This is a genomic window from Erwinia artemisiae, from assembly GCF_051400835.1.
Lineage (GTDB): Bacteria > Pseudomonadota > Gammaproteobacteria > Enterobacterales > Enterobacteriaceae > Erwinia > Erwinia aeris.
This window is the reverse complement of the sequence record NZ_JBLFFM010000010.1, coordinates 1-57413: the sequence shown is the minus strand read 5'-3', so window position 1 is coordinate 57413 and position 57413 is coordinate 1. Positions and strand designations below refer to the sequence as shown.

General features: G+C 56.6%; 50 protein-coding genes and 2 tRNA genes. 12 read left to right on the top strand and 40 right to left on the bottom strand.

From position 1 onward, the window contains the following. Positions 1–201: 201 nt before the first annotated feature. The 3 genes from ACMGEE_RS18460 to pmbA all read right to left on the bottom strand — a co-directional run bounded on the left by ACMGEE_RS18460 (position 202) and on the right by pmbA (position 2912). Positions 202–633 (bottom strand): hypothetical protein, encoded by a 432-nt coding sequence (locus ACMGEE_RS18460; RefSeq protein ID WP_436830452.1) that lies wholly within the window; start codon positions 631–633, stop codon positions 202–204. Then, positions 630–998 carry a tlde1 domain-containing protein gene (locus tag ACMGEE_RS18455; protein WP_125290340.1) on the bottom strand — a complete coding sequence of 123 codons (369 nt, stop codon included), beginning with the start codon at positions 996–998 and terminating at the stop codon, positions 630–632. Before ACMGEE_RS18455 ends, ACMGEE_RS18460 begins: the two co-directional genes overlap by 4 nt. A 573-nt stretch (positions 999–1571) precedes the next feature. Continuing rightward, positions 1572–2912: a metalloprotease PmbA gene (gene pmbA, locus ACMGEE_RS18450; protein WP_125290339.1), complete on the bottom strand. Its 1341-nt coding sequence runs from the start codon at positions 2910–2912 to the stop codon at positions 1572–1574. 162 nt (positions 2913–3074) lie between these two features. Between pmbA and yjgA the strand changes: the two genes are divergently transcribed. After that, complete coding sequence (gene yjgA, locus ACMGEE_RS18445; protein WP_253455830.1) at positions 3075–3617, top strand: ribosome biogenesis factor YjgA; 543 nt, start codon at positions 3075–3077, stop codon at positions 3615–3617. Positions 3618–3662: 45 nt separating this feature from the next. Here yjgA and mpl read toward each other — a convergent pair whose 3' ends face one another. After that, entirely contained in the window at positions 3663–5015 is a 1353-nt protein-coding gene (gene mpl, locus ACMGEE_RS18440; protein WP_125290337.1) for a UDP-N-acetylmuramate:L-alanyl-gamma-D-glutamyl-meso-diaminopimelate ligase, read from the bottom strand. A gap of 169 nt (positions 5016–5184) precedes the next feature. Between mpl and fbp the strand changes: the two genes are divergently transcribed. Further along, entirely contained in the window at positions 5185–6183 is a 999-nt protein-coding gene (gene fbp / locus ACMGEE_RS18435) for a class 1 fructose-bisphosphatase (RefSeq protein WP_253455834.1), read from the top strand. A gap of 186 nt (positions 6184–6369) precedes the next feature. Then, positions 6370–6897 carry an inorganic diphosphatase gene (gene ppa / locus ACMGEE_RS18430; protein ID WP_125290335.1) on the top strand — a complete coding sequence of 176 codons (528 nt, stop codon included), beginning with the start codon at positions 6370–6372 and terminating at the stop codon, positions 6895–6897. Positions 6898–6965: 68 nt separating this feature from the next. On the opposite strand, the gene ACMGEE_RS18425 is transcribed toward ppa, so the two are convergent. Genes ACMGEE_RS18425 through tamA form a run of 3 tightly spaced genes read right to left on the bottom strand, consistent with a single transcriptional unit; the run spans position 6966 to position 12807 of the window. Next, on the bottom strand, positions 6966–7319 hold the full coding sequence (locus ACMGEE_RS18425; RefSeq protein ID WP_125290334.1) for a gamma-glutamylcyclotransferase family protein: 354 nt from the start codon (positions 7317–7319) through the stop codon (positions 6966–6968). Positions 7320–7321: 2 nt separating this feature from the next. Next, the gene (gene tamB, locus ACMGEE_RS18420) at positions 7322–11095 is read right to left on the bottom strand and encodes an autotransporter assembly complex protein TamB (RefSeq protein ID WP_301252910.1); all 3774 of its coding nucleotides are present in this window, start codon (positions 11093–11095) and stop codon (positions 7322–7324) included. Further along, on the bottom strand, positions 11092–12807 hold the full coding sequence (gene tamA / locus ACMGEE_RS18415) for an autotransporter assembly complex protein TamA (protein WP_370734835.1): 1716 nt from the start codon (positions 12805–12807) through the stop codon (positions 11092–11094). The genes tamB and tamA overlap by 4 nt, the downstream gene beginning before the upstream one ends. A 524-nt stretch (positions 12808–13331) precedes the next feature. On the opposite strand from tamA, the gene paeA reads away from it, so the two are divergent. After that, on the top strand, positions 13332–14657 hold the full coding sequence (gene paeA / locus ACMGEE_RS18410) for a polyamine export protein PaeA (protein ID WP_253455841.1): 1326 nt from the start codon (positions 13332–13334) through the stop codon (positions 14655–14657). A 56-nt stretch (positions 14658–14713) separates the two neighbouring features. Here the strand turns inward: paeA and ACMGEE_RS18405 are convergent, their stop codons facing one another. Beyond that, positions 14714–14920, bottom strand: coding sequence for a DUF1107 domain-containing protein (locus ACMGEE_RS18405; protein WP_246760837.1), 207 nt, complete (start codon positions 14918–14920; stop codon positions 14714–14716). Positions 14921–15210: 290 nt separating this feature from the next. Here ACMGEE_RS18405 and ACMGEE_RS18400 point away from each other — a divergent pair, with 290 nt between their 5' ends. Continuing rightward, positions 15211–15765, top strand: coding sequence for a YtfJ family protein (locus ACMGEE_RS18400; RefSeq protein ID WP_436830504.1), 555 nt, complete (start codon positions 15211–15213; stop codon positions 15763–15765). A 39-nt stretch (positions 15766–15804) separates the two neighbouring features. Here ACMGEE_RS18400 and cysQ read toward each other — a convergent pair whose 3' ends face one another. Beyond that, positions 15805–16545, bottom strand: coding sequence for a 3'(2'),5'-bisphosphate nucleotidase CysQ (gene cysQ, locus ACMGEE_RS18395; protein WP_253455845.1), 741 nt, complete (start codon positions 16543–16545; stop codon positions 15805–15807). Between the two features lie 318 nt (positions 16546–16863). Between cysQ and ACMGEE_RS18390 the strand changes: the two genes are divergently transcribed. Continuing rightward, entirely contained in the window at positions 16864–18801 is a 1938-nt protein-coding gene (locus ACMGEE_RS18390; RefSeq protein ID WP_436830451.1) for a bifunctional 2',3'-cyclic-nucleotide 2'-phosphodiesterase/3'-nucleotidase, read from the top strand. A gap of 68 nt (positions 18802–18869) precedes the next feature. Here the strand turns inward: ACMGEE_RS18390 and ACMGEE_RS18385 are convergent, their stop codons facing one another. Both ACMGEE_RS18385 and bamJ read right to left on the bottom strand, forming a co-directional pair. Beyond that, positions 18870–19160 (bottom strand): hypothetical protein, encoded by a 291-nt coding sequence (locus tag ACMGEE_RS18385; protein ID WP_253455849.1) that lies wholly within the window; start codon positions 19158–19160, stop codon positions 18870–18872. 286 nt (positions 19161–19446) lie between these two features. Beyond that, on the bottom strand, positions 19447–20067 hold the full coding sequence (bamJ, locus tag ACMGEE_RS18380; protein WP_125290327.1) for a BamJ family beta-barrel-assembly machinery protein: 621 nt from the start codon (positions 20065–20067) through the stop codon (positions 19447–19449). Between the two features lie 277 nt (positions 20068–20344). Here bamJ and ACMGEE_RS18375 point away from each other — a divergent pair, with 277 nt between their 5' ends. Continuing rightward, on the top strand, positions 20345–20884 hold the full coding sequence (locus ACMGEE_RS18375; RefSeq protein WP_436830450.1) for an OapA family protein: 540 nt from the start codon (positions 20345–20347) through the stop codon (positions 20882–20884). 117 nt (positions 20885–21001) lie between these two features. Here the strand turns inward: ACMGEE_RS18375 and rplI are convergent, their stop codons facing one another. The 4 genes from rplI to rpsF are packed head-to-tail and all read right to left on the bottom strand — an operon-like array spanning position 21002 to position 22444. Beyond that, positions 21002–21454 (bottom strand): 50S ribosomal protein L9, encoded by a 453-nt coding sequence (gene rplI / locus ACMGEE_RS18370; RefSeq protein ID WP_125290325.1) that lies wholly within the window; start codon positions 21452–21454, stop codon positions 21002–21004. A 38-nt stretch (positions 21455–21492) separates the two neighbouring features. Further along, positions 21493–21720: a 30S ribosomal protein S18 gene (gene rpsR, locus ACMGEE_RS18365; RefSeq protein ID WP_000135199.1), complete on the bottom strand. Its 228-nt coding sequence runs from the start codon at positions 21718–21720 to the stop codon at positions 21493–21495. Between the two features lie 4 nt (positions 21721–21724). Next, positions 21725–22042: a primosomal replication protein N gene (priB, locus tag ACMGEE_RS18360; protein WP_125290423.1), complete on the bottom strand. Its 318-nt coding sequence runs from the start codon at positions 22040–22042 to the stop codon at positions 21725–21727. 6 nt (positions 22043–22048) lie between these two features. After that, positions 22049–22444, bottom strand: a complete 396-nt coding sequence (rpsF, locus tag ACMGEE_RS18355) for a 30S ribosomal protein S6 (protein WP_125290324.1) — start codon at positions 22442–22444, stop codon at positions 22049–22051. 386 nt (positions 22445–22830) lie between these two features. Here rpsF and ACMGEE_RS18350 point away from each other — a divergent pair, with 386 nt between their 5' ends. Beyond that, a complete protein-coding gene (locus tag ACMGEE_RS18350) occupies positions 22831–23034 on the top strand; it encodes a hypothetical protein (RefSeq protein ID WP_253455853.1) in 204 nt (67 codons plus the stop codon). A gap of 6 nt (positions 23035–23040) precedes the next feature. Here the strand turns inward: ACMGEE_RS18350 and yjfP are convergent, their stop codons facing one another. After that, positions 23041–23790, bottom strand: a complete 750-nt coding sequence (yjfP, locus tag ACMGEE_RS18345) for an esterase (protein ID WP_253455855.1) — start codon at positions 23788–23790, stop codon at positions 23041–23043. A 175-nt stretch (positions 23791–23965) separates the two neighbouring features. On the opposite strand from yjfP, the gene ACMGEE_RS18340 reads away from it, so the two are divergent. Then, positions 23966–25900: a methyl-accepting chemotaxis protein gene (locus tag ACMGEE_RS18340; protein WP_436830449.1), complete on the top strand. Its 1935-nt coding sequence runs from the start codon at positions 23966–23968 to the stop codon at positions 25898–25900. A 48-nt stretch (positions 25901–25948) separates the two neighbouring features. Continuing rightward, positions 25949–26272 carry a biofilm peroxide resistance protein BsmA gene (bsmA, locus tag ACMGEE_RS18335; RefSeq protein ID WP_301252902.1) on the top strand — a complete coding sequence of 108 codons (324 nt, stop codon included), beginning with the start codon at positions 25949–25951 and terminating at the stop codon, positions 26270–26272. On the opposite strand, the gene ACMGEE_RS18330 is transcribed toward bsmA, so the two are convergent. The 21 genes from ACMGEE_RS18330 to nnr all read right to left on the bottom strand — a co-directional run bounded on the left by ACMGEE_RS18330 (position 26246) and on the right by nnr (position 53508). Further along, positions 26246–27853 carry an isovaleryl-CoA dehydrogenase gene (locus ACMGEE_RS18330; protein WP_436830448.1) on the bottom strand — a complete coding sequence of 536 codons (1608 nt, stop codon included), beginning with the start codon at positions 27851–27853 and terminating at the stop codon, positions 26246–26248. The genes bsmA and ACMGEE_RS18330 overlap by 27 nt on opposite strands. Positions 27854–27953: 100 nt before the next feature. Beyond that, complete coding sequence (gene rlmB / locus ACMGEE_RS18325) at positions 27954–28688, bottom strand: 23S rRNA (guanosine(2251)-2'-O)-methyltransferase RlmB (protein ID WP_253455864.1); 735 nt, start codon at positions 28686–28688, stop codon at positions 27954–27956. A 68-nt stretch (positions 28689–28756) separates the two neighbouring features. Further along, positions 28757–31210 carry a ribonuclease R gene (gene rnr / locus ACMGEE_RS18320; RefSeq protein WP_253455866.1) on the bottom strand — a complete coding sequence of 818 codons (2454 nt, stop codon included), beginning with the start codon at positions 31208–31210 and terminating at the stop codon, positions 28757–28759. A gap of 19 nt (positions 31211–31229) precedes the next feature. Continuing rightward, positions 31230–31673 (bottom strand): nitric oxide-sensing transcriptional repressor NsrR, encoded by a 444-nt coding sequence (nsrR, locus tag ACMGEE_RS18315; protein WP_253455868.1) that lies wholly within the window; start codon positions 31671–31673, stop codon positions 31230–31232. A gap of 186 nt (positions 31674–31859) precedes the next feature. Next, positions 31860–33158, bottom strand: coding sequence for an adenylosuccinate synthase (locus ACMGEE_RS18310; protein WP_253455869.1), 1299 nt, complete (start codon positions 33156–33158; stop codon positions 31860–31862). Between the two features lie 131 nt (positions 33159–33289). Then, positions 33290–33490, bottom strand: coding sequence for a DUF2065 domain-containing protein (locus tag ACMGEE_RS18305; protein ID WP_125290314.1), 201 nt, complete (start codon positions 33488–33490; stop codon positions 33290–33292). Positions 33491–33576: 86 nt separating this feature from the next. Further along, entirely contained in the window at positions 33577–34818 is a 1242-nt protein-coding gene (locus tag ACMGEE_RS18300; protein WP_436830447.1) for an alginate export family protein, read from the bottom strand. 20 nt (positions 34819–34838) lie between these two features. Next, positions 34839–37115, bottom strand: coding sequence for a phosphotransferase family protein (locus tag ACMGEE_RS18295; protein ID WP_436830446.1), 2277 nt, complete (start codon positions 37113–37115; stop codon positions 34839–34841). Then, positions 37102–38919 (bottom strand): ABC transporter ATP-binding protein, encoded by a 1818-nt coding sequence (locus ACMGEE_RS18290; RefSeq protein WP_369895124.1) that lies wholly within the window; start codon positions 38917–38919, stop codon positions 37102–37104. The genes ACMGEE_RS18295 and ACMGEE_RS18290 overlap by 14 nt, the downstream gene beginning before the upstream one ends. Then, positions 38919–40094 (bottom strand): glycosyltransferase family 4 protein, encoded by a 1176-nt coding sequence (locus ACMGEE_RS18285; protein WP_436830445.1) that lies wholly within the window; start codon positions 40092–40094, stop codon positions 38919–38921. The genes ACMGEE_RS18290 and ACMGEE_RS18285 overlap by 1 nt, the downstream gene beginning before the upstream one ends. A gap of 30 nt (positions 40095–40124) precedes the next feature. Beyond that, complete coding sequence (locus ACMGEE_RS18280; protein ID WP_436830444.1) at positions 40125–41330, bottom strand: glycosyltransferase family 4 protein; 1206 nt, start codon at positions 41328–41330, stop codon at positions 40125–40127. After that, positions 41330–42352 (bottom strand): glycosyltransferase family protein, encoded by a 1023-nt coding sequence (locus ACMGEE_RS18275; protein WP_369895122.1) that lies wholly within the window; start codon positions 42350–42352, stop codon positions 41330–41332. The genes ACMGEE_RS18280 and ACMGEE_RS18275 overlap by 1 nt, the downstream gene beginning before the upstream one ends. A 467-nt stretch (positions 42353–42819) precedes the next feature. After that, positions 42820–43824 carry a protease modulator HflC gene (hflC, locus tag ACMGEE_RS18270; protein ID WP_253455887.1) on the bottom strand — a complete coding sequence of 335 codons (1005 nt, stop codon included), beginning with the start codon at positions 43822–43824 and terminating at the stop codon, positions 42820–42822. A gap of 2 nt (positions 43825–43826) precedes the next feature. Continuing rightward, entirely contained in the window at positions 43827–45059 is a 1233-nt protein-coding gene (gene hflK / locus ACMGEE_RS18265) for an FtsH protease activity modulator HflK (protein ID WP_125290307.1), read from the bottom strand. Positions 45060–45121: 62 nt separating this feature from the next. Continuing rightward, positions 45122–46402, bottom strand: a complete 1281-nt coding sequence (gene hflX / locus ACMGEE_RS18260; RefSeq protein WP_125290306.1) for a ribosome rescue GTPase HflX — start codon at positions 46400–46402, stop codon at positions 45122–45124. 178 nt (positions 46403–46580) lie between these two features. Next, positions 46581–46892 carry an RNA chaperone Hfq gene (hfq, locus tag ACMGEE_RS18255; RefSeq protein ID WP_246760812.1) on the bottom strand — a complete coding sequence of 104 codons (312 nt, stop codon included), beginning with the start codon at positions 46890–46892 and terminating at the stop codon, positions 46581–46583. Between the two features lie 100 nt (positions 46893–46992). Then, entirely contained in the window at positions 46993–47943 is a 951-nt protein-coding gene (gene miaA, locus ACMGEE_RS18250; RefSeq protein WP_301730308.1) for a tRNA (adenosine(37)-N6)-dimethylallyltransferase MiaA, read from the bottom strand. After that, positions 47936–49879 carry a DNA mismatch repair endonuclease MutL gene (gene mutL, locus ACMGEE_RS18245; RefSeq protein ID WP_253455893.1) on the bottom strand — a complete coding sequence of 648 codons (1944 nt, stop codon included), beginning with the start codon at positions 49877–49879 and terminating at the stop codon, positions 47936–47938. The genes miaA and mutL overlap by 8 nt, the downstream gene beginning before the upstream one ends. Positions 49880–49892: 13 nt before the next feature. Beyond that, positions 49893–51524 (bottom strand): N-acetylmuramoyl-L-alanine amidase AmiB, encoded by a 1632-nt coding sequence (amiB, locus tag ACMGEE_RS18240; RefSeq protein WP_370734794.1) that lies wholly within the window; start codon positions 51522–51524, stop codon positions 49893–49895. Next, positions 51521–51988, bottom strand: a complete 468-nt coding sequence (gene tsaE / locus ACMGEE_RS18235) for a tRNA (adenosine(37)-N6)-threonylcarbamoyltransferase complex ATPase subunit type 1 TsaE (RefSeq protein WP_253455898.1) — start codon at positions 51986–51988, stop codon at positions 51521–51523. Before tsaE ends, amiB begins: the two co-directional genes overlap by 4 nt. Next, positions 51985–53508, bottom strand: a complete 1524-nt coding sequence (nnr, locus tag ACMGEE_RS18230; RefSeq protein ID WP_436830443.1) for a bifunctional ADP-dependent NAD(P)H-hydrate dehydratase/NAD(P)H-hydrate epimerase — start codon at positions 53506–53508, stop codon at positions 51985–51987. The genes tsaE and nnr overlap by 4 nt, the downstream gene beginning before the upstream one ends. Between nnr and queG the strand changes: the two genes are divergently transcribed. Next, complete coding sequence (queG, locus tag ACMGEE_RS18225; protein ID WP_436830442.1) at positions 53507–54646, top strand: tRNA epoxyqueuosine(34) reductase QueG; 1140 nt, start codon at positions 53507–53509, stop codon at positions 54644–54646. The two genes, nnr and queG, sit on opposite strands and share 2 nt — an antisense overlap. A gap of 313 nt (positions 54647–54959) precedes the next feature. Here the strand turns inward: queG and ACMGEE_RS18220 are convergent. Continuing rightward, positions 54960–55035, bottom strand: a tRNA-Gly gene (locus ACMGEE_RS18220). A 533-nt stretch (positions 55036–55568) separates the two neighbouring features. After that, positions 55569–55754 (bottom strand): hypothetical protein, encoded by a 186-nt coding sequence (locus tag ACMGEE_RS18215; RefSeq protein WP_301252882.1) that lies wholly within the window; start codon positions 55752–55754, stop codon positions 55569–55571. An 842-nt stretch (positions 55755–56596) separates the two neighbouring features. Here ACMGEE_RS18215 and ACMGEE_RS18210 point away from each other — a divergent pair. Then, the gene (locus ACMGEE_RS18210; RefSeq protein ID WP_253455906.1) at positions 56597–57061 is read left to right on the top strand and encodes a winged helix-turn-helix domain-containing protein; all 465 of its coding nucleotides are present in this window, start codon (positions 56597–56599) and stop codon (positions 57059–57061) included. A 275-nt stretch (positions 57062–57336) separates the two neighbouring features. On the opposite strand, the gene ACMGEE_RS18205 is transcribed toward ACMGEE_RS18210, so the two are convergent. Continuing rightward, positions 57337–57412: transfer RNA gene (locus ACMGEE_RS18205), tRNA-Gly, on the bottom strand. Position 57413: the final 1 nt, after the last annotated feature.

Sequence of the window (57413 nt, the reverse complement as noted above, 5' to 3'; positions counted from 1 at the left end):
AAAAATGTCTGCCTGATCGGCCGATAACGGCGATCGCAGCGGCTATCCTGATGGAAACCATAGGAATTGCTTATGGTAGTGGAGAACGAAATCATTATTTAAATAAAAAAAAGAAAGATTAGCTCTATTTAAGAAATAAAACAGACATAAAGTAAATTCCCAGATAGTGAGAAGCCCCTGCGCGCTGACACAGGGGCAAAATCAGAATTCACGCTTGACAATCAAATAACCGTTAAATTCTAAATTACACTCATAATCATTCGCAATGGTAGAGACAAGGAAAATATCCTCTTTTCCCTCCTTATCTTTAACAGTAAACTTAATTATGAGGTTAACAGGATTATCCTGTGAATATATTTCTTTGTTATCGCTTATCGATAAAAGGGTATCGGTTTTATAGGTTTTTTCGGCATAGTATTGTGATAACAAATCAGAGACAGGTTCGTTGAATAGCAATTCCGTGGTTACCCCATCGGGCGGTATGCTCTTAATGTCAATATGCATTTCCTCATGCATTTTATCCATCATTCTTATGGCAGTACCTGATATGGGCGACTTACAATTATTATCAAGCACCGGCGCGGCAAGCGTACAGGTGCTGCAAATAATTAAGGGGAGAAGAAAATATCTCATTCAACAATAATCTCCTTATCCTTTGAATCCCAAATTGCTTTACGGAACCTTGGATCCAGTATGATGCAGCCATTTGAGGCTTCGCCTGGATGCGTTTGACTTTCTCCATGAATTAGAAAACCACTCCGATTACACATATTGTTGCCTTTATCTGGCTCAAGGCGAAGCGTGAATCGACCCGCTTTTTTATGTGTGAATGGAACGCCTGTGATCCGGTATTTACCTCTGGGCAACGGGCCTCTATCGCGCAGACATTCATACTCAGGATTATCTTTATAGCCCGGAGCACCAGCATAAAGCGCGCTGAACTTGTATTCCCCGTTACGCTTAAAGGTCTTCATCATTACATTATACGTCCATGCCATTGTTACTCTCCTTGTTTACCTCACATGTTATAAAGCCTCTTAGCAAGATTACTTAACAGATATCGCTTAAGCGTTTCTATAGCGGCAGCAAAAAATTTAGGCCTCTTATAACCTCAATCAAAAAAGAATTGATTTTGCATAAACCTGGCGTATTATCGATTCAAGGTGGGATTTCTACGCATGCCACTTACGCATCATGAACCCTGGCAACCGACGGGGTTGTGAAGGCTATATGAGGAAGGTTATCTAATTTTTTCTATTTTACCGGCGATTTCATCGCCTCTATATTTATATAGCGGCGCTAGTGTAGGTTTTTATGGTTGGTATTCTTTGCCTGGCGGGATTTCTAAATTGATAGTTACGATAGCTATCACTTTTTGTGCATTTATTTACGGTTTCAGCATCAAAATTCATTAAAGCCCTCCAAAGCAAATATTAATCCATGCAGAAATCTCACTGTGGCGGAGATCTTTTCATTTTAAGGTTTTACAGGGCAGAACTCATCACCATCAGTAGCAGGCTGGGAAGTAAAGGGAGGCGCAGTCTGCGCCTCCCTTACATAAGCCACCAGAATTATTGTCCGGCGATTTTCATTTCCGGGATCAGCACGGAGCCGCACTGAATATTGCTGCGAGTTTCGATATCGCTGCCCACCGTGACCATATTGCGCCACATGTCCTTCAGGTTGCCTGCGATAGTGATTTCGCTTACCGGATACTGAATTTCGCCGTTTTCGACCCAGAAACCGGCCGCGCCGCGCGAGTAGTCGCCGGTGATGCCGCTAACGCCCTGGCCCATCAGTTCCGTCACTACCAGGCCGGTGCCCATTTTTTTCAGCAGCTGGTCGAAGCTGTCGCCCTGACCGTTGATGCGCCAGTTATGGATGCCGCCCGCATGGCCGGTGCTTTTCAGGCCCAGCTTGCGCGCCGAGTAGCTGGTCAGCAGCCAGGTTTGCAGCACGCCGTCTTTGATGATGTCGCGCTGTTCGGTACGCACGCCTTCGCTGTCGAACGGCGTAGAGGCCAGGCCCTTACGCAGGTGTGGCTGCTCCTGGATGGTCAGCCATTCCGGCAGGATCTGTTTGCCCATCGCATCCAGCAGGAAAGTGGATTTGCGGTAGACGCTGCCGCCGCTGATCGCGCCGACCAGATGGCCAAACAGGCCTGTCGCCACTTCCGCCGCAAAAATAACCGGCGCTTTCATGGTGGCGAGCTTGCGCGGCGAGAGGCGTGACAGCGTGCGGCGGGCGCACTCTTCGCCGACCCACTCCGGCGACTTCAGGTCTTCGATAGCGCGGCCGATGGTGTAGGCGTAATCGCGCTCCATATCGCCGTTAGCTTCGGCAATAACACTGGCTGAAATCGAATGGCGGCTGGATGAGTAGCCCTGGATCATGCCGTGGCTGTTGCCGAAGACCTTCATGCCGATATGGCTGTTGAAGCTGCCGCCTTCGGTATTGGTAATACGCTTGTCGGCTTTGAGCGCAGCCTGCTCGGCCCGCGCCGCCATCTCGATCGCTCTGTCAGGATCCAGATCGGTGGGATGGAAAAGATCCAGATCCGGCGCATCGAAAGCCAGCAGATCGCGATCCGCCACGCCCGCATAAGGATCGGCGGAGGTATAGCGGGCGATATCGACAGCCGCCTGCACGGTACGCGCAATGGCGTCCGGGCTGAGATCGGTCGAAGACGCGCTGCCTTTGCGATTCTGATGATAAACGGTAATGCCTAAAGCGCCGTCGCTGTTAAATTCAACGTTTTCTACTTCGCCGTAGCGGGTGCTGACGCCGATCCCCGTGGTTCTGGTGACGGCGACTTCCGCCCCATCGGTGCTGGCTTTGGCCAGCTCGAGTGCTGTTGCGACCGCCTCTTCGAGGGTTTTACGCTGTTCTGCAACTTGGGAGAGTAATTTCATCGACCTACCATATAATTAACAGAGGGCTTTTCTGGGTATACGCCACCAGATTTCCGGACTCTTCAGGGTTTCAGGTTTACCTGAGTCTAACAGACTCAGCGAACAATTTCGCAGTAGCCTGAGTTTCCTGATAGCATTAGCCTCTTTTTTAGGGAGCCTCCCATGACCAAACAGCCTGACGACTGGCTCGATGATGTACCAGATAACGAAGAAGAAGATGATGAAATTATCTGGGTCAGTAAAAGTGAAATTAAACGTGATGCCGAAGAGCTGAAGCGCCTGGGCGCCGAGCTGGTAGAACTGAGCGGTAACTCGCTGGATAAAATCCCGCTGGATGAAGATCTGCGCGCCGCCATCGAGCTGGCGCAGAAGATCAAGAAAGAGGGACGCCGCCGTCAGCTGCAGCTGATTGGCAAAATGCTGCGCTCGCGCGACGAAGATCCTATCCGGCAGGCGCTGGACAAGCTGAAAAACCGTCACAACCAGCAGGTTGCGCTGTTCCATAAGCTGGAGATGCTGCGCGATCGTCTGGTTGCCGAAGGCGATGACGCGATGGCGGACGTTTTACAGCTTTATCCGAACGCCGATCGTCAGCAGCTGCGCTCGATGATCCGCAACGCCCAGAAAGAAAAAGCGGCCAATAAGCCGCCGAAAGCTTCCCGCCAGATCTTCCAGTATCTGCGCGAGCTGGCCGAAGCCTCCTGAAAACGCTGCGGGTTTGCTTGCCCGCAGCGCCGACTGGCTGGCCCGTTACGCCAGCCGATCCAGCAGCTTCTGATGAATGCCGCCAAATCCCCCGTTGCTCATCACCAGGATGTAGTCGCCCGGCTGCGCCGTTTTAGCAATCATCTCTACCAGCGTATCCACGTCCGCGCTCCAGTGAGCGGGCTGTACGCACGCCTCTGCCACTTCGGCGACCTGCCACGGAATATGGTGCGGCTGCAGCAAAAACACTTCATCGGCCCGGCCCAGCGCAGGCGCTAAATCGTCTTTGCTGATGCCCATTTTCATGGTGTTGGAGCGTGGCTCCAGCACCGCCAGGATACGCGCTCTGCCGCCTACCTTGCTGCGCAGCGCGGTCATGGTCGCCAGAATGGCGGTAGGATGATGCGCAAAATCATCGTAAACCTTAATGCCATTGGCTTCGCCGCGCAGTTCCAGGCGACGGCGGGCGTTGATAAAGTCGTCCAGCGCCTTACCGGCATCTTCCGGCTTCACGCCTACGTGGCGTGCAGCGGCAATGGCCATCAGGCCGTTATGCATGTTGTGCTCGCCCACCAGCGACCAGTTCACTTCCGCCACGCGCTCGCCGTCCAGCCAGACTTCCCAATGCGAGGCGTCCGGCGTCAGCTTTTTCGCCTGCCAGCGGCCGTTTTCGCCGGTGCTTTCCTGCTCGCTCCAGCAGCCCATCGCTATCACCTGCTTCAGGTTGCTGTCCTGCTCCGGCACGATAATCCGTCCCTGACCCGGCACGATGCGCACCAGATGATGGAACTGCCGCTGGATCGCTTTTAAATCATCGAAAATATCCGCATGGTCAAACTCAAGGTTATTCAGGATCAGCGTGCGCGGGCAGTAATGCACGAACTTTGAGCGCTTATCGAAGAACGCGCAGTCATATTCATCCGCCTCAATCACGAAGAATGGGCTTTTTCCTAAAGTTGCGGAAACGTCGAAGTTACCCGGCACGCCGCCGATGACAAAGCCCGGCTCCAGCCCGCACGCCTGCAGGATCCACGCGGTCATGCCCGCCGTAGTGGTTTTTCCGTGCGTTCCGGCAACCGCAATCACCCAGCGGTCGCGCAGGACGAAATCGTGCAGCCATTGCGGGCCGGAGAGGTAAGGAATATTCCGTTCCAGCACCGCTTCCACACAGGCGTTGCCGCGCGTCATGGCGTTGCCGATGATCACTAAGTCGGGCGCGGGATCGAGCTGGGAAGCATCATATCCCTGAATTAAATCAATGCCTTGCTTTTCTAAAAGCGTGCTCATCGGCGGATAAACGTTGGCATCGGAACCGGTCACTTCATGACCCAGCGATCGGGCCAGCATTGCCAGACCGCCCATGAATGTGCCGCAGATACCGAGGATGTGAATACGCATAAAAGGTCCGTTTACTGAAAGGGTCGGTGCACAGTGTAGCGTCCTCATCGTGCGGAAGAAACGGAATTTGCCCTATGTTCTTTAGCCCTCATTCGGCTAAACTGCCTCGACATACGTTGGCAGTTTGTATCGCAGGCTGCTGTTCAACCGCAGATTCAGGGATTGTGTTATGAAAACGTTAGGCGAATTTATCGTCGAGAAGCAACACGACTTTCCTCACGCCACAGGTGAACTGACGGCGCTGATTTCAGCTATCAAGCTGGGCGCAAAAATCATTCACCGTGACATCAACAAAGCGGGGCTGGTCGATATTCTGGGCGCCAGCGGCGTGGAAAACGTGCAGGGCGAACAGCAGATGAAGCTCGATCTGTTTGCCAACGAAAAACTGAAGGCTGCGCTGAAAGCGCGCGGCATCGTAGCCGGTATCGCTTCTGAAGAAGAAGATGAAATCGTTATTTTTGAAGGCGTTGAAAACGGTAAATACGTGGTGTTGATGGATCCGCTGGACGGCTCTTCCAACATCGACGTCAACGTTTCCGTCGGCACAATTTTCTCTATCTACCGCCGCATCACGCCGCCAGGCACGCCGGTAACGGAAGAAGATTTCCTGCAGCCGGGCAGTCAGCAGGTTGCCGCGGGCTATGTCGTCTACGGTTCCTCTACCATGCTGGTTTACACCACCGGCTGTGGCGTGCACGCTTTCACCTACGATCCTTCGCTGGGCGTTTTCTGCCTCAGCGCGGAAAAAATGGCTTTCCCGGAAAAGGGCTACACCTATTCCATTAACGAAGGCAACTACATCCGTTTCCCGCAGGGCGTGAAGAAATACCTGAAGTTCTGCCAGGAAGAAGATCAGCTGACCCATCGCCCTTATACCTCGCGCTATATCGGCTCGCTGGTGGCGGATTTCCACCGCAACCTGCTGAAAGGCGGCATCTATCTCTATCCAAGCACCGCCAGCCACCCACAGGGCAAGCTGCGCCTGCTGTATGAGTGCAACCCGATGGCGTTTCTGGCCGAACAGGCCGGCGGCAAGGCCAGCGACGGCAAAAACCGCATTCTGGATCTGGTGCCGGAAACCCTGCATCAGCGCTCGCCGTTCTTTGTCGGCAACACCGATATGGTTGACGACACCGAGCGTTTCCTGCGCGAATATCCGGACGCTTAAGGCCGACGGCTATGCAGACAGGGCGATCTTCGGATCGCCCTGTTTTTTTTGCGTGCGCTTTGCCAGCACGTTAAATAATCGGCCAGCGTACTGGAGCATTCTGAAAGCCCAAAAAGGGGGCATACTTTCATATCCAGTTGGCTATAATGAGCGTCACTTGATTTAAGACGATTAAAGGAATTCACCATGAGTTTAAACCAGGTTCCAGCGGGTAAAGATCTGCCAGAAGATATCTACGTTGTTATTGAAATCCCGGCCAATGCCGATCCGATCAAATATGAAGTAGATAAAGACTCCGGCACGCTGTTTGTTGACCGTTTCATGTCTACCGCGATGTTCTATCCGTGCAACTACGGTTACATCAACCACACGCTGTCTCTGGACGGTGACCCGGTAGACGTGCTGGTGCCGACGCCATACCCACTGCAGCCAGGCTCAGTGATCCGCTGCCGTCCGGTTGGCGTGCTGAAAATGACCGACGAGTCTGGCGAAGACGCCAAGCTGGTTGCGGTTCCGCACACCAAGCTGACCAAAGAGTACGATCACATCAAAGATGTGAACGACCTGCCGGAACTGCTGCGTGCGCAGATCACCCACTTCTTCGAGCAGTATAAAGCGCTGGAGAAAGGCAAATGGGTGAAAGTGGAAGGCTGGGACAACGCTGAAGCGGCGAAAGCTGAAATCATCTCCTCTTTCGAGCGCGCGAAGAAGTAAACCGCCGCCCGGACAGTAGATAAAAAAACACCGCTCAGTGAGCGGTGTTTTTATTTATGTCACGCGTGTCAGGCAGGATCCTGGTTATCCCGCAGCAGCCAGTCTCCGCTGGCTATCCGCTGCTTGCCCTCTACCGAACGCTGATAAACGTACAGCCATGCGCTGCCGTAAGGCGTCGGCATCAGCTCGCGCTTATACTCTCCGCCTTTGGTTCTGAGCGCGTCCAGCTCGCCCAGCGTGGAGGCGTCCACCCGGTAGACCTCGCAGTAAACCTGCCCGCTACCCGCGACGACGCCGGGGTAGAGACCCAGATTATATAGCTCGTAGCCGTCGATCTGATGATCGCCCAGCCACTGCCCGTTGGTCATCCAGTGACTGTTGCCTTGCTTGCGTCTCAGGCTGCCGTAGACAATTATTCGCATTGCTAGAACTCAAACTGATAGAGCACATCAAGCGCCTGGTCTACACCAGACACCGCTTCCAAATAAAGTTTGGGCATCAGGCGATAACGTAAGGTTAAGGTCGCCAGTGAATCAAATATGCCAACACCATATTTTACCTGTAGACCCGGCAGCACGTAACCGCTGACCTGAACCTGCTGGCTGTCGCCGACGCCCGCCGTGTCCAGCGCGAGATTACTTACGCCGAAAGTCTCCCCGATTTTACCCACAACCTGCCCACTTTGTGCAAGCCCTAATCCCACCAGCGCCGAGGTTAATGCGCTGCTGTCGCTGCCGGTCGCGTCCAGACCCTGTCCACGCAGCAGATAAGAGAGCGCTTCCTGCTGCGACATAGCCGGATCGGAGAAGACTTCCGCCTTCGGCTCGTCGGCCAGACCGGTAACGCGCACGCCTGCTGTGACGTCATTTTCCGTGGCTTCCGGGTTGCGGATAGCCTCGATGTTGAGGTAAGGCTGGTTGGCCGGGCCAGAGAATTGCAGCTCGCCTTTACGCACGATCAGATCCTGACCGTAGGCATGGAAACGCCCGGAAGGAATGTTGATCTGGCCGTTCAGCCCCAGCCCGCGTTTATCCTGCGCCAGCTTCAGATCGCCGTTCAGCTTCGCTTTCAGCCCAAAGGCGCTCAGACGCACGTCGTTACCGACGTGAATAACCAGGTTGCTGTTGATCGGAATCGAGGTGCTTTTCGGCGCAATCGGCTTGAGGTTTTCATCCAGCAGCACTTCATCCGACGAGACGCCAACGGCGCTTTCCGGCACTTCCTGGACGGTCACGCGCGCCCAGGGAATATCGACGCGGCCGTTCAGGTTAAACGCCTGCGGCGTGGCTTCAAACTCCAGATCCGGCGAAACGTCCATGCGGATCATCGGCGGCACCGTCACGCGGATTTTGCTGCCCTTCGCCGCAATACGCGCCCGCCAGGCGTCCAGCTGCGCCCAGTCCGCGTCGCCGCTGAGCGCCAGCTGCCCCTGAGACGTCTCGATCAGACCCTGTAGGGTAGAACTCATGCCGTTAAAGACCATGTTCAGATTGGCTGAGGTCAGATCGACCGGCATAAAGCTGCCCTGAACATCGACGTTTTTCAGCCCCAGTTGACCAAAGACCTGCGGTTTTTGCAGGCTGCCGCCCAGGCGCAGCGCGCTGTTAAGCACGCCGGCCACTTTTTCGCCCTGCATCAGCGCCGGATTGAGCAGCGTCAGATCGATGTTTTTAATATTAACGTTGCCGGAAAGCCCGCGTTTGTTCTGCGGATCGGCGATCTGCACGTTGCCATCCAGCTGGCCGTTTTTAGCGATGCGGATCAGCCAGTCGAGCTGGGCGCGACCGTTACGCAGCGCCGCGTTCAGGTTCAGCGTATCAAAGGCTACGGGCAGCGTATTGCCGTCCACATCCTGCGCGACCTTCACGCCGTTGCCTTTCAGCGAGACGCGGCCCTGCGGCAAACCGCCGTCTGCTGTCCAGCTGACGTCGGCATCGCCGCTGAAGACACCGCTGAGTTTGGTTTCATCCGTCAGGAAAGGTTTCACCATCGCCAGATCGAAACGGTTGAGCGTCACCTTCGCATGGCCGGACGGGCCGGCTTCGATGGTTTGCGGCACGCACAGTTCAGCGTTGGGGTTTTGCCAGCAGTGCGGGCCAACCGAGACCGTCTGGCTACTGTTGAGATAGTCCAGCGCAATGGCGCGCGTTAAGCGCCATTCCCCTACCGGGGTGTCGAAGCGGGTATTGTTCAGCGTGCCGCGCCAGCGCTGCTGGCTGCGATCGAAGCTGCCGTTCAGCTGGAGCTGGCCGGAAACCGGATCGCCATTGACCGTCAGCTTCAGCTGGTGCGCTTTTTCATCGCCGCTGGCGTCCAGATCCAGCCGGTTAACCGTCAGCGTGTCCTGCTTCAGCCGATCCACGCGCAGCGCCAGCTTGCCCTGGATCTGCTCGCCTGATTTCACGTCGCCCTGTAGCGCGACGCGGGCGATGCTCATCGCCTGCCAGCGGAGGCCGGTAGCGGTTAAATCAGCCAGCAGCTGCGGCGTTTTCAAATCGCCGCGCGCTTTGATGGTGCCCTTCGCCACGCCGCCCAGGCCAGGCAGCGCGTTATCCAGATGCTCAGCGTCAATATTGGCGTCCAGCGACAGCTTGTCGCCGAGCGAGCCTTTAACATCGACATTATTACGGCCCAACACCAGTTTGATGCCGGGAATATCCCACTGGTTGTAGCTGTTGCCGTAAAGCGAGCCGTCAGCGCTAACCGCATTCTGTTTCACGTTGCCGCGCAGCTTCAGTTCAGGTACGCGCATTTGCCAGCTGCCGCCGTACAGGCTGCCGCGCGTGGTGATTTTACCTTCCAGCTTCGCTGGCCAGTCGGGATACTGCCGGGCGGTGTTGATGCCGTTAAGCTGAAGCTCGCTGCGCCAGCTGATCGCCTTGCTCCAGTCCACCAGCGCCGTCAGGTCGGTGGTGCCCTCCAGCGCGGCCAGCCGCAGCTTATCCAGCGAGAACTGCTCCGCGTTACCCTTGCCGTCCAGCGTAAGCGTGGCGGGCGGAATGGCCTGGCCGCGCAGCGCGGCTTTCAGCGACATAACATAGTCCGTCGCTTTGCCTTTTATGCTGAAGTTCAGGTTATCGGCCTGATACTGCGTTTCGCCGGTCAGCGGCCAGCGCAGCTGCGCGCTTTGCATCGTCATCGCCAGCGGCAGGCCCGCTTCGGCCAGCTTCGTTTGCGCGTTCAGCTGCATCCGCACGGGGCCGGAAAGGTTCAGTGCCAGATCCAGCTGCTCACGCAGGCCGCCGCCGACGGTCATTTTGATCTTCTCGCCTTTGATCGGATCGACGTTAAGCGAGCTGGTGAGGTTGAAATTCACCGGCCAGGCATCCGCCAGCTGTGCCTGACCGCTGGCGTTGAGCTGACCCTGCGGCGAATCCACATCCAGCGTTTCCAGACGCAGCAGGCGATCCTGCGTTTGCGCCTTCACCAGCAGACGCGTGATGGCGATATCGGTATCGCCGGTAATGCGCAGCTGCTCGCCGAGGATCTGCTGTACGTTTACATCCAGCGGCATTTTGAAATCAGGCAGATCCGGCAGCAGCGGTTTGGCGAACATCGCCTTCAGCGTTTCGCCCAGCGGCGGCTCGTTAGCCTGCGGCTGCTGCACTTTTGGCTGCACCACCTGCTCGTCGGCCACTTTGGCCGCCTTCGGCAGCGCAATCAGCAGGCCCTGAATATGGGTCGGCGTTAAGGTCAGCGCGCGCTGCTGCCAGCTGAGGCCAGAGGTAAAGTCCGCCAGCGAGATCGCCGTGTCGTCTACTTTTACCGTGACGTTATGCAGCGCCAGCTGGCGCAGCGTAATCGGGTACGGCGTGCTGAGATCGCCGGAAGAGGCTTCATCCTCTTTCGCTTCCGGCGCGGGCGGCCCCAGCTTTTTGCTGTCCACCACCACGCTGACGTCGCGCAGTGCAAGGTCATTGACGCAGAACGCGCTGTTTTTCAGGCAGCCCAGCTGCAGGGCCAGATGAAACTCGCCGGCATTAACCGTCACGCCAGGCATCTCATACTGCACGCCTTTTAACGTCAGGTTACGCCAGCCGCCGCTGACCTGTTTGATGTCCAGCCCCGGCACCCAGCGCGCCGCGCCGTTCAGCACCAGATGTAATCCGGTGGTGGTGCCAATTAAAAATGCCACGCTGCCGAGCAGCACAACCAGGAAAATCAGGATGCCAATAAGGACCTTTTTCCAGCGACTCATAATTCAGGCCCCAATCCGATATAAAACTGTATGTCCCGATCTTCGCTGTCGCCGACCGGACGGGCGATATCCAGCTTGATCGGCCCAACCGGCGACTGCCAGCGCACGCCGAAACCGGCGCCGGTTTTGACATTGCTCTGCTTGATGTCGTTGACCGCTTCGCCGGAATCCACAAACACCGCGCCCCACCATTTACCGGTTACGTTGTACTGATATTCCACCGATCCGGTCGCCAGCTTCGAGGCGCCGGTCAGCTTGCCATCGTCGTCGCGCGGCGAAATGCCTTTGTACTTGTAGCCGCGAATGCTGCGGTCGCCACCGGCGAAAAAGCGCAAATCAGGCGGCACGCGTTCAAAATCGTTGGTTTCAATCCAGCCGAGATTGCCGCGCAGCACGAAGCGATGTTTATCCGCCAGCGTGCGGATCCAGACGTTTTGCGCCTGCACCACGGCGAAATCGATATCCGAGGCCCAGGTCGTATCGGAGACATCCAGCGAGTAGCGCTGCGAGTCGCCCCACACGGGCATCAGGCCGCCGCGCGAACGGGTGCGGTTAACGCTGACGCCGGGATAGATCAGCATGGTGGTGTTGGTGACGTTACCCTGGGTAAAGTGATCCAGGCTCCAGTGCAGATTAATGGCGCGCTGCCAGCCCGTAGAGGATTCCCAGTAGCGGGACGCGGCCAGCGTGGTGGAGTCGGATTTGGTGTCGTTCAGGTCGGTTCTTTTCAGGCCGCCCTGCAGCAGGTAATACTGCTCGACCGGGTTTTTCAGCAGCGGGATTTTATAGCTGAAGTCGAGCTGCTGCTCCGGCGCAGAGATATTGGCGCTGGTGGTAAAGCTGTGGCCGTAGGAGTTTACCCAGGGCCTTTTCCAGGTCGCTTTAACGCGCGGGCCGACGTCGGTGGAATAGCCCACGCCCGTTTCGATGGTGTTTTCCGTACGCGGACTGACCACGCCGTGCAGCGGTAATATTTTATTTTTGCGGGATTGATCGAACTGCGGCGCGACCACCACGGAATTAAACCAGCCGGTAGAGGAAAGGCGGCGGTTCAGCTCGGCCAAATCGCGCGAGCTGTAGTAGTCGCCCTTTTTAAACGGCACCAGGTTTTGCAGGTATTCCTCGCGGATCTGCGACCCTTCAAAGGTGACGTCGCCAAAGCGGTAGCGCTGACCGCTGTCGTAATCGATATCCCAGAAAGCTTCGTGCCGCTCGACGGAAACGCCCAGCTGGCTTTTGCGGTAGTCGCCGTCAAAATAGCCTTTGCGCAGCGCCAGATTGCTGAGCGAGCTTTTAAAGCTGTCGTAGTCGCTGTGGTTAAGCACGCCGCCGATTTTGGCTTTGCCGGTGCGTACCAGCGTCTGGTAATCCTCGTCGGTGCGCGCGCCACCGCGAATAATCACCGTTTCGCCCGCCAGCTTCACCGGCGGGCCGGGCGTGACTTTCGTCAGCAGCACCGGACGTCTGCCGCCCGCAGGCGGCGGCTGCAGTTCAAATTCAATTTCCGGCTCGTAGTAGCCCAGCGCCTTAAGTCCTTCCTTAACCGCTTCGCTGACGCGCGCGCGGAAACGCCCATCGGAGGTCACTTCCTCGCTTGCGATGGTCGACAATCTTGCGCGCACGTTTTTTTGTAATTCCCCAGACAGGCCAGTAACCTGCAAACGCACCGTAGCCGCCTGAGCGGCAGGCACGGCTGCGATCAGACCTAACATGCAATAGACATGGATTCGTGGCACGCTAACTCCTGAATTTATTGCCGGCCCGGATTCCAGATGGGCGCAACTGCTGAATCTTGAAAATAGCCCGCTTAAGCATGGCAACTTTTTACGGGTTCAGAGGCTCTTTTTCACTGAAAGGCCGAAATTTGCGTTATTGTGTGCAAAGAATCGCCAGGTTACAACCATGGATCGTGAGGGAATGTTACGCTATATCAGCCTGCAATGCAGACTCGGATAAATCTCACCGCCGGTTCGCCTGCAGCGCCGTAATTGTAAGCAATCCTCACCACAGCTATAATCTCTGGCAGAGGCCGCGCTGCGGCCAGTTAACGTCTTTCTGCCCAAGCCAAATGGCGCAGACATTTTTGGCACGGATAGCCCGGTGCCGCTCACAGGTACAGAAGGTCAGCTGCTCCTCATCTGCTGCCCAGGCCAAAAATGACAGGTAATCAACTTAAGGCCTGCTTTAGCGCATTTTCCTCTGAAAGCGCCTGAAGCGGCCATTTAATGGATGTTTTATGTTAGACAGCTTGCTTGTCATCTTAATGCTGATCGCCATCAGCTCATTTTTTTCACTTTCGGAAATCTCTCTGGCCGCCTCGCGCAAAATCAAGCTGAAGCTGCTGGCGGACGACGGCAACATCAACGCCCAGCGCGTGCTGAAGATGCAGGAAACGCCGGGGATGTTTTTTACCGTGGTGCAGATAGGCCTGAACGCCGTGGCTATTCTGGGCGGTATCGTGGGCGATTCCGCGTTTTCGCCCGTGTTCCGCTCGCTTTTCGATCGCATCACCGGCCCGGTACTGGCGGAGCAGCTGAGCTTTATCGCCTCTTTTACCGTGGTGACCAGCCTGTTTATCCTGTTCGCCGATCTTTTCCCAAAACGTCTGGGGATGATCGCGCCGGAAACCGTCGCGCTGAAAATCATCAATCCAATGCGGATGTGCCTGTTTATCTTTCGGCCGCTGGTGTGGTTCTTTAACGGCGGCGCCAATATTATTTTCCGCCTGTTTAAAATCCCGCTGGTGCGCAAGGACGATATCACCTCAGACGATATCTACGCGGTGGTAGAAGCGGGCGCGCTCGCTGGCGTACTGCGCAAGCAGGAGCACGAGCTGATTGAAAACGTGTTTGAGCTGGAGTCGCGCACCGTGCCCTCCTCCATGACCTCGCGCGAGAACGTGGTGTGGTTCAATCTGCATGAGGATGAGTCGAGCCTGAAGGAGAAGATTGCCAATCATCCGCACTCCAAGTTTCTGGTCTGTAATGACGATATCGACCATATCGTCGGCTATGTCGATTCCAAAGAGCTGCTGCTGCGCGTGCTGGGCAACCAGAGCATGGCGCTTAACAGCGGCGTGCAGATCCGTTCGGCGTTGATCGTGCCGGATACGCTGACGCTCTCCGAAGCGCTGGAAAGCTTTAAAACCGCAGGGGAAGATTTTGCGGTGATCATGAACGAATATGCGCTGGTAGTGGGGATCATTACCCTGAACGATGTGATGACCACGCTGATGGGCGATCTGGTTGGCCAGGGAATGGAAGAGCAGATCGTGGCGCGCGACGAGAATTCCTGGCTGGTGGAAGGCGGCACGCCAATCGACGACGTGATGCGCGTACTGGATATCGACGAGTTCCCGCAGTCCGGCAACTACGAGACTATCGGCGGCTTTATGATGTATATGCTGAGAAAAATCCCTAAACGCACCGACTTCGTGAAGTTTCACGGCTATAAGTTCGAGGTAGTGGATATCGACAGCTACCGTATCGATCAGCTTCTGGTGACGAGGATTGATGAAACCCGACAGGGTGCCGCCGTGCTGAACAAAATGGTCGAAGAATAAAAACAGAAAAGGCGCGAATTTCGCGCCTTCTTTCTTTTGAACCGGCCTGCCGGTTGCTAGTTGAACTCGGTCTGCAAACGCAGCACCTGACGGTTCACTTCTGACATCACGCTATAGTGCTGCTTATCTTTAATGCGTGGGATCAGGATCTTACCTTTATCGAACTCAAATGCGCCTACATCTTTGATGTAGATCCGGCCACGGAACAGTGTTTTGACATATTTGGCCACCTGCAGCGGATTATAGCGCTGGAAAATCTTCATGTTACAACTCCTGAAAGATGATGCGTGCTGCGTCGTTTCCAAGTTCGGTACGAATCTTTGCAGCACAAAGTGGATACACTATAGACCAGGTTTCACTTCTAAAATTCCTAAAACCGAGTTTTTTTACTGTTTTTACACATCATGACAGTAGGCTCTTTCACCCGGCTGCATGAACGCAGTATAAACCTTCGACCTTTACGGAATTGTGCGTTGTGTTGCAAAGATGTTGTATCGCTGCGACAGACGCATCATCCACGTTTATTATTGCAGAAACATGACTAATGAGTTCAATCATGATTTTTCGTCTTTTACTGCTGCTGTTAACGTTGCTGTCGTGCGCCGCCAGCGCCCATAACCTGGTTACAGGCCAGCGCGTGCCGCCTGTCGGCATTACCGATCAAGGCGAGCTGCGTTATCAGCAGGAGCAGTTCAGCTATCGAGCCTGGAACAGCGCGGCGCTGCCGGGCAAAGTGCGCGTTCTTCAGCACATCGCCGGACGCGCCTCGGCCAAAGAGAAAAATGCGGCGCTGATCGAGGCGATTAAATCGGCCCGGTTTCCCCACGATCGCTATCAGACCACCACGCTGGTGAATACCGACGATGCTATCCCCGGCACCGGCATGTTTGTCCGCAGCAGCATTCAGAGCAATAAGAAACAGTATCCCTGGTCGCAGTTTATCGTCGACAGCGACGGCACGGCCAAACGGGCCTGGCAGCTGCAGGATGAAGGGTCGGCGATTATTGTGCTGGATAGCGGAGGAAAGGTGCGTTTCGTCAAGGATGGCGCGCTGACGCAGCAGGAAGTCCAGCAGGTAATTATGCTGGTGCGTCAGCTGTTACGCTAACGGACAGAGGGAGGCGCCGGTGCCGCCTCCCCTGGCCGATTAAAAGATCGAGACGCGGAAGCCCGGATTCAGAAAGGCTTCGCGCGGCGCATAGTCCAGCGTTTTCCCCTGCCAGTCATGCACGTGCGCGCCTGCGGCAATGGCTACGGCGTGGCCTGCGCCGGTATCCCAGATATTCGTTGGCCCAAAGCGGGGATAGAGCTGCGCCTTGCCTTCCGCGACCAGACAGAACTTCAGCGAGGAGCCAATAGCAATGGTCTGATGCTCGCCCAGCTGGCTAAGGTAATCCTCCAGCTCGCTGTCGGAATGCGAACGGCTGACCACCACCAGCGGCGGGCGCGCCTCGCGCACGTGGATCTGCGTTTTTACGCCGCCCTCTTCCTTCCAGGCTTTTCCCTCGGCGGCCGAATACATCACGTCCATCACCGGCGCGTAGACCACGCCCAGCACGGGCTTGCCGTTTTCAATCAGCGCAATATTGACGGTGAACTCGCCGTTCCGCTTGATAAACTCCTTGGTGCCGTCCAGCGGATCGACCAGCCAGTAGCGCTGCCAGTGCTGGCGGATCTCCCAGCCCGGCGGATCTTCTTCAGACAAAACGGGCACGTCGGGCGTCAGCGTGGTCAGCCCCTTCAGGATCACCTTGTGTGCGGCGATATCCGCTGCGGTGACCGGCGAATCATCGGATTTTGTGGCAACATCAAGCGGCGCCTGACCATCGTATATCTGCATGATGGCAACGCCCGCGTCTCGTGCCAGCTGGCATATATTCTCTAACATTGTCCACCTCTTGATTTGCTGGCTGGCGCTGGCTATCACTTTGCCAGCGCCAGCGCTCTCTGTTGATCATAGTCGATAGCGAAGATCGAAGGCCAAACGATCCGCCAGCGCTTAATTATCAATAGCATAAATTATTTTACGCCGCAGGGGCTGCTGTTTTTCATCAGGTTGACCCCGCAACGGCCTTAATCGTTCCCGACGGGCCGGGCCATAACAGATAAATATTTGTAGCTGCTCACATAATTATGAGAAAGAAGGTATTAGTTTCATAAAACTTTGCGACGTTAGGGATTACACAAACGCTATTAAGGAGAAACAATGATTAAGTCCGTTGTGACGCCCGTTGCGCTGCTGGTCAGCTGCGCGCTACACGCTGCCACGGTCGATTTCCGCCTGCTGGAAACCACCGACCTGCACAGCAATATGATGGATTTCGATTACTACAAGGATACCCCAACGGAAAAGTTCGGGCTGGTGCGTACCGCAACGTTAATTGAGGCGGCGCGTAAAGAGGCCGCCAACAGCGTGCTGGTGGATAACGGCGACATTATTCAGGGCAGCCCGCTCGGTGACTATGTGGCGGCCAGGGGCTTACAGCAGGGCGAAATCCATCCCGTTTACAAGGCGCTGAACACGCTGGATTACACGGTAGGCAACCTGGGCAACCATGAATTCAACTATGGCCTGGATTACCTGCAAAAAGCCATCAGCGGCGCGAAATTCCCCTACATCAATGCCAATATCATTGATATCCACAGCGGTAAGCCGCTGTTCACGCCTTTTTTGATTAAGGCGAAGGAAGTGACGGATCGCGAGGGCAACAAGCATCAGCTCAAAGTGGGCTATATCGGTTTTGTGCCGCCGCAGATTATGGTGTGGGACAAGAAAAACCTCAGCGGTAAAATTACCGTGGAGGATATTACCGAAACCGCCCGTAAATGGGTACCGGAGATGCGCCGCCAGGGCGCGGATCTGATCGTGGCTATCCCCCATTCCGGCCTCTCCAGCGAGCCGTGGCACGCGATGGCGGAAAACTCCGTTTACTACCTCAGCCAGGTTCCCGGCATCGACGCCATCCTGTTTGGCCATGCGCACGCCGTTTTCCCCAGCAAAGATTTTGCCGCGATCAAAGGTGCCGATATCGCTAAAGGTACGCTGAACGGGATACCGGCGGTGATGCCGGGCATGTGGGGCGATCATCTGGGCGTGGTCGATCTGGTGCTTAATAACGATGCAGGCCGCTGGCGGGTAAGCGAAGCGACCGCGCAGGCCCGGCCCATTTACGATACGGCGGCGAAAAAATCGCTGGCGGCGGAAGATCCGGCGCTGCTGAAGGTGATGGCGCCCGATCATCACGCCACGCGTGAATTTGTCAGCCAGCCTATCGGAAAATCGGCAGACGTGATGTACAGCTATCTGTCGCTGGTTCAGGACGATCCGACCGTGCAGATTGTGAATAATGCGCAGCGCGATTATGCAGAGCGCTTTATTCAGGGCGATCCGGATCTGGCCGCCCTGCCCGTGCTTTCCGCCGCCGCACCGTTCAAGGCCGGCGGCCGTAAAAACGATCCGGCCAGCTATGTGGAAGTGGAGAAAGGCCCGCTGACCTTTCGTAACGCAGCGGATCTTTACCTCTATCCCAATACGCTGGTGGTCGTAAAGGCCAGCGGTAAAGAGGTAAAAGAGTGGCTGGAATGCTCGGCGGGTCAGTTTAACCAGATCGATCCGGCCAGCACTAAACCGCAGCCGCTGATTAACTGGGATTTTCGTACCTATAATTTCGACGTGATTGACGGCGTGAGCTACCGAATCGACGTCACGCAGCCTGCCCGCTACGATGCGGAATGTCAGTTGATTAATGACAAGGCTTCCCGTATCCGCGATTTAACCTTCCAGGGAAAACCAGTCGATCCCGAGGCGACTTTTCTGGTGGCGACCAATAACTATCGCGCCTACGGCGGCAAATTTGCCGGAACCGGCGAGGATCACGTCGCTTTTGCTTCTCCGGATGAAAATCGCGCTGTCGTAGCGGCATACATTACGGCGCAGACCCGGGTGCATGGCGAGGTCAGTCCGCAGGCGGATAACAACTGGCGGCTGGAAAATATTAACGCTAAGGTCCCTCTGAATATCTTTTTTGAAACTTCGCCATCTTCAAAAGCAGCTGAATTTATTAAAAACCATGGCCAATATCCGCTGAAGCAAGCAGGCCAGGACGATATCGGCTTTGCGCTTTACCATATTGGCCTTAACTGACGAATCTTTCATAAAAAAGCCAGCCTGGCATACAAGGCTGGCTTTATTTATTACCAGTGGTAATAAACTTATGCGCCGGTAGAGGATTTCAGGCTATTAATGGAGTCAATACCATATTTGACCAGGCCAACCACGCCCGCACCAATATCGTTAATCGCACCGGAAATGTTTAACTCCAGTATTTTACCAATTCCGCCGCCCAGTTGGGAAACAGCGTCAACGGAAGAAGTTGTTAAGCCACCGGCAGAGGCGCCCTGGTCGATCACAGAACCGATAAGAAAGCCAATACCTTTGCCGATATCAGAAAAAAGCCCGGCGCCTGCAACCGCGGCAATTTCATTGTTGGTCAACTCGCGCATTTATAGTTCTCCTTGATAATAATATCATCAGCATTACTATGGCATTCATTGCCACGTCGAGAACTTATTTCAAAAAAGCGGCGTAGTCAAACCTTCCTTCAGGATCAAAATAATCCAGCAGGGTATTTTCAGAATCGGCTGAATATATTTTCAACGAGTGAGAAAAGGCTATTAGTTAAAGCATCCGCGTTATTTAACGCGTAATAAAATTCATATCAGGCAATATTGAGGAATAACAGGTATCCTGCCGGAACAACAACAATCGTTATCCCGGCAGGATCGGCTGTTACAGAATTTCTAACAGCTCAACTTCAAACACCAGCGTGCTGAATGGCGGAATGGAAGCGCCAGCGCCGCGCTCGCCGTAGGCCAGGTTCTGTGGGATAACCAGCTCCCACTTTGAGCCGACCGGCATCAGGGTCAGCGCTTCGATCCAGCCTGGGATAACGCCGCTGACCGGGAACTCAGCCGGTTCGCCGCGCGCCACGGAGCTGTCAAACACGCTACCGTCGATCAGTTTGCCGGTATAGTGAACGCGAACGCGATCCTGGCGAGACGGAATAGCGCCGTCGCCCTGCTTGATGACGCTGAACTGCAGGCCGGATTCGGTGCTGCTCACGCCGTCACGCTGACCGTACTCTTCCAGGAATTTCTGGCCTTCGGCGGCCATCGCCTGCTGACGCTCGCGACGAACCACGTCGGCACGCTCGTGCACTTCACGCAGCGCGCGGTGAACAACGTCAACGGGCACAGCCGGGGAGTTCCCTTCCAGCGCGTCGCGCAGGCCAGCCAGCAGCGCTTCTGGCTGCAGCCCCTGCAGCCCGGATTCCAGCAGCTGCTGGCCAACCTGTAAACCGATACCGTAGCTTGCTTGTGCTTCTACGCTGTCTAAAGAAGGGGTAGTCATGGATTTTCCTTTACTGGTAATAAAACTGAGGACGAAGCATAACAGCGCAGGCAACAGGGGTAAAACGCCATCTTCTTCAGGTGACATTTTCAGCGTAAAAGGAAACAATAACGCTGCTCCGCTTACGCTATAAAAGCCGCGCGGAGAGTGCGCTATCAGCTATATTTCAGTAGAGGTTAACATGGGCCATATTGCCCGCAGACGAAGGAAACGCCGGCCGGCTTTGTTAAAGCGGTTTATTTTATTCGCGCGAGGATCGCGCAAGGAGGACGACGCCATGCCCGTCACTAAAGCGTCACCAGCATCGAAGTGGTTCAACTGGCTCTGGCACCTGGCGGATTCCGCGCGCTGGATGGATCCGCTGCCGTCTTTCCACCGTCGCGGCATTATCCTGGCCGGGGCGCTGGTTTTGCTGGCTTTTTTGTGGCCTTCGCCGCGACAGCCGGAGCAGACGGAGCGCCCCGTTAACGTTGAGCGCACCACAACAGACGTGCCGCTACAGGCGGAGCTTAGCGGTCGGGTGGATAACAGCCAGCAGCCTAAAGGCGATGCTCAGGGACAGTGGACAAACTACCAGATTGCCAACGGGCAAACGCTGGCGCAGCTGTTCCGCGACCACAATCTGCCGGTAAATGATGTATTTGCAATGGCCCGCGTGGAGGGCAACGACAAGCCGCTGAGTAATTTGCAGGCCGGTCAGGCGGTCAGGATCCGCCAGAATTCGCACGGCGTGGTGACGGGACTGGCCGTAACTACGGAGCAGGGGGAAATTTTATTTACCCGCCAGCCGGGCGGCGCGTTTCTGCAGGTTCATTAGCCAAACAAAAACGCCGACGCGATGTCGGCTTTTTACATTACAAACTTGCTCAGAAAACGCTTTTCACAAACAAAAACGCCGGCACAAGGCCGGCGTTTTTAAGCGGTAGAGAAGCGATTAAGCTTCAGTAACCACGTTTACAGTCAGTTTAGCGAAGACTTCGCTGTGAACCTGGAAGTCCACTTCGTGCTCACCGGTAGTGCGCAGAACGCCGTTCGGCAGGCGAACTTCGCTCTTGGCTACTTCAACGCCGGCTGCAGTTACAGCGTCAGCGATGTCGCGAGTACCGATAGAACCGAACAGTTTACCTTCGTCGCCTGCTTTAGACGCGATGGTAACGGTGCCCAGTGCATTGATTTTCTCAGCGCGAGCGTTAGCAGCGGACAGAACGTCAGCCAGTTTGGCTTCCAGCTCTGCACGGCGTGCTTCGAAGAACTCAACGTTTTTCTTGGTAGCAGGAACAGCTTTGCCCTGTGGTACCAGGAAGTTACGAGCGTAGCCCGCTTTAACGTTTACCTGGTCGCCCAGGGTGCCCAGGTTTGCTACTTTATCAAGCAGAATAACTTGCATTACCTTATCCTCTTAAAGTCGTTAATTGACAACAGCCGTTACTGATGACGATCGGTATACGGCAGCAGAGACAGGTAACGCGCGCGCTTGATAGCACGAGCCAGCTGACGCTGGTATTTAGCGCGAGTACCAGTGATACGGCTTGGTACAATCTTACCGCTTTCAGTAATGTAGTTTTTCAGCGTTGCGATATCTTTATAATCGATCTCTTGAACGCCTTCCGCGGTGAAACGGCAGAACTTGCGACGACGGAAATAACGTGCCATTTGGCTAGTCTCCAGAATCTATCAATTCAATCTGCTCGGCATGCAGCACCGTCTTATTCAGCCCATTGCGCCCTTGATGGCTGCTAATGAAACCTGAAACGGTGACCGGCGTGCCGACCGTTATACTTTGAGTAATGGCCTGATGGGCTTTGCCGCTGATAATCACCGGCATGCGACACCAGGCTTGCCGGGTAAAACCGGCCTCCACCTGCATCGATCTGTGCTCAAGCACGAACTGGCAGTGTGGAATACCTGAGGGGCTGACTTTACGCATCGGCGTCTTGCACACGGTGCCAGACAGCGTCAGCCGATTAGCCTCCACGGTCAATTACTCTTCAGAATCCCCAGCATCTGCTTCATCAGAGGTTTCGTTAGCAAAATCTTCACGACGCTCACGGCGCTCGTCTTTCGCTTTAACCATCGGAGAAGCTTCAGTTACCGCGTGCTTAACGCGCATAACCATGCTGCGGATAACGGCGTCGTTGAAGCGGAAGTTAGTTTCCAGCTCATCGATCGCTTCCTGCGGCGCTTCAACGTTCAGCAGAACGTAGTGAGCTTTGTGCAGTTTGTTGATCGGGTAAGCCAGCTGACGGCGGCCCCAGTCTTCCAGGCGGTGGATCGTACCTTCTGCACCAGTGATGGTCGCAGAGTAGCGCTCGATCATGCCAGGAACCTGTTCGCTCTGGTCAGGGTGAACCATAAATACGATTTCGTAATGACGCATCGAATTTGCTCCTTACGGATTATTCAGCCTCCTGTCGGGGTCAACCGCGGCCCATGGAAGCAAGGAACGTTATAAGCCGTGACCTGACAACTATCGGGTCACAACCTGAGAATGCGGCTGAAAAATTGACGCGTAATCATACTGGCGGCGGGGGGGAAACTCAAGGTAAAGTCGCGGCCTGATGTAAATTATTTGTCAGCCTGAGCCAGGCTGCGGTGGGAAGCGAAAGGGATCAGGCAATTAGCCTGTTTTTTCGCCCCTAAAGCGCGACGGTAAAAAGCAAGAATTACTAATACACTTTATCGCGAACGGCGCTAAACTTACAGGGTGAAGACAAGACCCTGACGCCCGGCGTCAGATTTGTTACCTGATTGTGGAGTTGAATCATGAAAACCATCGCAATCGCCACCTTACTCGGACTCGCCCTTTCCACCCCCGCCCTTGCCGATACCGACTGTGGGCAGAGCGTAGCCAGCCAGGCGGCGAACAGCTACGTCTATGTAAACCGTATCGATTCGCCAACGGGACAGATGACGGACAAGCCTTTGGTGACGATCCCCGCTGCGCAACGACTGGCGCAGCAGCTGTGATCCCGTCTACAAATGACGTTTGAAAAATGCTGTCGTGGCTTCCAGCGCCGACGGCGTGATGCGATGCCCGATGCCCTGCTCCGTGAGAAACGTCAGCCCGGCATCGAGCTTCGCTTCTCTTAACGCTTTTTCCAGCCGCACGCTCTCTGCCACCGGTACCATCTCATCCGCTTCACCATGCCAAATCAGCAGCGGCCGATCGGCAATTTTCTCCAGCTGCCGACTGATATCATAATCCGCCAGCGGCGCCATTCGCTGAGCAAAAGCCTGCGCCTGCTCAGGCGTATGCACGGCCAGCGGCGGAAACAGCGTGTGGGACAGCGACATATAATAGCCCGACCCCATCAGGCAGGCGACGCTGGTAAAACAGGGGTAGCGCGCCATCGCGCCCAGCGCGGTCATGCCGCCCATTGAGGCACCCGCCGCCGCAAGGCGCGTACCCTCAATCAAATTCTGCTGCCGCAGCGAGGCTATAAGCTGCGGTACTTCATCAATATTGCTTTTCAGGATTTCCCAGAAGTGGGACAGGCGATATTCGCTATCGCCGTTATAGCGCGCGCCGTGCATATCCGCGTCGGGCAGGATCACGCGAAAGCCCGCCAGCGCCAGCGCCACGCCGAAATAGCTATAGACTTCTTTCGACGAGGTAAACCCGTGATAAAAAAGGATAGTAGGCAGCGGCTCGTCTCTTTTGCCTGTCGGCGCGGCGTGCAGACATTCAATCCCCGCAAAAAATTCCGTACTGACTTCAATCATCACTTTCCCCTTAAGTCGTTGCGCTGCAGGCTACAAATGCAAATAGCCAGCTAATCATGCTGTTATTTGAGTTTATTGCTTATTTAATTGATCTGCATGCTGAAGCGCTCACTAAATATTTTCTTTTTCCAGCCGTTAACCGTTATGACCCCCCTCTTTTAATACAGGCTATTTTATGAAATTTCTCGCATTTGGGCGCTGGAGCCTCGGCGTTAAGCTGTCGGTAATAACCTCGCTAAGCGTAGCCGCATTATTTTTAGTTTTAACGCTGGCGCTGACCAATAACGCGTCGAATCAAATGCAGGCGTTAACGCTGGAAAATATGGAAAACCAGGTCGACGGCATCGGCGATATGGCCACCATGTTCAACAGCACGCTGAGTGAAGAAGTCGCTAACTATACCGCGCTTTTTCAAAGCTTTTTGCCGAAGCAGTTCTCCATCGATCCTGGCGAACGCGTAACGATTGGTGCCGAACAGGCGCCAGTCCTGCGTGCGGGGCTAAAAACGCTGAATCTGGACGAAAGCCTGGTGGATGATTTTCTGGCGCGCACCGGCGCTATCTCGACCGTTTTCGTGCGTACCGGCGACGATTTCCTGCGCGTGTCGACCTCGCTACGCAAAGAGAATGGCGAGCGTGCTATCGGCACCCGGCTGGATCGCGCCAGCCCGGCCTGGAAAATGGCGCAGCAGGGCCAGATCTTCCAGGGCGTCGCCATGCTGTTTGGCAAACGCTATATCACGCAGTATCAGCCGGTAAAAGACGCCAGCGGACAGGTGGTCGGCATTCTGTTTGTCGGCGTGGATATTACCAAACAGTACGCGTTGATTAGAGAAAAAGTGCTGGTGAAAAAGCTGGGCGAAAGCGGTCACTTCTCCGTGCTGAGCGATGCCGCAGGCAAAACACGCGGCCAGTATGTCTTCCATCCTGAACGCGAAGGCCAGCTGCCGGCCTGGCCGGAAGCCACCCGCCAGCTGCTGCTGAGCCAGACTTCTGGCAAGGTGGAAGTCAAAGACGCCAACGGCGAAACGCAGATCATGGCCTGGCATCATCTGCCAGACTGGCACTGGATAATTCTGGGCGAAGTCAATAAAGCCAGCCTGCTGGCGCCGATCCAACATACCCGCAATCTGTTCCTGACGCTGGGCGCCGCGCTGGTTGCGCTGTTCGCGCTGGGCTTTATCACCACCACGCATCGTTGGATAAGCAGGCCGCTACAGCAGGTCATCGAGCTGGCCGAGTACTACTCTGCCGGTAATTTGCAGGCCACGCTGGAAACCCGGCGCCATGATGAAGTGGGCAAGCTGATCGTCGCGATCAACGGTATCGGCGACGGGCTGGATCGTATCGTTTCTCAGGTGCGTGAAGCCGCTCAGGAGATCAGCAGCGGAACGGATGCTATCGCCTCCAGCAGCGAAAACATCAGCGAGCAGATCACGCGTCAGGCGGCCAGCGTGGAAGAAACCTCGGCCAGCATGGAGCAGCTGAGCGCTACCGTGGCGCAAAACGCCGCTAACGTTTCCCAGGCGTTGACGCTGGTAGGCGAAGCGGCGGCGGCGGTCGGTAAAGGCGGCGAAACGGTGACGCGTTCCGTGACGACCATGACCGATATCAAGAGCGCTTCGCAGAGCATTGCCGATATTACTCAGGTGATTGAATCTATTGCTTTCCAGACCAATATCCTGGCGCTGAACGCCGCAGTGGAAGCGGCGCGCGCGGGCGAGCACGGTAAAGGCTTTGCGGTGGTGGCGGCGGAAGTCCGCGCGCTGGCGCAGCGCAGCGCCACGGCGGCCAAAGAGATTGACGGCCTGATTGAAAACTCGCTCAGCAAAGTGGTACAGGGCCACAATCTGTCCGAGCAGACGCGCCAGTCAATGGAGGATATCGTTGGCCGTATCGAGCAGGTGAAAGTGCTGATGAGCGAAATCAACATTGCGTCTAAAGAGCAGTCGGCGGGCATTGGCCAGGTCAATATTGCCATGAACCAGATTGGCCAGGCGACGCACGAAAGCACCGAGCTGGTCGCCACCTCAGAGCTGACCGCGCAAGAGCTGAGCCGCAAAGGCCATCACCTGACCGCTCTGGTGCAGGTTTTCCGCGTCAAGGCATAAAGCATCGGGATAGCTTACACTTCAGGCAGTCCATCAAGAGGAGTGCTTATGTCCAGGTTATCCCTGTTTTTCGTGCTGCTGCTTACGGGCTGTAGCCTGACCCAAACCACGCCGCAGCCGCCCCCGCCGGTACAGGCGCAGGCGCAGGAGATCACGCGCGCGCAGAGCATGACGCTGACGCGGCTCGGCACCGTCAGCGTGTCGGTACGCGGCTCGCCGGACGATGCCGCGCGGGCTATTGCCGCTAAAGCCAACGAGGCGGGCGCGAAGTATTACGTCATCCAGATGGTCAGCGAAACGGTCATGCCGGGCCGCTGGTATTCAACGGCGGTGCTTTATGGGCCGTCAGCTAATGCCGGTGGCGCGCAGTAGCAAACGCTGACTGACTTTTTCCGACAGCGGCGCCGGCCCGCGCAGCTGTCGGCACCAGGCGTCGGCTATGCAGGGTTCCAGCTGCCTCATGACCTGCACGCCGCAGGCCAGGTTGAACAGGCTTTCGCAGATTGCACGCGCCTGGGCTTCCTGCGGATGGCGCAGCAGCAGCTTTAACTGGCGCCAGGCACCGTCGAAGTAGCGGCTTTGCCCTTTCACCGCCTCAAACTCTCTGGCCAGCAGCTCCATGGCGGCTGGCTGCTTACTCAGCACGCGCAATACGTCCAGGCACATCACGTTACCGGCACCTTCCCAGATGCTGTTAACCGGCATTTCACGATAGAGCCTCGGCAGCTCGCTCTCCTCGCAGTAGCCAATACCGCCCAGCATTTCCATCGCCTCCGCGACAAAGCTGATGCCGCGTCTGCACACCACATATTTCGCCGCAGGCGTAAACAGTCGGCTGAAGAGTTTGCCCGCTTCACCGCTTTCCGCCGACCATGCGCCGGCCAGCCGCAGCAGCATCGCCGTCTGCCCTTCCAGTAGCAGGGCCTGCGAACAGAGCTGCTGACGCATCAGCGGCTGATCGACCAGGCTTTTGCCCTGCACCTGACGCTGATGGCAATGATAAAGCGCAATGGAAAACGCGCGGCGCATCATCGCATGGCTCGCCAGCGCGCAGTCAAAACGGGTATAGCCGCCCATTTTTAAAATCTGCCGGACGCCTTCGCCCTCTTCGCCAATCAGCCAGCCGCTGGCCGCAAAGAACTCCGCTTCGCTGCTGGCATTGGACCGATTGCCCAGCTTGTCCTTCAGCCGCTCCAGATGCACGGCATTACGGCTGCCGTCCGGCAGCAGGCGCGGCAGGAAAAAGCAGGAAAGCCCGCCTTTGGCCTGCGCCAGCACCAGATGCGCATCGCTTTGCGGCACTGAAAAAAACCATTTATGGCCGGTGAGCCGGTATTCGCCGTTGCCCACCGGTTCGGCGCGCGTGGTGTTGCTCAGCACATCGGTGCCGCCCTGTTTTTCAGTCATGCCCATGCCGATAAGCAGCCCGCGCTTATGCTCGCCCGGCTGCAAATGCGGATCGTAACGGTCAGAAAGCAGCGGCGTAAGCCAGCCGCGAAAAGGCGCAGGTAGATGGGATTTCAGCAGCGGAATAGCGCCGAAAGTCATGGTGACAGGGCAAAGCGTGCCTGCCTCCACCTGGGCATGCAGGATAAAGCGGGCGGCCCGCGCGACGAAGGCTGCGGGCGGCGCATTCTCCTGCCACGGCAGGTTATGCACGCGGTTGCTGCACAGCCCCTGCATCAGCAGATGCCAGGCGGGATGAAAGCGCAGATCGTCCAGCCGTTCGCCTACAGCATCGTAGCGCAGCAGCTCCGGCGGATAGCTGTTGGCCAGCCTGCCCAGCTCTGACGACTCGGCGCTGCCCAGCTGCTGCCCGACGGACGCCAGCAGATCGTTGTCCCAGCCCGCGCCTTCGCGCAGCACGGCCTCGCGCAGCGGCGTATCGGAAAGAAACAGATTGCTGTTGGTCAGCGGACGGGGCTGATTAAAGACGTGGTGGGTACGGTTCATCCTGACCTCCTTCTGTAGGCACACACTCAGTATGCAAAAGAGGACGGCGCAGGCGAGGAGCAGAGAGGGATTTCGGGGCGCGGATCACGCCCCGGCGTGATTATTTCGCGCGCTGACGCACGGCCTCAAACAGGCAGATGCCGGTAGCGACCGATACGTTCAGCGAGGAAACGCTGCCCGCCATAGGAATGCTGATTAGCTCGTCGCAGTGTTCACGGGTCAGACGACGCATGCCTTCGCCTTCTGCGCCCATCACCAGCGCCATCGGGCCGGTCATTTTGCTCTGGTACAGCGTATGATCGGCTTCACCCGCCGTGCCGACGATCCAGACGTTGGCTTCCTGGAGCATACGCATCGTGCGCGCCAGGTTGGTGACGCGGATCAGCGGGACGTTTTCCGCCGCGCCGCTGGCCACTTTTTTCGCCGTGGCGTTCAGCTGAGCGGAGCGATCTTTCGGCACGATCACCGCATGAACGCCAGCCGCATCGGCGCTGCGCAGGCAGGCGCCCAGGTTATGCGGATCGGTTACGCCGTCCAGGATCAGCAGGAAAGGTTTCTCCAGCTTTTCCAGCAGATCCGGCAGATCGTTTTCCTGATACTGGCGGCCGGCTTTGACGCGCGCCACGATCCCCTGATGCACGCCGCCCTCGACCTGGCTGTCCAGCCACTGACGGCTGGCGACCTGGATCACGATGCCCTGCGCTTCCAGCGCCTTCACTACCGGCTGCAGACGGCGATCGTCACGGCCTTTAAGGATAAACACTTCCTGAAAGCGCTGCGGATCGCTGTCAAGCAGCGCCTGCACGGCATGGAGTCCAAAAACTATTTCACTCATTCACTGTTACTCAACTGGTCGTTACATGCCGCATCCGGGATGCGGCGAGGTTATGCGTCTGCCTGCCTTCAGGATGCGGGCGTATCGGTCTTTTTCGCGGCGCGTTTGGAACGCGTCGCGGCGGCGATTTTACGGCTTTTATCCGACGGCTTGCGCGGTTTTTTCTCGCTTTTCGCGCCGTCTGCCGCACCGGCCTTGCTTTTGCCGTTGCGGAAGGCGCTGTCCGGCTCGAAGTTCACCTTTTTGCCCTGGTCGCGACGGCGTTTGCCGCTGTGCTGGGCGGCGGGTTTCTTCGCCCGATCGCGCTCGGTTTTGCCTTCGCCACGCGGTTTGCGCGCGCTTGAAATCAGCGCGAAGTCAATTTTGCGCTCGTCCATATGCACCGCGTCCACGCGCACTTCAACCGTATCACCCAGGCGATAGGATTTGCCGCCGGACTCGCCAACCAGGCGCTGCCCGATGGCGTCAAAGCGGTAGTAGTCGTTGTCCAGCGTGGAAACATGCACCAGCCCGTCGATAAACAGATCGTTTAAGCGGACGAAGAAGCCGAAGCCGGTGACGCTGGAGATCACGCCGGTAAAGGTTTCGCCCACCTGATCCTGCATAAAGTCGCACTTCAGCCAGTCGGCTACGTCACGCGTCGCCTCGTCCGCACGGCGTTCAGTCATTGAACAGTGCTGACCAAATTGCAGCATCTGCTGCATTTCGTAGTGATAGCCACCGGTCGGCGTGGTGTTGCCCTGCAGCGTGTTGTTCTCTTTCGCCAGCAGGTATTTGATGGCGCGATGCAGCAGCAGATCGGGATAACGACGGATTGGCGACGTGAAGTGCGCATAGGACGCCAGCGCCAGGCCGAAGTGGCCACGGTTTTCCGGGTCGTACACCGCCTGCTTCATCGAGCGCAGCAGCATGGTTTGCAGCATTTCGGCATCGGGACGCGAAGAGATCTGCGTCAGCAGCTCGGCGTAATCCAGCGGATGCGGCTTGTTGCCGCCGCCCAGCGTCAGGCCCAGCTCGTTCAGCACGGAACGGAAGCTTTTGATGTTTTCTTCACTTGGACGATCGTGATCGCGGAACAGCGCCGGCTCGTGGTTTTTCTCCACAAAGCGCGCTGAAGCGATGTTCGCCAGGATCATGCACTCTTCGATCAGCTTGTGGGCGTCGTTACGCGCCACCTGCTCCACGCGCTCGATACGGCGATCGGCGTTGAAGATAAATTTGGCTTCGTCGGTTTCAAAGGAGATACCGCCGCGCTGCTCGCGCGCTTTTTCCAGCACCAGATACATGCGGTGCAGCTCTTCCAGATCCTTCACCAGCGGCTGGTACTGTTCGCGCAGCTCCTGATTGCCCTGCAGGATGCTCCAGACCTTGTTATAGGTCAGGCGCGCCCAGGAGTTCATGACCGCTTCGTAATGCTTGTAGCCGGTCAGCTTGCCGGTGGCGGAGATGGTCATTTCACAGACCATACAGAGGCGATCCACCTGCGGGTTCAGCGAGCAAAGCCCGTTGGACAGCACTTCCGGCAGCATTGGTACCACCTGCGACGGGAAATAGACCGAGGTGCCGCGGTTAACCGCTTCGTCATCCAGCGGCGTGCCCGGACGAACGTAATAGCTGACGTCGGCGATAGCTACCCATAAGCGCCAGCCGCCGCCGCGTTTTCTTTCGCAGAAGACGGCGTCATCAAAGTCGCGGGCGTCTTCGCCGTCAATGGTGACCAGCGGCAGATCGCGCAGATCTACGCGGCCCGCTTTGGCTTCTTCCGGCACTTCTTCCTTCAGCTGGGCGATCTGGCGCTCCAGCGCTTCCGGCCAGACGTGAGGAATATCGTGGGTACGCAGCGCCATTTCGACAGCCATGCCGGTACCCATATTGTCGCCGAGCACTTCCACCACTTTACCGATAGCCTTGCTGCGACGGGTAGGACGCTGCATCAGCTCCACCACCACCACATAGCCCATACGGGCGTTCATCAGCTCTTCCGGCGGGATCAGGATATCAAAGCTCAGTCGGCTGTCGTCCGGCACCACAAAGCCGACGCCGGCTTCGGTAAAGTAGCGGCCAACAATCTGGTTATTACGCGGCTCCAGCACGCGCACTACGCGCGCTTCACGGCGGCCTTTGCGATCGGCGCCCATTGCCTGGGCCAGGATCACATCGCCGTGCATACACATCTTCATCTGCTCGGCAGAGAGATAAAGATCGTCTTTGCTGCCCTCGGCACGCAAAAAGCCAAAGCCGTCGCGATGGCCGATAACCTTGCCGCGCAGCAGATCGAGACGCTCCGGCAGCGCATAGCACTGGCGACGAGTGAACACTAACTGTCCGTCGCGCTCCATCGCGCGCAGGCGGCGGCGCAGCGCTTCGGTTTGCTCTTCGCCAGAGATAGAAAGTTCATCCGCCAGCTCTTCACGGCTGGCGGGCTTTTCGCGTTTATCTAAATGGGAAAGGATAAATTCGCGGCTGGGAATGGGGTTCTCATATTTTTCAGCTTCCCGTTCCTTAAATGGATCTTTTGACATAGCGGTTCCTCCGTTGTCATCAGCTGCGGAAAGAGGGTTGCTCAATTCGCAGCAATTGGTAGAGCGGATGGTTGTCGGTAACCAAATCGGCCAGCGTGTAGCCGTCCAGCACGGCGAGAAAACACTGTACGGCCTCGTGCAGCGCCGTTTTCAGGCGGCAGGCCGGGGTGATGTGGCAAAAGTCACTGTGGCAGTTCACCAGCTGGAGCGGCTCCATATCGCGGACGACCTGGCCTATCACGATCTCGCTGGCCGGTTTACCCAACCGGATGCCGCCGTTTTTGCCCCGTACCGCAGCGACATAGCCTGCCCGACTCAGCTGATTGATAATCTTAACCATATGATTACGCGAGACGCCGTAAGCCCCGGTGACTTCCGTGATGCTGGTCATCCTGCCTGCGGGCAGCGCGGCCAGAAAAATCAGCGCGCGTAAACCATAATCAGTGAAACTTGTTAGCTGCACGGTTACCTCAACGGCACGGCGCTAAACGCGCCAGCAATCCGCTCAAAAATGAGTGTGTTGTCAATGATGATAAACCAGCCTTCGCATTCGAGGCCATTTTATTTCAGTAAGCGCTGATAAAGAGAGGGCGGGACGAGAGAGCGGGAGAGGAAATCAGGCCGGATATTGTCCGGCCTGGCTAACATCTTATGCGTCAAAAGGGTCACGCAGGATCATCGTCTCGCTACGGTCAGGACCGGTAGAGATGATGTCTACCGGCACGCCGGTCACTTCTTCAACGCGCTTGATATAGTTGCGCGCCGCCTGCGGCAGGCCTTCCAGCGTTTTCACGCCAAAGGTGGTTTCGCTCCAGCCCGGCAGGGTTTCATAAATCGGCTCAATGCCTTCCCAGCCTTCTGCTGCCAGCGGCGTGGTGGTCACTTCGCGGCCGTCCGGCATACGGTAAGCGACGCAGATTTTAACTTCTTTCAGGCCATCCAGCACGTCCAGCTTGGTCATGCAGAAACCAGACAGCGAGTTGATCTGCACCGCGCGACGCACGGCAACCGCATCCAGCCAGCCGGTACGACGACGACGGCCGGTAGTGGCGCCGAACTCGTTACCCTGCTTGCACAGGAATTCGCCGGTTTCGTCGAACAGCTCGGTCGGGAACGGGCCTGCACCAACGCGGGTGGAATAGGCTTTTACGATGCCCAGCACGTAATCCACATAGCGTGGGCCCAGACCGGAACCTGTCGCTACGCCGCCTGCGGTGGTGTTAGAAGAAGTTACGTACGGATAGGTGCCGTGATCGATGTCCAGCAGCGTGCCCTGCGCGCCTTCAAACATGATCAGGTCACCGTTTTTACGCGCGCCGTCCAGCAGTTCGGAAACGTCCACCACCATGCCGGTCAGGATATCGGCAATGGCCATGATATCGTTCAGCACTTTGTCGTAGTCGACCGCTTCTTCTTTGTAGTAGTTCACCAGCTGGAAGTTATGGTACTCCATCACTTCTTTCAGCTTGGCCGCAAAGGTTTCTTTATTGAAAAGGTCGCCAACGCGCAGACCGCGACGGGCAACTTTGTCTTCATAGGCTGGGCCGATGCCGCGACCGGTGGTGCCGATCGCTTTGGCACCGCGCGCTTTTTCACGCGCCACGTCCAGCGCGACGTGATATTCCAGGATCAGCGGACAGGCTTCGGAGATAAACAGGCGGTCGCGTACCGGAAAGCCGCGATCTTCCAGACCCTTCATCTCTTTCATCAGCGCGGCCGGTGAAAGCACCACACCGTTGCCGATGATGCTGGTTACGTTTTCACGCAGAATACCAGAGGGAATTAAATGGAGGACGGTTTTTTCACCGTTGATGACCAGCGTGTGGCCCGCGTTATGACCACCCTGATAGCGAACCACGTATTTCGCACGTTCGGTCAGCAGGTCAACAATCTTTCCTTTACCTTCGTCACCCCATTGGGTGCCCAGTACGACGACGTTCTTACCCATTTCTAAAATCACCGATTGCTTAAAAATGGATTCTACCACCGTAAAACACGTCTTTCAGCTCTTTTAGCACACGTTTGCGTACTTTTTTCCCCGTCGCGCGGTCCGGTGCCGACGGGCGCTTTTTCGTACCGTTATCCGCCGCCGTGGACGCTGACGCTATACCAGATCACCAGGCCGGCGACCACCAGCCCGCCGCCGAAACGACGCAGTAATCGGTCGGGAACCTGCGCCATCGTGAGGATCAAACGCCGCCAGATACGCGGCAGCAGCATCGGGCCAATCCCTTCTAAAATCAGCACTAATGCCAGCGCTAACCAAACATTTGCATTCATAAATGACGATCCGGAAAAAAGAGCCGTAGTATGCCACGGCTTTTTACCGGTTTGGCCGGGAAAATGAAAGAAATCATGTTAAAGCGCTAAAACTGTATTCCCGCTTTCAGCCACCACGAGCTGGCGCTGCTGGCGTGCTCGCTGCGTTGCCCTGAACCGTTATAAAAGCGGGACGAAGGCGCAAACCAGGCGGCGCTGGCCTCTATTCGGATATGCGGCGATGCTCGCCAGCCCGCCACGATATCCAGCGCCGATCCCAGCTTTTTCGTGCTCAGACGATCGTATTTAGCCTGCAGCGCCGTACTGTTTTTGACCTGCTGGCCCAGGCGATCCTGACGGTAGTAATGGCCGATAACATCAAGCGAAAGACGGTCAGTGATATTCACACCCACGCCTGCGGTGAGGATATGGATATTGCTCAGTTCAGGATCGAGCGTGTCGCCATAGATTTTATATTTCGCCAGGCCGCCGAACCGGGCCTCGTTCCCCTGTAATCCGGTCTGTCGATAGCGCCTGGAAACGTTATCGCCATCGCGGTCGCCGCTGCCCCAGGCGTAGCCCAGCGTCAGCCGGGGACGTAACGCTATCTGTTTAAAGGTCAGCGTGACGCCGCCGTCCAGCGCATAGCCCCGCAGCGCCTGCCGCGCTTTTTGCCCGCGTACCGCGCCGATATCCAGCCAGTGGCTGACCGGTGCCTGCGGAGGCGACCAGGATCGCAGCCCCATGTTGAGCTGCCTGTCGCCTTCTGCGGCGCGATTATACTGCCAGAAGCTATAGCCGCCGACTCGCCACTGTGGGTTGATCCCGTAACGAGAAAACAGCATCAGCAGCGTGGTCTTATCGCCGCGCGTGTGGCTATCCAGCAGGTTTCGCTGCCAGTAATTGACGCGGCCCACGCCTACTGCCGTTTTTAGCGCATCGCCAAAGCGCGCATGGACGCCATCCACGTTTTCATCAACCAGCCATTCCCGCTCGTCGCGCAGCAGCCAGCGCCCCAGCCGCAGTTCGGTTTCCGGCAGCAGCAGGTTATCAACACGCAGCCAGAGCTGGTTGAAGTTCAGCGTATCGGTGGTATTGCCGCCGCTTCCCGTCTGGCGCTTTCGTTTCTGGATCAGCTCCAGCTCGCTGAAAAAAGAGACCGGCTCGTCTTTAAATCCCCGCACGTTCAGCCGCAGCGTCGGCTCGGTTTCTGTTTGATTGCTGCGATCTTCGCCATATCTGAGCTTGCTGTTCTGCAGCGTTTTCGCCTCGTAAATCGCCCGCCAGTGAAAGCTGACCGGCTCTGCCTGCGCCTCGACCGGGTAAAAATGCGGCAATACTATAAGCACAAGCACGCCGCGCCGGATCATCAGCATCCTCTCCGTGCAGCCGCGTGCTTTAGCCGCGCCTCGCAAAGCGCCAGCAGACTGGCCGTTGTGTGGTGACGTTCAGGAAAGAGCAGGCTGATGGCGATATGGCGCGCCAGCGCCAGCGTGGTAAAAATGCTGATATTAGCGATATCCGCTGCGGCCGATCGCGCCAGCCAGGCCGCCAGAAAAGCATCTTCATGCACGGCCAGCGCTTTGTCGTCGCCGTAGTCCCGCAGCGCCTGCTCGCGCAGATGAGCGATATAGTTGCCTGCATCCAGCGATGGCGGCCCCAGGGCGGCAAGATCGAAATCCAGTACGGCAAGCTGCCCTGGCCGTGCGTCCGTCAGCAGCAGCTGGGCGGGATAGAAATCACGATGGAGAAAAAGGCCGGGCGTGGGGCTTAGCGCCAGCGCCAGCTGCTCACAGGCGCGGCTGACGTCGGCTATCCTGGCGGCCCATGCAGGGCGCGTCGTCGCGGCCTGTTGCAGCCGCTGCCGCAGCGTCTCCAGCTCGTCTTTTACCGACCAGCGCTTACCCGCAACGGCCCGCTGCGCGGCGCGGCTGTGCTGTAGCCGGGCCAGCGCCGTGCCGACCAGCTCGCCCGTTGCCGCCAGCTGTTTATTATCCGGCGACAGCGCTTCGGTGACGCGCTCACCGGCGATATGCTGCTGGAGCCAGAGATTTTGCGCTTCGAGCACGGCCAGAGGCTCAGGCACGATAATATCGCTGTCACCGCTAAAACCGTTGCGCCACAGCGCCTGCTGGACAAGAAAACCATGCGGCTCGAACCCTTTATAACGGTATTTGCCAATAATGCTCAGTTCGTCCGGCGCTGATGTCCAGCGCCAGGCCAGCACTGCGCGACGACCGGGCTTGTGGGTAACGAGCGTAGCCTCCTCCAGCATGGCGGCGGCAGGCAATCCCAACGCCTGACGCAGCAGCGGCGCTATGCGCGGCTTGCTCAGCAGCCCGGACAGCGCCGCTGACGGATCGGCGGGCGGCTCGCGCTGCGCCATCAGCTCTTCGGCCCGCTGCAACAGTTCGGCGATATGCTGCGGCCAGCCCGCCGTGCGCTTGCGAAACGGTTCAGCGGCCAGCTGCAACAGCGCCAGCGCCGTATAATCAGCCAGCAGCGGCGGCAGATGGCCGCGCTGCTGACGATATCCCTCATGTAGCGCGGCGACAATCCGCCTGGCCTGGTTTGGCGTCAGCGTTTTCTCAATGACCTGCAGTTCCAGCCTGGCCTGAAAAGCGGCCAGATCGACGGCGGGATGACCGGCTGTGGCTCTGTCCCAGTCAATCAACCGCAGCTGGCTCTCCACGGTGCGTTTGACCACCTGATCGACAGTGAAATCGCCGTGGATAACCACGCGCCGGAACAGGCGACCCGTCAGTTTTTTTGCCAATCCGGTTAACAGTGAGATAAATTTTTCTTGCTGGATGGGCACCACAACCTTCAGCGTGTTCAGCACCTGCCATGCGTCCCTGATGCCGTCCGGCAGCGGCGCGTCTGGCAGCGATATTTTCAGGCTGTGCAGCCTGGCCAGTTTGCCTCCCAGCAGGAAAACATCCTGCTCCGTCAGGTTGCCGGCCTGCTCCACGCACAGCGTTTCCCCCTCAATCCAGCGGGCGATCAGCAATCGTTGCTCGGGCAGCGCCGCCAGCAGTTCAATTTCGCCGGTGGCGTGCCCCAGCCGGTTGCCTGTCAGCATTGCCTGATAACGTTCATCGCTGGCAAAACGCAGCGTGGCCCAGGGCCGACCGTTGCAGCGCAGCAGCGCCAGCAGCCTGCGTTCCGGCTTATAGCGCAGGATGTTCAGCTCAAGACGCGCCCCGACGGCAATGTCAGGCAACCAGCTGCGCAGCTGCGCGTCCCGCTCACGCGAGCCATTCAGCAAAGCGAGGCCGGGAAGCGCGCGATCGTGCTGTGGATAGCTCAGGATGATCCCCAGCTCGGGAATAGCCAGCGGGGCAAAAGGATCGCCGTTGTTAATGAGCTTTTGCCGTCTGGGATGCCGCCAGGAAACCTCGAAGCGCGTCAGCGTCAGCGCCTTGGCGGCCAGCCAGCGCCGCTGTCCGTCAGCGAACTGGAGGATCAGCGTTGCGACGCAGCTGGTGGCGGGTTTATAACGGATATAGTCGATTTTAAGCGAGCGCAGCCCGGCAAACGGCGGTAAAGCACGTATTCTTGCCGTCAGCAGATCTTCATCAAATAGCGCCGCCAGCCCCGGCAGGTCGCCGTCTTTCCCGATCGGTTCATGTTTATCCCGTAGCATAGGATACGTCCCTGTTGTTGCTTTGCTGTAGTGCCCACAGACAGGCGTAGCGCCCGCGCCTTTCCAACAGCAGCTCGTGCGTGCCCTGCTCAACGATTTCGCCCTCTTCCATTACGAGGATCCTCTGGGCTCGCGCGGCAAAGGAAAGGTTATGCGTTACGATAATCGTGGTGCGGCCAGCCATCAGCCGGGTCAGCGCGCCGGTCAACCGATGCTTGCTTTCGCAGTCCAGGCCCGTATCCGGCTCGTCCAGCAGCAGCACCGGGCTTTGCCTGACGGCGGCGCGTGCAATCGCGATACGCTGGCGCTGGCCGCCGGACAGCGAGTGTCCCCTTTCGCTGAGCACGGTGTCGTACCCCTGCGGCAGCCGCATAATAAACTCGTGCGCGCCTGCCAGCCTGGCGGCGGCGTAAACCTGTTCATCCGTCACGGCTTTCAGCGCCGCCATGGCAATATTTTCCCGAACGCTCAGGCCGAATAACAGGCTGTCCTGAGGCACATAGCTGATATTTTGCCGCACGCTTTTAATCGTACAGTGCCGAATATCCCGCCCGTCGAGCAGAATACGGCCCGCCTGCGGATCGTACAGCCGCAGCAGCAGGCTAAGCAGCGTGGATTTCCCCGTGCCGGAAGATCCGACAATAGCCAGCGACTCGCCGACGCCCAGGGAAAAGCTGATATGCCGCAGCGTGCCGTGCTGTTGCGAGGCCGAATAGCTAAAGCCGACGTCTTCGCAGCAGATTTCGCCGCGAACGCTGACCGTCTGCGCGTCCGGCCGATCGACAATTACCGGCCGGACATCCATCAGGCTGGTGACGCGCTCGCCTGCGGCCAGCGCTTTGGACAGGCGTCCGGCATATTTAGCGTACTCGCGCACGGGCCGAAATGAGTTTTTAAGGTAGGAGACAAAAATCAGCAAATCGCCGGGCGACATCCGGCTTTTCAATACTTCGCTTGCGCCATAATAGAGGACCGCTGCCGTGGCGAAAGCGATGATCAGATCGGCTTTCCGTTCCAGGCCCGCCAGCAGGCGACGGGACTGTACGTTTTGCCGCAGGCTTTTTACGTCGTCAACCGCGAAACGGCCGGCGGCGACGGACTCCAGCGACAGCGCCTGCACCACGCCTATCGCACCGAGAAATTCAGCGGCGCTGGCAGCCAGCGCCCCTTCCCGCTTGCGCTGATCGCGGCTGACCTTATGCACCTTCACGCTGGTGCGACGAATGCTGAACAGCAGCAGCGGCATCAACAACAGCGACAGCAGCGTCAGTTTCCAGTTGATATAGAGCATCATGCCGAACATGCCGGTCAGGATCAGGATATTCGCCAGCATGGGCACCATCGCCGTAATCATCGCCTCGCGCAGCATGCCGATATCGTTGATCAGCCGCGTGGTGAGATCGCCGCTCTTCGCCTGATGATGAAAGCTTAACGACAGGCTTTGCAGATGACTGAACAGCGCCTGACGAAGCATGCTGATGATGCGATTGCCCGCCATCGCCAGGCCGACGGTGCTCAGGTAGCTCAGGCCGGCTTTGACGGCGGCAATCAGGATGACGCTGCCGGCGCAAAGCAACAGCAGACCCGCCGCGCTAAAATGGCCAACCAGCGTATTCAGCCTGCCCGTAACCGGCGCGCCAGGCTGCGCCAGCACCTCGTCGATAATAAAGGCCAGCGGCCACGGCTCCAGCAGGCGCATGCCCGTCGCCAGCAGCAGGAAAAGGAACGAACGCACGATTAAGCCGCGCTGCTGGCGAAGCCAGGGAGCGAAACGGGCAGCAATGGGCAGCCAGGGCAGAGACATTAGCTTGCGCTCCCGACAGGCATTTGCGCCAACCGCAGCGTCTCGCTGACTATTTTATCCCAGCTGTGATGCTCCGTGACGAAGCGTCGGGCGGCTACCCCCAGGCGCTGGCGCAGCAAAGGCTGGTCCACCAGCTGCCGAAGCAAAACGCAAAGCGCCGTGGCATCGCCCGGCTCTACCAGCATGCCCGTGACGCCGTGGTCAATCACTTCGGCAAGATGGCCGACCCGCGTTGCCACAACCGGCAGCTGCGCGGCCATATACTCATAGATTTTCAGCGGCGAAAAGTAGAAGTCCGCCAGCTGCGGATAGGGCGCGACGGCAATGTCTATCCTGTTCAGCCAGTCCGGCACCGTCGCCGGGCTAACGGCTCCGGCGAAAGCGACGCCGGAAATCGCTCTCGCCTGCACCGTTTTTTGCAGTTTCTGCCGCTGTGGCCCATCGCCAACAATCAATAGCCAGACGTCAGGACGCTGCAGCTGGAGCAGTACAAAAGCATCCAGCAGCGTTTCTACGTCGTGCCAGGCCTTAAGCGTGCCGACAAAGCCGATGGTTATCGCTCCCCAGCTGGTTTCCGGCTGTGGCGGCGCGATGGGAGGCCGAAAGCGCAACGGATCGACACCGTTAGCAATAATGTGGATGCGTTCAGCAGAACCGGTAAAGTCAGTCAGCCACTTTTTTACGCCGGGCGAAACGGCAATAACCACCGTCGCGCTGGCAAGCAGCTTTTTCAACACCGCCACGGCCTTCTTTTCTGCCACCAGCTCGCGGTAGCGTTTTTGTTCCTCAATCAGCGGCGCGTTGACTTCCAGCACCGTGCGCCAGCCCTGTCGGTGCGCATACGCCAGTCCGGCGAAGCTCCACAGGGAATAGCGTTCATAGACCAAATCAAACGGGCCTTCCGCCTGGAGCGCCTGCTCCAGCTGAGAATTAACGGCCAGCGCCGTTTCAACCCGCGTCAGCGCATTGTCCACCGCTGGCGGATCGAAGGGATCGAGCGAAACAAGTTTGATCCCTTGCAGATCGTCGGGCGGCGTGGCAATGCGACGAGCAAAAAGCACGATCTTCGCGCCCTCTCGGAGAAGCGCGCGCAGCACTTCCTGAATATGGACGGATGCACCCTTACAGCCAAAAACGGGGATCCCGCTATCTGCACAGATGAAAGCAACTCGCATAAATGAAAATCCTTTTTTCATACGCAGAATTTATTTCTGCTGTGGAGTAAATATCTTTTGCATTTCCATGATGTTACGGTCGATGTCGTAGTCGCGAACAATCATTCTGCGCGCCTGCCTTGCCAGCTTTTCACGCATATCCTGCCCGCTCAGCAGCATCACTATCGCATCGGCCAGCCCGATGGCATCATCAGGGTCGACGCACAGCCCGGTTTGACCATCAATGACCAGCTCCGGGATCCCTGCCACGCGTGTGGAAATCACCGGTGTACCCAACGCCATCGCTTCAACCAAAATGGTTGGCAGACCGTCGCGATCGCCGTCCTCGCTAATGGTGCAGGGCGCAACCACCATGGCGCTCTCCTGCATCGCTGCCGCCACCTGCTGGCGCGGTAACAGACCGGTAAAAGTCACCTGTGCCTGTAGCTCGCAGGCCGCGACAGCCGCCTCAAGCGCCGCCCGTTCCGGGCCGTCGCCAATCAGCGTGCAGTGGAACGGAATGGCTCTGGCCTGCAGCTGCGCCAGGGCGGCAATCAGCGTCCGAAACCCTTTTTTAGGCACCAGCCGCCCCACCGCCAGAATAGCGGCCTGCCGCCTGAGCGGGGAAAGCCAGGGAAACTGGCGCAGATCCAGACCGTTATAAAGCCGGCTGACTTTCTGCCAATCGCCGCCGTAACGCTCGCATAGCCAGGCAAGATTGTAATCGGACACGGTTATCACATGGCTGGCGTCCTCTATTTTGCGGGCCAGCCGGATATCCGTGTCATAGCGGTAATAGATGTCTTTTGCATGGGCGGTAAAAGACCAGCTTATGTTGCTGAACTTTGCACCAAGCCGCGCCACGGTAGCGGCCTGGGTGGCAAAATGCGCATGCAGATGCCGCAGTGCGTGCTGTCTGACGGCCAGCGCGAGCGCTATGCCCTGCGCCAGCTCGTGCACGTCGTGATCCCGCTCCTCTGCCAGCCGGGTGGCAAAATCAGGCAGCACCTCCAGTGCCTCTTTTACCAGGCTCCAGAAAAGTTCGGTGTTACGCTGCTTATTCGCCAGGCGAATAACCGGCGCTTTCACCGTGCCGATATCGGGCTGAAAATGCGTTTCCATCACCGGCCCGAGCGCAAAAATCGTCAGGCTGAGGCCCGTACGCTCATGCGCCAGGATTTCACTGACGACAAATGTTTCTGAGAAACGTGGGTAGCGTTTCAGCACGTAGCCCACGCGCAGCGGTTCAGACGCCATCAGACATACTCCCCGATACGCCTGCCGTTGAGTATTTGCCGGACGCTGACGGCTACCTTTTCCAGACCGTCAAAATTAAGCTTTTCACGCGGATTAACAAAATGGCGCGGCTGCTTCAGCCAGTCGCCCAGCCGTTCCTGGGTCAGATGAGCCGGATGCAGCGCGTCAATCAACCCCAGCGCGGCAAGTTTCGTCGCTCTGATCCACTGTTCCTGGCGGGGAGCGATGCGCGGCACAATCAGCGCCGTTTTATTAAAAGCCAGGATTTCCGTCAGGGTATTATATCCGCCCATCGCAATAACGCGGCTGGCGTAGCGCAGCAGTTTTAGCGGTTCCGCCACGAATTCCACCACGGTTTTTTCAGGAAACCCTACGGCCAGTTTTTTTAGCCGTAGCCGCTGCGGCTCGGGCATCATCGTTCCGGTCACTAATACGCCGTGCATCCCGTTGGGCAATACGGTGCTGACGAAGCTTTCCGCCAGGCGAAAGCCATCCTGCCCGCCGCCCACGACGCACAGCGCATAAGGCCGGGCGACAGGCGCAGCCTCATCATCACCAAAGCTTTGAATGCGGCGCGTCGCGTCCAGATAGCCGGTAAAAATCATCTTATTTTTGGTCGCGGCGTCAAAGTGATATTCGCGGGCCAAATCGTAAAGCGCCCTGTCGCCGTAAACCCAAATCGATGAATAAAACTTCCTGAGCGCCGCGCTGTTTTCTTGCTTATACCACTGTTTTTTCACCGCTTCGGGGTCGTCTATAATATCGCGCAGACCTAATATCAGATGCGTTTTTTTAGCGGCCAGCAGCGGCAGACTGAGATCCAGCTCGCGCATGGCGCCGCGCGGCACGTTATCCACAATCATAATATCCGGCGAGAAAGCGTTGATAGCCGCGTAAATAATTTGCGAGCGAAGCCTGACCAGCGGCTGAACCTTTTTGCCCAACGCGCGGGGGCGATACTTTCCCTCTACGGTCTTCTGCCAGGAAGGCAGGATAAGGCTGTCTGCGCCGGGCGGCAGCATAAAGGCACCGGCTGCACGCACGCCTGAAATAAGCAATATCTCAGCATCAGGGCAGGCTGCTGTTATTGACTGACTGAGCAACATATTTCGGCGTATATGGCCGAATCCCATTGTATCATGTGAATAAAAGACACAGCGGGGATTTCTGGAAGGATCCATTTCCATTCATCCTGTTATTAACGCTATTTTAAGATGGCCGCCCGGTTATTTCACCCGTAAAACTCCCGGATTATTTAAAAACGGCAAACGCTTATCATGGTTAAATATTTGCAGCCATTAATCATTTAATAAAATAAGCGTAAAAAAAGGCTACACAAAGCGCGGCAGGCCGTCAACGGCAAGGGGGAAAAAGCGGAATAATCACATTTTTGCGCGAATATTAATTAATAATTAATTAACAAATGCATCATGCTTGCGGCGAGAAATAAAAAAGCCGGGGAGGATCCCCGGCCTGAGTGTGAAGATGCTTAGCGAGTCGCTTTGGAAGGCGACTGCATAAAGCGGAAGAAGTCGCTGTCCGGGCTCAGTACCATTACGTCCTGATTGCTGTTGAAGCTGCTGTCGTAGGCGCGCAGGCTGCGGATAAAGGCATAAAAATCCGGATCCTGACTGAAGGCGTCGGCAAAGAGTTTCGCCGCTTCGGCATCCCCTTCACCGCGCGTCATCAGCGCGGTACGCTGCGCTTCGGCCAGGGTGCGCGTGACCTCATAGTCAGCGCCCGCACGCAGTTTCTCTGCCTCTTCCTGACCCTGTGAACGCTGGCTACGAGCAACCGCTTCACGCTCGGCGCGCATACGATTGTAGATAGCGTCAGACACCTCGGTCGGCAGGTTGATCTGCTTGATACGCACGTCAACGACCTGAATGCCCAATGCCGCCATACTGTTCGGATTCACCGCTGGCTCTTTGCTGCTGGTTTCGCGCTCTACGCGCGCCGCAGCGGAAGCGATAGCATCATCGGCCGCTGGCGTGGCGATCTCGTCATCCTGGCCTGCGCTGCCGGTGTTCAGGGCGTCACGCACGTCGGTAGTCAACCGTCCACGCGAGTCGGTAACGATATCTTTAACGTCCAGACGACCAATCTCAGAACGCAGACGGTCGCTGAATTTACGTTTCAGCAGCACTTCCGCCTGCGAAACGTCGCCGCCGCCGGTAGCCAGATAGTAGCGGCTGAAATCGCTGATGCGCCATTTGATATAGGAATCCACGATCAGATCTTTCTTCTCTTTGGTGACGAAGCGATCGGCCTGGTTATCCATCGTCTGCAGGCGCGCGTCCAGCGACTTCACGGATTCCAGGAAAGGGATCTTGAAGTGCAGGCCCGGCGCATAGACCAGCGGTTTATTTTCATCGTCGCGCAGTACTTTGCCAAAGCGCATAACGATGCCGCGCTGGCCTTCCTGCACCACAAACAGCGATGCGTAAAGCACCACCAGCACCACAATTAATACCACGATTAATGGCTTACGCATCCTTAATCTCTCCCTTCGCGCTGGGTGTCGTTACGCTGAGCATTAACCCGACGCTGATCCATAATGCTGTCCGGGCTGAACGACGAGCCGTTGCTGGCGCGTTCATTGCTGCCCGAGGCTGCCGGCAGATGGAGCAGGCTGTTATTGTTCTGCCCCGCTGACGCTGGGGCGCTCTGGCCGCGCATCAGCTGATCCAGCGGCAGTACCATCAGGTTGTTGCCCTTATCGTTAACCAGCACCTTACGGGTGTGGCTCAGTACGCGCTCCATGGTTTCAATATAGAGACGCTCGCGGGTAATCTCCGGCGCGGCTTTATATTCCGGCAGCAGCTTGGCGAAGCGTGCCACTTCACCCTGCGCTTCCAGCACGGTACGCGTTTTATAAGCGCGTGCTTCTTCCAGAATACGCTGAGCCTGGCCGTTGGCGCGCGGCTGGACTTCGTTGGCGTAGGCTTCCGCTTCACGAACGTACTGCTCGCGGTTTTCACGCGCGGCAATGGCATCGTCAAAGGCGGCTTTCACCTCTTCCGGCGGACGAGCGGCCTGGAAGTTGACGTCCAGCAGCGTAATGCCCATATCGTAAGGACGGATCGTCTCTTCCAGCTCGCGCTGGGTATCGCTACGCACGACGGTACGACCTTCTGTCAAAATGCGATCCATCGTTGAGCGGCCGATTACGCCGCGCAGCGCGCTGTCCGTCGCCTGGCGCAGGCTGTCGTCCGCGCTGGTTACGGCAAAAAGATAGCGTTCCGGGTTGGTCACGCGGTACTGCACGTTCATTTCCACGCGCACCACGTTCTCGTCCGAAGTCAGCATCGTTCCTGATGCAGCCAGTTCGCGTACCGCCTCAACGTTGACGGCACGAACCTGATCGATAAAGGTCGGCTTCCAGTTCAGGCCCGGCTCTACCAGATGGCTGAACTTGCCAAAACGTGTTACCACGCCGCGCTCCGCCTCTTTAATGGTATAGAAACCGCTGCCTGCCCAAATCACTACCGCAGCAACGGCAACGATGCCGATCAGGCGACCGCCGCGTCCCGGCGCCTGCTGGCCGCCGTCGTTTTTACCACCGCCGAAACCGCCAAGCTTTTTGCTTAACTTGCGGAAAATATCATCCAAATCAGGAGGCCCTTTATCGCGCCCTCCTTTGTTTCCCCCGGGGTTGCCGCCTTGATTATTGCTGCTCCCCCACGGGTCGCGGTCCTGTCCGTTATTCCCGGGCTGATTCCACGCCATGTTTCTGCTCCATTTATTGTGTATGCGGTGTTATCCCAGAGCCGGGATACGCGAGTCGGGCGTCAAACAATGTAATCCACCAGCTCCGGTTCCTGTTTACACAGGCGGCGCCAGTCAACGATGGGCATGCGTATCTGTAAACCTACGCTGCCGTCATCTTCATTCCACTCTTTTTCTATCGCCTGCAGCTGATAAAAGCGGCTGCGCAGCCGCCCCGCTTCCGGCGGCAGGCGTAAATCGTATTGGGCTATTTCGCCTGCCAGCCGCTCGGTCAGCGCCTGAAACAGCAGCGGAATGCCTTCGCCCGTTTGCGCGGAAACCCAGACGCGAACCGGCAGGTTTTCATCATTGCGATCGATCCTGGGGACAAAATCTTCCAGGGCATCAATCTTATTCATCACCTGTAGCGTCGGAATGTCGTTTGCTTCGATCTCTTCCAGCACTTCTTCTACAGCTTCAATATTCTCATCCACGCGCAGATCGGCGGCGTCGATAACGTGCAGCAGCAGCGTGGCCTGCCGTGTTTCCTGCAGCGTCGCTTTAAAAGCGGCGACCAGATCGTGCGGCAGGTGACGGATAAAGCCAACGGTATCCGCCAGCACCACTTCGCCTACGTCCGCCACGTCCAGACGACGCAGCGTGGGATCCAGGGTCGCAAACAGCTGGTTGGCGACATAGACCTCGGCAGAAGTAATGCGGTTAAAAAGGGTGGATTTTCCGGCGTTGGTATAGCCGACCAGCGAGAGCGTAGGCACATCGGCCTTGTTGCGCGCCTGACGTCCCTGATCGCGCTGCTTCTCTACTTTCTCAAGCCGGGAAAGGATAAGCGTGATGCGGTTGCGCAACAGACGACGGTCGGTTTCCAGCTGTGTTTCACCCGGGCCACGCAGGCCGATACCGCCTTTCTGGCGTTCCAGGTGGGTCCAGCCGCGTACCAGACGCGTGGCGAGATGGCGTAGCTGAGCCAGCTCGACCTGAAGTTTACCTTCGTGGGTACGCGCACGCTGCGCGAAGATATCCAGGATCAGGCCGGTGCGGTCGATTACGCGGCACTGGCACAACGCTTCAAGGTTGCGCTCCTGGGCCGGACTAAGGGCGTGATCGAAGAGCACGACAGAAGCGCCGCTGGCTTTAACCGCCTCGGCTATTTCTGTGGCTTTACCTTCACCAACAAAATATTTTGGATGTGGCGCCTTGCGGCTTCCGGTAATTACGCGTAGTGCTTCGACACCAGCGGAAGAGACAAGAGTTTCGAACTCCTGTAAATCTTCCATATCTCTGTCTTGGGAGAAATAGATGTGTACCAGTACGGCCTGCTCACCGGCATCATAACGGTCAAACAAACTTAAAACCTCTCAGAACCTTGTTGAACCTGCTTTACGATGGCCATACTGCCTGGGATCAGAGGCAAAATGCACATTTGCGCTAACTAGCGACGCCCGTTCGCCTTTTCCTGAGAAGAGGCGCGAGTCAGGGACATTGCCAGGACGGGCGAGCCGGCCCGTCCTGAAAGAAGAGCGATTACTCTGCGTCGTCACTTTCCTGCTGGGGCTGCGATGATGCTCCCTGATTACTGCCACCGTGATGATAGTTGCTGCTTCCGCCACCCGCGTTGTTGCTATGATGGGAGACCGGACGGGACGGAACAACGGTAGAAATGGCATGTTTATAAACCATCTGGCTAACCGTGTTTTTCAGTAAAATTACAAATTGGTCAAATGATTCAATCTGACCCTGCAGTTTAATACCATTCACCAAATAAATCGAAACCGGAACACGTTCGCGACGCAGTGCGTTCAAGAACGGATCTTGCAATGATTGCCCCTTAGCCATTCTATCTTTTCCTTATATGCTTGTTGTTTACTACTTAAGAGCTTGCGCTCTGAAATACTGCGTAAAAATTTGCGCACGATAACGCACCAATTGTACACAATCACCCAGCCTTCGCACTAAGAACCTGTAATACCTCTGCCAGCGCCGCCTCAGGTTGTTCGCTATCCAGCCAGTGAACATCCTTCCAGCCGCGCAGCCAGGTTATCTGGCGCTTGGCTAATTGCCGTGTTGCGCAAATTCCCCGATAAACCATTTCATCGTAATCGATCTCGCCCTGCAAAAATGACCACATCTGGCGATAACCCACACAACGAATGGAAGGCATGTCCGTATGCAAATCACCTCGTGCAAAAAGTGCCCGAGCCTCCGCTTCAAATCCTGACGCTAACATTTGCTGAAAACGCAGCGCGATACGCTGATGGATGGTTTCCCGCTCACGAGGAGCGATGGCGAACTGCACCACCTCGTACGGCAACGCTTCACCTGCGGTTTTCGTCAGTTCTGTTAAAGTTTTACCTGAAATAAAAAAAACTTCCAGTGCTCGCGAGAGTCTCTGGGGATCATTCGGATGAATACGATTTCCAGCAATGGGATCTATTTCACATAACTGACGGTGAAGCGCTTCCCATCCCTCTTCACTCGCCCTTTGCTCTATACGCTGGCGTACTTCAGGATCGGCCGGGGGCAACGGCGATAATCCTTCCAGCAGCGCCTTGTAGTAGAGCATGGTACCACCAACAAGCAGCGGGATACGCCCGCTTCGGGTAATCTCTGCCATTTCCGCCAGCGCATCGCGGCGGAACTCCGCCGCCGAGTACGTTTCAGCGGGATCGCGAATATCCAGTAAACGATGGGGCGCCAGCCGCAGCTCCTCTGCCGAGGGCTTGGCGGTGCCGATATCCATACCGCGATAAATCAGGGCGGAATCGACGCTAATCAGCTCAACCGGCAGCTGCTGGCGCAAGGCTATCGCCAGCGCCGTCTTGCCGGAGGCCGTAGGCCCCATCAAAAATATAGCCTTAGGCCGGCCAGCCGTAGATAAGTCACTCATGCTTCAGGGCATTCATCGCCAGTTCAGTATCAACATACTGTAGTAGTCCGGATGGCGGCGATTTAATCAGCTGCGGGCAAAGTCTTTCGACCTCTGCCAGCAGCGCAATCGCCTGCGAGTGATTCCAGTGCGGACGCTCGGTCACAGCGTGCCGCGCTAACCATTGCGCCACCTGCCTGACCGCAATCTCCGGCTGTTGAGCAAGGTAGCCTAACAGTTCTGGAATCAAGATTTGTAAATTTTGTTGGCGCAATGGTAAAGGTACGGCGCGCAGCGTGATGTGCTGCCCGTCCGCTTCCAGCTCTATGCCCATTTGCTGCAATAACGACGCTAAACGACTGGCAGCTTCGCGCTCCGGCTTCGCCATTTTTATCCTGACCGGGATCAGCAGCGGCTGCGGTTTTAACCCTTCTTCGCCAGGCTCCAGCTGCGCCTGCTTCAGCCAGCGCTCCGCCACCGGCAGCGAAATCAGAGCCAGGCGCTCGCGAGATTCCACCAGCGCAAAGTCGTTATGCAGCACGGTCAGCACGCGGCCAAAGCTTTCGCTGTGACCGCTGAGCGTTGGCTCGGGTTCAGGCTGCGCGCGTGCGCTTTTTGGCTCAACCGGACGCGACGACGCCTCGCGCGCGGCAGGCAATTCAGGCGTTTGCAGCAGCTGGCGATAGAGCGCGCCCTCTTTTTTCTGGTAGCCTGGCTCCTGATGTTGCCAGCCTGCCGCGGCTTTCCCGCCGCTGTTGCCTCCGCCGTTACTTCCGCCGTGGCCGCCAGCATTACCTTCACCATTACTTCCGCCGTTGCCGCCGCCATTACCTCCACCGTTACTGCCAGCGTTTCTGGCCGGTGCAGGCGCGGAAAAATGGTTGCCGCCCGCCGCCTGTCGGTTCTCTGGCTGCCAGCGCTCGGTCGGCGCTTGAGCCGTCACGCCCGGCAGCGTCTCCGCACCGGCTTCCTGCAGCACGCTGATCACGCCCTGATAGATAAAGTCATGCACCAGCCGCGACTGATGGAAACGCACTTCATGCTTGGCAGGATGCACGTTGACATCTACCTGATGCGGATCGATGGTCAGGTAAAGCACATAGGCAGGCTGATGGTCGCCCAGCTTATCCTGATAGGCCTGGCGGATAGCATGATTGATCAGGCGATCGCGCATCATGCGGCCGTTAACATAGCAATATTGCAGATCGGTAACGGCGCGAGCGCCGATCGGATCTGCGACCCAACCCTGTAGCACGAGATCGCCGTGCTGCCATTCGATAGCCAGCGCATGGCTGAGAAAAGCAGTTCCGCAGATTGCGCCCAGGCGGCGTTCACGCTGCTTGCTGTCGCTGACGGCGCGATACTGGCGGATAAGCTTGCCGTTATGGGTCAGCGAAAACGCCACGTCGAACCTTGCCAGCGCAATACGCCGGATCACCTCGTCGATATGGGTGAATTCGGTTTTCTCCGTGCGCATAAATTTCCGGCGGGCGGGCGTATTATAGAAGAGGTCCAGCACTTCAAGCGTGGTGCCGACCGGATGCGCCGCAGGCTTGATGGTCACGTCCATCTCTCGCCCTTCCGCGTAGGCCTGCCAGGCTTCCGCCTGTTCAGCCGTACGCGAGGTCAGCGTCAGGCGCGAAACGGAACTGATACTGGCCAGCGCTTCGCCCCGAAAGCCGAGGCTCATAATGGCTTCCAGATCGTCAAGCGTGGTGATTTTACTGGTGGCGTGGCGGGCCAGCGCCATCGCCAGCTCGGCTTTGCTGATGCCGCAGCCGTTATCGCGGATGCGGATCAGTTTGGCGCCGCCTTTATCGATCTCGATATCTATTCTTGTCGCGCCAGCGTCCAGGCTGTTTTCGACCAGTTCTTTCACCACCGACGCCGGACGCTCTACCACTTCACCTGCGGCAATCTGGTTGGCAAGCTGTGGCGGCAGTACCTGAATCGGCATAAAAGATCCTTGTTTACGAGGTTGGAATAGTTAACGTCTGCCCCAGCATAACATTTTGCGATTTCATATTATTCGCCTGCTGTATCGCTTTCGGGCTGACGCCATAGTGTGCGGCAATGGCGGTCAGCGAGTCACCGCGCACCACTTTATGCCGCTGCGGCCGGCTGGCGCTCACGCTCTGCGCGCCGGAAGCCGGCACTTTCAGCCGCTGGCCGACCCAAACGACATCCTTCTTCAACGTATTCATCGAACGCAGCATCGCCATGCTGACGCCGTAGTGGTCGGCAATCCCGGAAAGCGTCTCGCCTCTTTTCACCACGTGGCGCGTTACCGCACCGGCATAGCGCGTGCTGACCGGGGCGGGATTAGGCTGAACATCAACCGCCGTTGCGGACTGCAACGGTCGGTTTTCCTCCTTTGGGATGGATTGCAGCGGGTGCGCCAGGAAGTAGTTGCGCAGGCCTTTATAAATCGACTCGGCAATCTTCTGCTGGTAAGCGCTACTGCCGAGCAGTCGCTCCTCCGAAGGGTTACTGATAAAGCCGGTTTCCACCAGCAGCGAAGGGATATCCGGCGAGCGTAATACCCCCAGGCTGGCGTGTTCCGGGCGTCGTTTGTGCAGCGAGCCAACGCGCTGTAGCTGGGCGATAACCTTAACCGCTACGTCATAGCCAACGCGCTGCGAGTGGCCGAACTGCAAATCGAGCACCGCCTGGCTGAGATAGGGATCGGCCTGGCTGTTAGCCAATAGATCGCCCGCGCCGCCCAGCAGCTCCGACTGTTTCTCGTGCTGCTCCAGCCATCCCGCCATTTCGCTGTTGGCGCGGCGGTTAGAGAGTACCCAGACGGACGCGCCGGACGCGCTACGGTTCGGCGCGGCATCGGCATGGACAGACACCAGCAGATTAGCGTTCTGCTTGCGCGCCACGTCCGAGCGGCCCATCACGGAGATAAAATAGTCGCCGTCGCGGGTCATCACGCCTTTAAACATAGGATCGGCATTCAGCAACGCTTTTAATTTGCGCGCTATGGCGATAGTCACATTTTTCTCTTTCAGCCCGTTCGCGCCGATAGCACCCGGATCCTGGCCGCCGTGTCCGGCATCTATCGCCACGATGATAGCTTCGTCAACGGCACGCACCGTTCTGCCCGGCACCGCGACTTCGTTGCCGTTGCTGACCGCCGTAACGGCGTTGCCCTTAAACGGATTGTCTGCCGGAACGGGCCGCGAAACGCTGCTGACGGCGGCAGATCGCGGAGCCGGACGCGTGCCGTTGATGGTGAAAACCACGTTATAGGTGCTGCCGTTACGCTGGGTCACGGCGCGCGTTTTTCCCGGCTGCGTCAGCTCGAACACCAGCCGGATGCTCTGCTTATCCTTTGGCGTGCTGGCGCGAATACGCTTCACCATATTATCGCCGCTGAACGTCAACGGCAGGCCTTTGATCACGCCGCTCTGGCGAATATCCAGCACCACCCGTTCCGGATTGTGCAGCGGAAAGAAGCCATACACCGGTTGACCACCGAAGCTCAGCGTGATCGAGGCCCTGTCGTTGCCGTTTGAAACCTGTATATCCGATAAATTAGCGGCCAGAGTGGAAAACGTACTCAGTAAAGCAGCCAGCAGCAGTCCCAGCTTGATCATTGTCCGTCTTTCTCCATGCGGGCCAGGATCGCCTCGCCCTCTGCCGAGCAGGCCTCAAGCTCTGCCTGACGGGCTTCGCCCTGATAACTGAGACGCAGTTCAATATCCGGCGGCGGAAGAAAGCCCGCACCCTGCTGCGGCCATTCGACCAGGCAAAGGCTGTCGCCGCCGAAATAGTCGCGGATCCCCATGAATTCCAGCTCTTCAGGGTCGGCCAGCCGGTAGAGGTCGAAATGATAAATGCGACGATCCGGCAGAACGTAAGGCTCTACCAGCGTATAGGTCGGGCTTTTCACGTTGCCCTGGTGACCCAGCGCCTGTAAGAAACCGCGACTGAACGTGGTTTTCCCCGCGCCCAAATCGCCATACAAATAGAGTGTTGCCGCGCTGTGACAGGCGCGGGCCAGGCTGGCTCCCAGTGCGAGAGTGGCAGCCTCGTCGGACAATGCGATAGCGGTCTTCATTCTTTTCTGTTCAGGATCTCTGGGTTAACAAACAGGTACAGCTCGGAAAACAGATCGGTCGCCAGCATCCCGCGCGTGCCCAGACGTTGCGATACGGCTTCCGCCGCAGCGCCGTGGGCCACGCAGCCTGCGCAGGCCGCTTCATACAGCGAGAGCTTCTGGCCTGACAAACTGCTGATAATGCCGGAAAGCACGTCGCCCATGCCGCCGGTCGCCATACCGGCGTTACCGACATCGGCAATCGCCATCTCGCCCGCTTCACTGGCAATCAGCGTGCCGGCCCCTTTCAGGACCACCACGCCGCCGTAGCGTTTAGCCAGGCTGCGAGCGGCAAGTAAGCGGTCACTCTCTATTTCGCTGGTTTTTACATTAAGCAGACGGGCCGCTTCGCCCGGATGCGGCGTAATGACTCGATTTTGACGTTTATCGCCAGCGATTGCCAGCAGGTTAAGCGCGTCAGCATCCCAAAGCATCGGTTTAGACGATTTTTTTACTTTTTCCAGGGCATCTTTACCCCAGTCACGCTGCCCCAGCCCCGGGCCAATCACAATGACGTCGGCCCATTCCAGCGCCTCATCAAGCGCCCGATCGCTTAGCGTCTGTACCATTAGCTCGGGCCGCGCCGTTAACAGCGGTGAGACATTATCTTTGTGAGTAAGTACTCGCACTAAGCCTGCTCCGGCGCGCAACGCGGCTTCGCCCGTCATCCGGATGGCGCCAGCCGTTCCCTGATCGCCACCGATTATCACCAGCTTGCCATGGTCGCCCTTATGAGAAGTGGGCTTACGCGGCGGCAGCCAGCGCGTCAGCACGGAAGCATCGTAGCGCGCCATCGGTGCAGTTTGCCCTGCCAGCCAGGCATCCAGCCCAAGGGCATGGAAATGTAGCTGACCGACGCAATCCCGTGCTTTACCGGTCAGCAGACCCGGCTTAAGCGCGATAAACGTTAGCGTATGGGCGGCGTTAATAACTGCGCCGGGAGTGGTCCCGTTAGCAGCCACTAACCCGGAGGGTATATCTACGGCAAATACCGGCGCGCTGGCCGCATTCGCTTTCTCAATCAGCCGGGCGTATTGGTCGCCAGGGGCGCGGTTCAGCCCGGTGCCCAGTAGCGCATCGATAATAATATCGCTTTGTTCAGGCCAGGGCGTGTCCGCCGCATGGATTTCCCCGCCTGCCGCCAGCCACGCGTCGCGCGCCTGTGTCGCTTCTTCCGGCAGCGCCTTCGATCCTTCGCAGGCAATGACCGTCACCTCCTTCCCTGCCGATAGCGCCAGGCGAGCCGCAATAAAACCGTCGCCGCCGTTATTGCCGTGGCCGCACAGGATCAGCCAGCGTTTCTTCTCCGGGTACAGGGCCTGAACGTGGCGGAATGTCGCTTCGCCCGCCCGCTGCATCAGCTCAAACAGCGTGATCCCCAATGCGTCCGCGCCCTCGCGCTCAAGTTGCGCAATCGCCTCTACAGGCCAGACAGAATAGGGTAAACTGGTCGGGTTATTTAGCTGGTTCAGGTTAGTCATGTCGCATCCTCTCGATCTTTCTCAATTCGCCCTGGAAATTAAACAGTGGGGGCTGGAACTCGGCTTTCAGCAGGTCGGTATCTGCGATACCGATCTTAGTCTGGAAGAGCCGCGCCTGCAGGCCTGGTTAGACAAGCAATATCATGGCGAAATGGACTGGATGGCGCGTCACAGTATGATGCGCGCCCGCCCTCATGAGCTACAGCCCGGCACGCTGCGGGTTATCAGCGTGCGCATGAATTATCTGCCCGCTAAGGCGGCGTTCGCCAGCACCCTAAAAAATCCGCAGCTTGGCTACGTTAGCCGCTATGCGCTGGGACGTGATTACCACAAAGTATTGCGCAATCGCCTGAAAAAGCTCGGCGATCGTATCCGTGAGCGCTGCGAAGAGGCTGAGTTTCGGCCTTTTGTCGACTCGGCCCCGGTGCTGGAAAGACCGCTGGCGGCCAAAGCGGGGCTGGGCTGGACGGGCAAACATTCTCTGATCCTGAACCGGGAAGCCGGCTCGTGGTTTTTTCTTGGCGAACTGCTGATCAACCTGCCTTTACCGGTCGATTCACCGCAGCAGGAGCAGTGCGGCCGCTGCGTCGCCTGCCTGACCACCTGCCCGACCGGCGCGATAGTCGAGCCTTACGTCGTGGATGCCAGGCGCTGTATCTCCTATCTGACCATTGAACTGGAAGGCGCCATTCCGGAAGAGTTCCGGCCGCTTATCGGCAATCGCATTTACGGCTGTGACGACTGTCAGCTAATCTGCCCCTGGAATCGCTACGGTCAGCTAACGGATGAGGATGATTTCAGCCCGCGCGCCGTGCTTCATGCGCCGCCCTTAACCGACCTGTTTGCCTGGGACGAGGCGACCTTTTTACGCGTGACGGAAGGATCGGCGATCAGACGTATCGGTCATCTTCGCTGGTTGCGCAACGTCGCGGTAGCGCTGGGCAATGCGCCCTGGTCAGAGGAAAACGTGGCGGCCTTACAAAACCGTCAGGGAGAAAATCCGATGCTGGACGAGCATATTACCTGGGCGCTGACCCGTCAGCTGGCAAGGCGAGCGGAAAACGCGATTGAGGTGCAGAGCGGCCAGCAAAAGCGGCTGGTGCGCGTCATAGAAAAAGGATTGCCGCGCGACGCATAAATAACCACGTAGGCTGCCTGCGTCGTTAAGCCACTTTTCCACACGCTGTGCATAAAAATAAAAAGCCGTTGTCATTCAACTGCCACAGAAAGCGCAAGCGATCTCTATAACATTTTGAAATATTAATTTTTCTTTATAAATCAAAAAGATAAAAAATGTGCGTAACGTCTTTTATTCCTGAATAGCAGGCAGGGGTAGATCGCAACCTGTGGATAACTCTGTTGAAGGTTATTCTGTACAGGCTGAAAAAAGCGAAACCCAGCCGCTAAAGGGCTGTGGATAACTCGATCAGAAATGATAATGATGAATGTTCTGGAGCGGGAAACGAGACTCGAACTCGCGACCCCGACCTTGGCAAGGTCGTGCTCTACCAACTGAGCTATTCCCGCAAAGAGATAATACTAAGAGTTAACCGCGTTAAAATTGTTAACTTGTTGATTTTAAAAGAATTGTTATTCTCTTATGGTCGAACGGGTGCGATTATGAACGTATCATTGAGCAAAAACAAGCTTTTTTCTGCTGTCTGCGGCTAATTGTTGCTGGCGATCGTCGCCTTGCTACGCATCTATGCGTAGGCTGACAGACAGGGTGATAAACGCTCCTCGAATGCAGAGTAAACCCTCGGGCTGCGCGTTTATACCTCATGGAGAGGCCCTTCCCCTTCTTACTATGTTGTTTCATCACTTCGGCTCGTTTCCCTTGTTGGCGTTCCCTGCCGGGCTGCTGCCTGCTCTTAAACCCTACCGGTCATCCTGAACAGGCGAACCGTTAGCTGATTTAACAAAGCCTGCTGTTTAGGGGCAGCCCTCGCCATTATCCTGACCTGCTCCACAGCTGGTCATTAGCACCTCTCATAGATAACCTTCGATAACCTGTTCTTATCCGTATTTCCAGCAGTGACGCCTCCATTAATTTTATTACTTTAAAACTCTTTATAAAAAATATTATCAGGAAGGGTTTGATGACAGTTATCCACTGAAATGCCTTTATAGCCCATGCCAGCAATTTCTCCTTCGTACTCTCTGCGTGTTACAGGAACCGCAGGCTGCCCATGCTGAGTACTGAGCGCAAGGCCGGCTGATGTTTCCCTTTTCCATTTTAACGGCAACAGGCATATCCTGAACGAAAGTAAGCCCCCCCCCTAAAATTAATGTCAACATTCTCAGCACAAGCAGAGAGGTTATGAACCACTAACCGCAAAACCCATTAAAATGTTGCTTTATAGTTAAACACTCAAGGCTAATGTTCGCTCGATCATCACGTTATCACCTGAATAAAGTAAACCATCGGCTTGTGAGCAGTCTGAAACTTCTAAAAAAACAATTCATTACCTCGCTAACCATCCCGTTCTTCCTTAAAAAAATCATTAAATATTAGCCAATTATATCTGATTCCTTTTATTTTTCGCTTAGCCTGTTATTTTCTCCTGTCTTAATTAAGGGTCGTCCAACTATTACCTGCCCTCGGTTACATTTGTGGCCCCCTGCCTGCCTTTTTTATGTTCCCATACAAGCAGATACGCTGGATCTCACTTTTTCCAGCCTGACACCAGGCTATGTTAAAAGTTATTAATATCTTCATCATATATAATTTACCCGGCTATTTAATTTACGGCTAAAGTGATTCATCCGACCAGTAAAAAAAAGATTGAATACAGGGGAAGTTGGCCGCACACTTACTTATGACATTTCTTTGTTATTGCAAAGGATAAAAGCATTGACAAAGATACGCGTTCTGGCGTTTACGGTAAGAATTGATAATTAAAAGGTGTTAAAGCATCCCAGCGCCGTCGACTTTATTTTTAAAAAATTACATTAATTAACAGTAAAACAGACGCGCGCGCCTGACGAGGCAAAAAAATTTCAGGCTCAGCCATGCGCCTGTGGCTGGTTATTAAAAACACATAACAATATCTTCAGGATATGCCACTTATTAAGGACGATAAGCACCATGGATAATAAAGATTCTATTGTTTATTGCATTAACAATCAGATCCATTTTGTTCCTCAGCAGAATAAGCTTATCTCGTGCAAAACGGGAAAAGAGCACGTCACTTACGTTACCGCTTCGCGCTGTTTGCATTTGCTGATTTGCCAAAGCGGGGAAATGGTCTCTCATCATTCCCTGTATGCGGCGGGCTGGGAAAATCATGGGAAAATTGTCACCCCGAATACGCTTTATCAGACTATTTCAAAATTAAGAAAGCAGCTACAGGATGCCGGACTGACGGAAAATATTATTCAGACTCACCCGCGTCGGGGATGGAGTATCAGCGACAAGGTTCCCATTGAGGAAAAAGCGATCGGTGCCATAGCGGATACGATGCTCCAGCAGCAAGGTCTGAAAGGGTTTTGTAGAAAAATTTTTAGCGCTTATCCAAAAAAAATGCTGACTTCCATTGCTCGTTTCCGCTAATCCGCTGTAGCGACGTCCTGTTACAAGCGGGTTCAGCATAACGCATCAGGCAGGGAAGGGTTCCGTGACGTAGCCAGTCCCTGTATTCGTTGTTATTACGCTGCGAGGAGGCGTAAATAAAGGAAGTGCTGCGCCATCTGTTACTCAACAGAAACGGCCAGGCTGGGTCTCAAAAGCAGGTAAGTTTATAAGATTGTGAAATCAGAAACAGAGGGAAAATGGGATAACTACTGACATCAGGATAGGTTACAAAAAGCATTTTGGGAGGATAATACTGGAGCGGGAAACGAGACTCGAACTCGCGACCCCGACCTTGGCAAGGTCGTGCTCTACCAACTGAGCTATTCCCGCT

Bases quoted from the DNA above. Each gene is read 5' to 3' on its own strand.
- ACMGEE_RS18460 (WP_436830452.1), bottom strand. From the start codon at position 633: ATGAGATATTTTCTTCTCCCCTTAATTATTTGCAGCACCTGTACGCTT.
- ACMGEE_RS18455 (WP_125290340.1), bottom strand. From the start codon at position 998: ATGGCATGGACGTATAATGTAATGATGAAGACCTTTAAGCGTAACGGG.
- pmbA (WP_125290339.1), bottom strand. From the start codon at position 2,912: ATGAAATTACTCTCCCAAGTTGCAGAACAGCGTAAAACCCTCGAAGAG.
- yjgA (WP_253455830.1), top strand. From the start codon at position 3,075: ATGACCAAACAGCCTGACGACTGGCTCGATGATGTACCAGATAACGAA.
- mpl (WP_125290337.1), bottom strand. From the start codon at position 5,015: ATGCGTATTCACATCCTCGGTATCTGCGGCACATTCATGGGCGGTCTG.
- fbp (WP_253455834.1), top strand. From the start codon at position 5,185: ATGAAAACGTTAGGCGAATTTATCGTCGAGAAGCAACACGACTTTCCT.
- ppa (WP_125290335.1), top strand. From the start codon at position 6,370: ATGAGTTTAAACCAGGTTCCAGCGGGTAAAGATCTGCCAGAAGATATC.
- ACMGEE_RS18425 (WP_125290334.1), bottom strand. From the start codon at position 7,319: ATGCGAATAATTGTCTACGGCAGCCTGAGACGCAAGCAAGGCAACAGT.
- tamB (WP_301252910.1), bottom strand. From the start codon at position 11,095: ATGAGTCGCTGGAAAAAGGTCCTTATTGGCATCCTGATTTTCCTGGTT.
- tamA (WP_370734835.1), bottom strand. From the start codon at position 12,807: ATGTTAGGTCTGATCGCAGCCGTGCCTGCCGCTCAGGCGGCTACGGTG.
- paeA (WP_253455841.1), top strand. From the start codon at position 13,332: ATGTTAGACAGCTTGCTTGTCATCTTAATGCTGATCGCCATCAGCTCA.
- ACMGEE_RS18405 (WP_246760837.1), bottom strand. From the start codon at position 14,920: ATGAAGATTTTCCAGCGCTATAATCCGCTGCAGGTGGCCAAATATGTC.
- cysQ (WP_253455845.1), bottom strand. From the start codon at position 16,545: ATGTTAGAGAATATATGCCAGCTGGCACGAGACGCGGGCGTTGCCATC.
- ACMGEE_RS18390 (WP_436830451.1), top strand. From the start codon at position 16,864: ATGATTAAGTCCGTTGTGACGCCCGTTGCGCTGCTGGTCAGCTGCGCG.
- ACMGEE_RS18385 (WP_253455849.1), bottom strand. From the start codon at position 19,160: ATGCGCGAGTTGACCAACAATGAAATTGCCGCGGTTGCAGGCGCCGGG.
- bamJ (WP_125290327.1), bottom strand. From the start codon at position 20,067: ATGACTACCCCTTCTTTAGACAGCGTAGAAGCACAAGCAAGCTACGGT.
- ACMGEE_RS18375 (WP_436830450.1), top strand. From the start codon at position 20,345: ATGCCCGTCACTAAAGCGTCACCAGCATCGAAGTGGTTCAACTGGCTC.
- rplI (WP_125290325.1), bottom strand. From the start codon at position 21,454: ATGCAAGTTATTCTGCTTGATAAAGTAGCAAACCTGGGCACCCTGGGC.
- rpsR (WP_000135199.1), bottom strand. From the start codon at position 21,720: ATGGCACGTTATTTCCGTCGTCGCAAGTTCTGCCGTTTCACCGCGGAA.
- rpsF (WP_125290324.1), bottom strand. From the start codon at position 22,444: ATGCGTCATTACGAAATCGTATTTATGGTTCACCCTGACCAGAGCGAA.
- ACMGEE_RS18350 (WP_253455853.1), top strand. From the start codon at position 22,831: ATGAAAACCATCGCAATCGCCACCTTACTCGGACTCGCCCTTTCCACC.
- yjfP (WP_253455855.1), bottom strand. From the start codon at position 23,790: ATGATTGAAGTCAGTACGGAATTTTTTGCGGGGATTGAATGTCTGCAC.
- ACMGEE_RS18340 (WP_436830449.1), top strand. From the start codon at position 23,966: ATGAAATTTCTCGCATTTGGGCGCTGGAGCCTCGGCGTTAAGCTGTCG.
- bsmA (WP_301252902.1), top strand. From the start codon at position 25,949: ATGTCCAGGTTATCCCTGTTTTTCGTGCTGCTGCTTACGGGCTGTAGC.
- ACMGEE_RS18330 (WP_436830448.1), bottom strand. From the start codon at position 27,853: ATGAACCGTACCCACCACGTCTTTAATCAGCCCCGTCCGCTGACCAAC.
- rlmB (WP_253455864.1), bottom strand. From the start codon at position 28,688: ATGAGTGAAATAGTTTTTGGACTCCATGCCGTGCAGGCGCTGCTTGAC.
- rnr (WP_253455866.1), bottom strand. From the start codon at position 31,210: ATGTCAAAAGATCCATTTAAGGAACGGGAAGCTGAAAAATATGAGAAC.
- ACMGEE_RS18310 (WP_253455869.1), bottom strand. From the start codon at position 33,158: ATGGGTAAGAACGTCGTCGTACTGGGCACCCAATGGGGTGACGAAGGT.
- ACMGEE_RS18305 (WP_125290314.1), bottom strand. From the start codon at position 33,490: ATGAATGCAAATGTTTGGTTAGCGCTGGCATTAGTGCTGATTTTAGAA.
- ACMGEE_RS18295 (WP_436830446.1), bottom strand. From the start codon at position 37,115: ATGCTACGGGATAAACATGAACCGATCGGGAAAGACGGCGACCTGCCG.
- ACMGEE_RS18290 (WP_369895124.1), bottom strand. From the start codon at position 38,919: ATGTCTCTGCCCTGGCTGCCCATTGCTGCCCGTTTCGCTCCCTGGCTT.
- ACMGEE_RS18285 (WP_436830445.1), bottom strand. From the start codon at position 40,094: ATGCGAGTTGCTTTCATCTGTGCAGATAGCGGGATCCCCGTTTTTGGC.
- ACMGEE_RS18280 (WP_436830444.1), bottom strand. From the start codon at position 41,330: ATGGCGTCTGAACCGCTGCGCGTGGGCTACGTGCTGAAACGCTACCCA.
- ACMGEE_RS18275 (WP_369895122.1), bottom strand. From the start codon at position 42,352: ATGCTGCCGCCCGGCGCAGACAGCCTTATCCTGCCTTCCTGGCAGAAG.
- hflC (WP_253455887.1), bottom strand. From the start codon at position 43,824: ATGCGTAAGCCATTAATCGTGGTATTAATTGTGGTGCTGGTGGTGCTT.
- hflK (WP_125290307.1), bottom strand. From the start codon at position 45,059: ATGGCGTGGAATCAGCCCGGGAATAACGGACAGGACCGCGACCCGTGG.
- hfq (WP_246760812.1), bottom strand. From the start codon at position 46,892: ATGGCTAAGGGGCAATCATTGCAAGATCCGTTCTTGAACGCACTGCGT.
- miaA (WP_301730308.1), bottom strand. From the start codon at position 47,943: ATGAGTGACTTATCTACGGCTGGCCGGCCTAAGGCTATATTTTTGATG.
- mutL (WP_253455893.1), bottom strand. From the start codon at position 49,879: ATGCCGATTCAGGTACTGCCGCCACAGCTTGCCAACCAGATTGCCGCA.
- amiB (WP_370734794.1), bottom strand. From the start codon at position 51,524: ATGATCAAGCTGGGACTGCTGCTGGCTGCTTTACTGAGTACGTTTTCC.
- tsaE (WP_253455898.1), bottom strand. From the start codon at position 51,988: ATGAAGACCGCTATCGCATTGTCCGACGAGGCTGCCACTCTCGCACTG.
- queG (WP_436830442.1), top strand. From the start codon at position 53,507: ATGTCGCATCCTCTCGATCTTTCTCAATTCGCCCTGGAAATTAAACAG.
- nnr (WP_436830443.1), bottom strand. From the start codon at position 53,508: ATGACTAACCTGAACCAGCTAAATAACCCGACCAGTTTACCCTATTCT.
- ACMGEE_RS18210 (WP_253455906.1), top strand. From the start codon at position 56,597: ATGGATAATAAAGATTCTATTGTTTATTGCATTAACAATCAGATCCAT.